Genomic DNA, 54,160 nt, shown 5'->3' with positions numbered 1-54,160 from the left:
AGCGTCGACCTCGTCGCCCGGGGTTTCGGTCAGTCGGGTGATCTTCCCGTCGGCGACGGCGTCTAGATAGAGGTCGCCGTCCAGCGGGACCAGGATGAAGCGACCCTGGCGGTCCCAGCTGTACTCGACGATGCCGCGGGCCGAGACGCGGGCGCGCTCACGGCGGGCCTTCTCGGCTTCCGACAGCTCCTTGTCGCCCGAGGACAGCGCGGCGCTGTCGATCAGGCGATAGGGCTCGCCGCCCTTCACGTCGGCCGCCCACAAGTCCTGGATGTTGGCCGCCTCGGGCTTGCCCTTCAGATAGGTCACGCGCTTGCCGGCGGGCGACAGCGCGACGCCCCGCGCGGTGGGGCCGCTCAGGCTAGGATCGGCGAAAACACGTTCAGGGGTGAGTTTCTGCGCCAGGGCGGGCGTCGAGAGGGCGAGAACGGCCGCGAGCGCCGTGAGCGAGGGCTTTTTCATGGCGCGGGACGCTAAGCGGGCGCGCCGCGCTTGTCAGCAGTGAAGTTGTTTCCGACTTGCAACGCACTCAGCGACAGAGGGTCTCCAGCGGCGCCAGGTCCACCGGGTTGGGCGGAACGGGCAAACCCTTGGCCCGCAAGGCGCCGTCCAAGGTGGTCGGCTGCGGCGGCAGGCCAGGCTCGATGTCGGTCTTGTAGAAGGGGTGCTTCTGAGCTTCCGCCAGGGTGGTGAAGCCAAAGCCCTTGTCCTGATAGAGCTTGAACAGGCGAGGGGCCATGCGCGCGTCGAAGGCCCCGCCGTGCATCAACAGCACGTAGGGGATGTCCTTGCCAAACAAGGCGTGGCTCATCGCCCGCGCGCGATCAGCGTCTGCGGCGGCTCCCGCCAGGAAGCGTCGTTCCAGCTCGGCGATCGCGGCCTGGTCCCCCTTGGCCATGCAGCGGGCGTAGGGCTCGTTATAGGCGTAGTCGCCAAAGCCCATCGTGACGCTGGCGATCTTGTAGTGGTTGGCCGCCAGCCACGCGCGAACCGCAAGCCGCTTCTGCGCCGTATCGCCCTCGGACAGGAACGGATAGCGCAGCCAGCGCCAGTCTTCCGGACCCATCAGCGCCTTCAGCGCGGGCTCGTTGCGCTCGATTTCGGCGATGAACTGCTCAGGCGTCAGGCTGGCCAGGTTCTGGTGCGACCAGGTGTGGTTGCCTAGCGGCTGACCGGCGTCGCGCCACATCGTCAGCACCGGCGCCGAGTCGGGTTCGCGCTCGTTCTGCACCGCGTTGATGAAGCCGAAGGCGGGCGCTCCAGCTTCGGCGGACGCCTTCAACAGGTCGGCGGCCACCTGAACACGGGTGACGCCGGGCGGCAGGGCGCTGTGGGCGGGCAGGTCGTCCCAAGTGACAGCGATGACGGGTTTGTCAGCCGCATAGGCGGCGCCCGACAGCGCCAGGGCGAGGACAGCAGAGAACAGGATGCGCATGGACTAGCGGCTCTCGAACAGGCTTAGCGGAATGGCGTTGGCCATCGCCTTGTAGCCCGCCATGTTGGGATGCAGGCCGTCATTGTCGTAGGCCGGTAGCAGGTGGGTCGGGCGCACCGGGTCTCGCAGGGCCGCGTCCCAGTCGATCACGGCGTCGAAATTGCCAGGTGCGCGGATCCAGGCGTTGACCGCCTGCCGCGCGGCTTCGGCCTCGGCGGGCGGATGGTAGTAGGCCGAGCCGGAATACGGGAGGATCGTCGCGCCGATGGCCTTGATCCCCCTGGCGCGCGCCTTGGCGACCATGCCGGCGAAGGCGCCGATCAGGTCCTGGGCCATGCGGGCGTTGGTCGGCGCGTCTTGCGCCGTTTCGCGGTTGAGGGCGCCGAGGTCGTTGACGCCTTCCAGGATGATCAGGTGGCTGACGCCCGACTGGGAGAGCACATCACGATCGAAGCGGGACACGCCGCTGGGGCCCAGACCGTCGGCCAGCACGCGGTTGCCGCCGATCCCAAGGTTCAGGACGGCGATGTTCTTGCCCTTCAGCCGTTCGATCAGGCCATCGGTCCAGCGCAGATTGGTGTTGGGCTGGACGCCGTAGCCGTCGGTGATGCTGTCACCGAACGCGACAATGGCCGAGGCCTTCTCCGACTGGACGTCGATACTGGCGATCTGGAACCAGCGATCGGCGGTCTTGGCGCCGGGCAGATCGGCGGCGGCGGTGTGGTCGCCGGTCAGAATGTAGGACGTCGCGCGCGAGCCAGGGTGCCCGGTCTGGACGCTGGGCGCTGAGGGATAGTGCAGGCTGATGGCCAGATGGGCGAGGGGCTCGACCTTCAGCTTGACCGGGTCCGACCAGAGCTCGCCGCCGGCGGGGAGGGTCACGCGTGTCGCGCCGGCGAAGGTCAGCGCCCGGTCGGTAGCCGGATCGATGCGGGCTGTATCCGGAGCCGCCGAGACCGCGATATGGGCGGCGGTGATGGTCAGCGGCTGGGTTCCAAACAGGTTGGAGAGCTTGACCCGCAGCCTGTCGCCGCCGATCGACAGCCGGACCACCTGTCGCAGGGTGGCGTTCGAATAGTCCTCCGGCGCGAGGCTGTTCTGGGCGTTGGGCGCGAGTTGAGCGCTGGCCCAGGCGCCGACCCAGCGCTGGCTTTGCGCCTGAACGGGCAGGGCCAGAAGCAGGGCCAAGCTGGCGGCGGCCCATGCGGACCGCGCGAACCTTCTCATGTGCGTTTTCTCCCGCCCGTCGCTTATTCTTGCGTTAGCGGTAACATTTCTAGGTCGTTCGCCAAGAGGCGTAAAGCGGCGATCGGAAGGGTTTGCTGCTGGGGTGGTGCTGCGACCGCTCGTCGCGGCCACTAGGAATCGCTTGCAACTGGCCCCGTGTTAGCGCTATCAATCGCGGGTGAGGCGCCGAGCGCCTCTGCCCTTCCTGGGCGTTTCCTCCCTATGACTTTGTAGCCCGGTCTTTATGGCCGGGCTTTCTTTTTGCGCGATCGGCGATCTGGGGCTTAGACTGCGCCTGAAAGTTCGGAGACCCGCCGTGACCATTGGCAAGCCGTCCAAGAAGACCGAGACCCTGGAAATCCGCCTGCCGCCGGAGACCAAGGCCGCGTTCATGGCCCGCTGCCAGGCCACTCGCCGCACGGCAAGCCAAGCGCTTCGCGGCTTCATCGAGCAAGATCTGGTGACGCCGAAACCATCGCCGCGCCGTCGGAGCCTGGCCTGGCATGCGCTGGCTGCGGCGGTCGCGGGTCTGGCTGTCGGCGCCGTCGCAGCGCCGTCGCTCGCTCGCACCGCGACCTCGGACGCGACCTTCGAGCGTCTGGACGTCAATCACGACGGCGTCCTCAGCATTGAAGAGTTCCGCGCCCGCTAGGCGCTCTAGCGGATCGGGCGCGCGAAGCGGTCCCACTGAAAGTTCAGCCAGGTCCAGGGCTTGTAGAGCGCCGCACCCGGCTTCCAGGAGGCGAGCACGAAGCTGGCCTCGCCGATGATGTGGTCGGCCGGCAGGAAGCCGACGCCGACCTCACCGGGCCAGCGGCTATCGAGCGAGTTATCGCGATTGTCGCCCATCATGAAGTACTGGCCGGCCGGCACGACATAGGTCTCGGTGTCGTCGCCCGGCTGATCCGCGCCGCCGTCGTAGGTGACGTAGCCGCGCCCATCGGCCTGCCGCTCGCGCACTTGTAGGACCGTACGGTCGGGCGCGTCGTGATCCTGGGTCAGACCCAGCGGCGTCTGCTGTATCGGCACTTCGTTGACGTACACCTGGCCGCCCGCCAAGCGGACTCTGTCGCCCGGAAGGCCGATCACCCGCTTGATCCAGGTCTGGCTCGGATCACGCGGGAGACGGAACACCACAACGTCGCCGCGTTCGGCGCCCTTGCCCAGCAGGCGACCGTCGGGCAGCGGAGGATTGAAGGGCAGGGACGCCCGGCTCCAGCCATAGGCGAACTTTGAAACGATGATGTAGTCGCCGATCACCAGTCCCGGCTCCATCGAGGACGATGGGATGGTGAAGGGCTGAAAAATCACGATGCGCAAGGTCATCGCGATGGCGAGCCCCGCTCCGGCGATCCGAAGCGTTTCGAGGAACTCCTGGCGCAGCGTGTTCGGCGCGGGGACGGCGGGGGAGGATGTCTGGGTCATGGCGCCAGTCAGCCCAGGCAACTTGTCTTTCGCCAGCAAGACCGTGTCGGGACAGCCGGATATCGTGTCCGGACAAGCTTGGAGCGGCTCGTTCGACGCAAAAAGAAAGGGCCGGACGACGCGCGTCCGGCCCGAAGTTCGAGGGGTGATAGAAGGGTTTAGAAGGACTTCTTGATCGACAGGTAGACCTGACGCGGCGGGGCGGTCAGGACGGTCTGGGCCGTGCCGGTCGGGTCGCTGTTGACCAGGCCGCCCGAACCGATCGTCGAGATGTAGTCTTCGTCGGTCAGGTTGGTGACGTTGATCTGGATCTGCGTGCCCTTGGCCCAGCCTTCGCCTTCGAAGCGGTAGCCGAGGGTCAGGTCCGCAACCGTGGTCGACGGCGCCAGACCGCCGATGTTCTCGTAGGTGTAGTAGCGCTCGCCGGTGTAGGCGACGCCGAGCTTGGCGAAGAAGCCGGCTTGGTCGAACGCGATCTCGCCCTTGAAGATATTCTTGGGCGTGTTGACCACGGTCTTGCCCTTGGTGCGAGCGCGGACCGTGCCGTCTTGGGCGACGACGTCGTTCTCGTACTGGGAGTCGTTATAGGTGTAGGCGCCGTACAGGCTCCAGGCGTCAGACAGGCGATAGGTGCCGGCCAGTTCGACGCCCTTGGTCTCGACCGAACCGACGTTCGACAGCACCGGAGCGTTGCCCTGGATCGACGAACCCTGGGCCACCGCGAGCAGACGGTTGTCGAAGGTCACATGATAGACCGCCGCGACGCCCTGGAAGCGCTCGGTGCGATACCGGCCGCCCAGTTCGAAGGTCTTGGAGCTTTCCGGATCCAGCGTCTGGGTGATGTAGTCGACGCGCGCCTGGTTCTGCGACGCGAACGGACCCGAGGTGGCCGCCGAGACGTAGGCGCCCATGTTTTCGGTGTAGCCGCCGAAAACTTCGAAGTCCGGCGTGGCTTTGTAAACAAAGCCGACCTGCGGCAGGAAGTTGTCCTTGCTCTCGATGGTGCCCGCCAGCGGGTTGCCGACGATGGTCTTTACGGTGTTCTCGACCTTGATCGCCTTGAAGCCGAAGTTGACCTTAAGGGCGTCGCTGAGCGTCCACTCGTCCTCGATGTGACCGGTCGTGGTCTTGGTTTCGAACGCGTACTGCCACTGGGTGAAGAACGGGTTTTCCTGGAAGTCCAGCGGGTTGCGCGACGGCGCGGCGGCCGTTTCGGCGTAGAAGCGACGGGCCTGGTTGAAGTTGTTCACTTCGTGCCAGAAGCCGCCCCTCAGGCGGTGGGCGCCGATGTCGACAGTCAAGCCGGCGGTCAGGCCACCACGATCGATGTCATACTCGGTGGTGCGGATCGACAGCGGGGCGGCGGTCGAGCCGGCCGTGCCGAAACCGGGGCTGGCCAGGTACGGCGTGTACCACAGGCCCTGGCCTTCGTTCTTGTGCTGGTAGGCGGTGGCGTCCAGCGTGACGCGGTCGGTGATGTCGAGGTTCAGCTTGGCGCCGTACAGGTCGTCATCACGCACGCCGGCGCCGGCGTAATAGGCGTCGTCAACGGTAGCGAACGGCGCGGGGAGGGCGGTTCCCGTTTGATAGGCGCGGGCAGCGGCGACCGCGAGGCCCCAGTTCGGCTGGGTGTTATCCCAGTCGCGGCCCAGGCGCTTGATCATGTCGAACGACAGGTCCTGGTAGTCCTGCTCACGACGCTCGGAGCGGTGATAGAAGCCGGTCAGGTCGCCGCGCTCGCCCAGCGGCATCACCAGCTTGGCGTCGTACTGGCGCTGCTTCTGCTCGCCGCCGCCCTTCCACTTGTCGCTCTTCTGGTCGGCGACCGAAACGTAGCCGCGCAGGCCGCCGAGCTGCTTGATGGCGCCGGTGTCGAAGCGACCGAACAGGCGGTGCATGTTGTCCGAGCCGGCGGTGGCGTTGAGCTCGCCGCCCATCGCTTCGGACGGATCGCGCGAGAAGAACTGCAGCGTGCCGCCCAGGTTCGAGGTCGAGGCGACGCCCAGGGCGCCGGCGCCTTGGGCCAGTTCGACGCGGCCGATGTTCTCGCTGGCGATGGCGCGGCTGATGTGCAGGCCGTTGTGGTTGCCGTAGCTCATGTCGCCCAGCGGCACGCCGTCCAGGGTGAAGCCCAGCTGGTTCTGGTTGAAGCCGCGGATCGAGATGCGGGTCGACCACTCGTAGGAGCCGAAGGCGTCCGCCGATTGGAAGGTGACGCCGGGCAGCATGTCGATCGCCTTCAGCGCGCTGGTGCCGGCGGCCTGCAGGCCGATCGCCTCGTTGGACAGCGTCTGCACCTGGCGGCTTTGGCCTTGCCCGATAATGACGACAGCGTCGACGACCGAGTTATCGGCCGGCGCGGCGTTGGTGGCGATCGGCGCGGCGTCGGCGGTCGTGTCCGCAGCGAAGGCCGGCGCGGCGACGATCAGGAGCGCGCTCGCGGCGGCGCCCAGCAGCAGATGGTTCTTCATGGAGGCATCCCCTTTGTCCCGACGTTGAGACACGTCGGCTAGGGGCTCGGCTAACAGCGCATGACGACGCCAAGGCGAAGCTTCGGTGTCGGGTTTCCGACACTCGTGCGAACGATTGGTGACAGCGCCCGGTCTTGATCCCACGCCGTAGGTCCGGGGGCGATTGCGCGAAGGCCTTCTGACCGCTATTTCAGCGCCCAATCCCCGAAACTTTCGACCCAGCGAGATCGCGAGCCTCATGGCGCAGCAATACATTTTCCAGATGCAGGGCCTGACCAAGGCCTATCCCGGCGGCAAGAAGGTCTTCGAGAACATCTGGCTGTCGTTCTACTCCGACGCCAAGATCGGCGTGGTCGGCGTCAACGGCTCGGGTAAGTCGACCCTGCTGAAGGTGATGGCCGGCCTCGACAAGGAGTTCTCCGGCGAGGCCAAGGCCGCAGACGGCATCAAGCGCGGCTATCTCCCGCAGGAGCCGGTGCTGGACCCGACCCTGGACGTCTGGGGCAATGTCATCGCCGACTGCGAAGACAAGCAGATCTTCGACCGCTACAACGCTTTGGCGGCCCAGCTCGGCGAGGAATACACCGACGAGCTGATGGAGGAGATGACCAAGCTGCAGGAGGTCATCGACGCCCGCGACCTGTGGGACATCGACTCCAAGGTCGAGATGGCCATCGACGCCCTGCGCTGCCCGCCCAACGACGCCAATATCGAAAGCCTGTCGGGCGGTGAGAAGCGCCGCATCGCGCTGGCGCGCCTGCTGCTCAGCAAGCCCGACATGCTGCTGCTCGACGAACCGACCAACCACCTGGACGCCGAGTCGGTGGCCTGGCTGCAGCACCACCTGGAAGAGTTCCCGGGCTGCGTGATCCTGGTCACCCACGACCGCTACTTCCTGGATCAGGTCACCAAGTGGACGCTGGAACTCGACCGCGGCAAGGGCGTGCCCTACGAGGGCAACTACTCCGGCTGGCTGGAACAGAAGCAAAAGCGCGTCGTCCAGGAGCAGTCGGAATCCGAAGCTCGCCAGCGCGCGCTCACCCGCGAACTGGAATGGGTGCGCAGCTCGCCCAAGGCCCGTCAGTCCAAGTCGAAGGCCCGTCTGGCCAGCTACGAGGAAATGGTCGCCGCGCAGGAGAACGCCCGCGCGGCCCAGACCCAGGCCCACATCCAGATCCCGCCCGGCCCGCGCCTGGGCAACCTGGTGCTCGAGGTCAACGGCCTGGAGAAGGAGTACGGCGACAAGGTGCTGTTCAAGGACCTGTCGTTCCGCCTGCCGCCGAACGGCATCGTCGGCGTCATCGGCCCGAACGGCGCCGGTAAGTCGACGCTGTTCAAGCTGATCACCGGCCGCGAGCAGCCCGACGGCGGCACGGTCAAGGTCGGCGAGACCGTCAAGCTCTCGTATGTGGACCAGTCGCGCGACGCTCTCGACCCGAACAAGACCATCTGGGAAGAGATCAGCGGCGGCACCGACGTGATGATCGTCGGTAAGCGCGAGATCAACAGCCGCGCTTACGTGGGCAGCTTCAACTTCAAGGGCGGCGACCAGCAGAAGAAGGTCGGCCTGCTGTCGGGCGGTGAGCGCAACCGCGTCCACCTGGCCAAGACCCTGGCCACCGGCGGCAACTTGCTGCTGCTCGACGAACCGACCAACGATCTGGACATCGAAACCTTGCAGGCCCTGGAAGAGGCGCTGGAAGAGTTCGCCGGCTGCGCCGTGGTCATCAGCCACGATCGCTGGTTCCTGGACCGCCTGGCGACCCACATCCTGGCCTTCGAGGGCGACAGTCACGTCGAATGGTTCGAAGGCAACTTCGAGATGTACGAAGAAGACAAGAAGCGCCGCCTGGGCGCCGACAGCCTGATCCCCAAGCGCATCAAGTTCCAGAAGTTCGCGCGCTAAGCGGGCTTCGAGTTGCTTGCACTAAAGTCGAAGGGGTGACGGACAACCGTCGCCCCTTTTCGTTTTCTAACCCCGCGTCAACCTGCGTAGCCTGCGTCGTGATACGCGTGTGGGCCCACCGCCCAGCGTTGGAGGACACCTATGCCCCAGACCGCCGCCGAGAAACCGCATATCCTGCTGTCGCACGAAATGCTGATGCCGCTGCAGCCGCTGCTGGAGGGCGCCTATATCGTGCATCGGCTGTGGGACTATCCGGACCGGATGGCGTTCTTGGAAGGTCCTGGTCAAAGCATCCGGGCCATCGTCCATGCGGGTGAAATGGCCTTGAGCCGTGACATGCTGGCCGAGATGCCGCGCCTGGGGCTGATCGCCTGCGTCAGCGTCGGCTATGATGGCGTCGATGTTCCCTGGTGCAAGGCGCACGGGATCGCGGTGACCCACTCCACCGGCCTGAACGCCGCCGACGTCGCCGACCACGCTGTCGGTCTGGTTCTGGCGGCCTGGCGCGGCATCGTCGAGGGCGACCAGCGCCTGCGCGGCGGTCACTGGTCGCACGCCGAGCGCATGGCCCCGCGACCCGGTCTGCGCGGTCGCAAGGCCGGGATCGTCGGTCTGGGCCACATCGGCGAGGCGGTTGCGGCGCGCCTCAAAGCGTTCGATATGAAGGTCGCCTGGTGGGCGCCGCGCCCCAAAGAGGCCGACTATCCCCGCGCTGAAAGCCTGATGGCCCTGGCGCGAGACAGCGACGTCCTGATTGTCTGCGCCCGGCCGGACGATTCCAACCGCCACCTCATCAACAAGCCGGTGATCGAGGCGGTTGGCGCTCAGGGGCTGATCGTCAATGTCGCACGCGGGTCACTAATCGACGAGGACGCGCTGATCCAGGCCTTGCGAGCCGGAACCTTGGGCATGGCGGCGCTCGATGTGTTCGAGCAGGAGCCGACCCCCGCGGCCCGATGGGCCGATGTCCCCCGCACCGTGCTCACGCCACACACAGCCGGCGCCACCCTGGACAGCCTTCCGGCCATGGTCAGCCTGACGCTGGAGAACCTGCGCCGGTACTTCCATGGCGAACCGCTGGCGACGCCGGTGGCGGCCTAGGTCGGAAATGGCGTCGCGAACGGTTCCGGCTCCAGGCGAAGGCCGTTCGCCAGCAGGCTGACGGTCCGGTAGAAGCCCGCCAGCATCATCAACTCGATGCGCGCCGCCTCGCTGAAAGCCTCGCCCAGGCGCGCCCAGAGAGCGTCGTCGAGGTCAGCGCGGGCGTTCACCGCGTCGCAGAAGGCGATCAGCAGGGCCTCGTGCGGTGTCCAGCAAGCCGCGATCCCGGGGGCGACGGTCGCGGCGAGGCGCTCGGCGTCCAGCCCCGCCGCCGGCGCGAAGATCGCCGCGTGGACGCCCCACTCGTAGCCGCAGCCGTTGAGCGCGCAGATGCGGTGGATGACGATCTCGCGATCCGTCAGCGACAGGTGGCCGGGGTCTAGCAAGCCCCCGCCGGTGAAGCGGGCGAACAGCCGCTCGTCGCGGGCCAGCGTGCGGAACAGGGCTAGCGGCTCATCGCCCGGCGTTTTCAACTGCCTGAGGGTTCTGGCGACGGCGGGCGGGTAGGGCGCTCGTGCTGGATCGATCCTGGGCGACATCTGAAATCCTCCATGCTACAAAATTTGTATCATGCTGGATCGCGATGACGCTACAAAAACTGAAGCGCCACTTCCGGGGCGCGCCGTGCGTGGTTCTGAGACTGGCAAGCCGATCATGGCCGCGCTGGATCTGCTGGGCCGCCGAGGGGCGCTCCGGATCGTCTGGGAACTGCGCGAGGGCCGAGTTCTGACCTTCCGCGCCTTGCAGGCCGGCGCTGAGCTGCCGCCTGGCACGCTGAATGCGCGATTGGCCGAGCTACGCGCCGCCGACATCGTGGTCGCCGACGGGGGCTATGGTCTGAGCGTGCGGGGAGGCGAGCTGATCGCCGCCCTTTGGCCCCTGATGGCTTGGTCTGAGGCCTGGGCCGCCGCCCTTCAAGCGCTCCCGCGCGAGGCCGACACGGCGTCGTCGTAAGAGCCCAGCGCCCGGACGCATAGGTCGGTGTCGCAGTACTCAACGATCTCGGCGATCTTCCCTTCGCGGAAGCGGAACACGAAGCAGTAGTCGTTGTCGTAGCGCTGGCCGGTCTTGGTCAGCACCTTGCCGCGCACCTCGGCCACGACCCGGTCGTCCTCGGCGACCAGGGTGACGGCGCTGGCCGTGTAGGTGTCTGCGAACAGGCTGAACAGTGGCGCCAGCAGGTCACGGCGTATGGCCTCTTGGCCCTCGAAGCGGCGTGACCAGTCCGAGCTTCCGGCTAGGCGCCAGACATAGTTGGGGTGGACGCTGTCGCCGAACACACTCCGGTCGCCCGTCTCCAGGGCGGCGTAGACGCGGCGGATGGTTTCCTTGTTTTCCTGAGCGCTCATGCGGATCTCCTTTGGACGTCAGGATACGATCCGCTAGGTTCATGCGTGAAATGCATAGCCTGGATATATACGATGCGTGATCCGCATATTCTGCGCGGCAAGCTCGACCTGCTGGTCGCCGCCGACGTCATCCTGGAGTGCGAGAATCTGACCCTGGCGGGCGAACGGCTGGGCCTGTCGCAGCCCGCGGTCAGTCGGACGCTGGGACGGTTGCGCGAGGCGTTCGACGACCCCCTGCTGGTCCGGGTGGCCGGACGGATGCGGACGACCCCGCGTGCGGAGGCCCTGCGCGCACCTTTGGCGGCGCTGCTGCGCCAGGCTCAGGATCTCTATGCTCAGGCCAGCTTCGACCCGGCGACCGCGACCCGCGTGTTCCGGGCGGTGATCCCGGACGTGGTGGCGGCGGTGATCCTGCCCGACCTGCTGGCCCGGCTGGCCATGGCCGCGCCGGGCTGCCGGCTGGAGCTCTCGCCTTGGCGCCCCCAGTCCGAGCAACCTCGGGACCTCGACTTGGTCATCACCACCGAGGTCGAGGCCTTTCCCAATTACCGCATGACGCCCCTCTATCAGGACCATGACGTCCTGGCCTTTTCGGGCGAGGCGCCTAGCGGAGACCTTCTTGACCTGAAGCACGTGGCGGTGATCGGGGCCGGAGCCGCGCGCGATCCCGTCGACCGCTGGCTGGCCGAGCAGGGGCGCGCAAGACGCATCGCCGTCGTCGTGCCCCACTACCTTCTGGCCCTACAGCTGGTCGTGCGAGGCGACCATGTAGCGGTGCTGCCTTCGCGGATGGTCGGCGCTCTGGGCGCCCCGCTCGGCGTGCGTTGCGTCGAGCTGCCTACGCCGCAGGAGCCCGACCAGCAGTGGATCATGCACCCGCCGCAGCTGGACGCGGACGCGGGGAACGTCTGGCTGCGGGAGCAGGTGCTGTCGATCGTCTGCTGAGCTATAGTGCCGGAGGGGAAGGGGGCGTGACATGGCCAAGGTGCTGGGACTGGGTGGCGTCTTCTACATGGCCGAGGATCCCAAGGCTGTCCGCGACTGGTACGCGCGGGTGCTGGGCTTTGAGATCCATGACTGGGGCGGGGCGATGTTCGAGCATCCCAGGTCAACCTCGACGACCTGGTCGCCCTTCGCCGCCGACACCCAATACTTCGCGCCGTCGACCGCGCCGTTCATGATCAATTTCATAGTCGATGATATGGATGGGATCCTGGCCAAGGCGGCCGCCGAGGGCGTCGAGCCCGTGGGGCGTCAAGACGAAGACGGCATGGGCCGGTTCGCCTGGCTCATGGACCCCGCCGGGGTGAAGATTGAGCTTTGGGAGCCCCTGAAAGGCGACTCTGAGGCATAAGTTTCTCTTGCCAAATCGGACATAAAGATATCTTTATGTCCTCATGAGATTGAGCGCCGAACAGGTTGTCGAGGTGCTGCGCGCGGCCGGTGAGTCGACGCGCCTGCGGCTTTTGGCGTTGCTGGCGGCCGAGGAGCTGTCGGTTCTGGAGCTGTGCCGGATCCTCGATCAGAGTCAGCCGCGCGTGTCGCGTCACCTGAAGCTTCTGGCCGAGGCCGGTCTCGTGGAGCGCTTCCCGGACGGCGCCTGGGTGTTCTATCGCCTGGCCGCCAAGTCGCCGGGCCGTCTGCTGGTCGAGCAGGCGCTGGACCTGATCGACGAGGGCGACGAGACCGTCCAGTCGGACGCCGACAAGCTGGCCGCCGTGCGGGCTGAGCGCTCGACTGACGCCCAAGCCTATTTCGCCCGCAACGCCGCGCGCTGGAACGAGATCCGCTCGCTCTATGTCGACGAGGCCGAGGTCGAGGCGGCGATCCTTCGCGCCACCGGCGAAGGTCCGTTCGACGAGATGGTCGACCTGGGCGCCGGCGCGGGGCGCATGCTGACCCTGCTGGGCAAGCGCGCCGCCAACGCGCTGGGTCTGGATCTGTCGCAACAGATGCTGAACATCGCCCGCGACGAGGTTTCCAAGGCCGGTCTCACCGCCTGCGAGCTGCGGCACGGTGACATCTTCCGCACCGGCTTGCCGGGCGGCTGCGCCGATCTCGTCACCGTGCACCAGGTGCTGCATTATCTGACCGATCCCGCCACGGCGGTGGCCGAGGCCGCGCGTCTGGTGACGCCGGGTGGTCTGCTGCTGATCGCCGATTTCGCGCCGCATGATCACGAGTTCCTGCGCGAGGTTCACCAACACCGTCGGCTGGGCTTTGACGACGCCGAGATCGTCGCCTGGCTGCAGGCGGCGGGTCTTGTCCTGGAAAGCAATATCGCCCTGCCGCCGGCGACGGCCGAGGGGCTGACCGTCAAGATCTGGACCGCACGCCGTCCCGGCAAGGCATCCCTCGAAAGGAGCGCCGCATGACCCTTCCGCCCACCCGCCGCGTGATCGGTCCCGTCGCACGAGCCGGCGAGCGGACCGGCCGTCCGCGCGTGTCGTTCGAGTTCTTCCCGCCCAAGACTCCGCAGATGGAAGAGAGCCTGTGGCAGGCGATCACACGCCTGGCGCCGCTGGATCCAGCGTTCGTGTCCGTGACCTACGGCGCGGGTGGCTCCACGCGCGAGCGCACGCACCGCACCGTCAAGCGCATCCTGGATGAGACCAGCCTCAAGCCGGCCGCGCACCTGACCTGCGTCGGGGCCAGCCGCGACGAGGTCGATGAGGTCATTCGCGAGTACTGGGAGACCGGGGTCCGTCACATCGTTTCGCTGCGGGGCGATCCGCCGCCCGGCGAGGGCGGCATCGGCGGGGTCTATGTGCCGCGCGCCGACGGCTACGCCAACGCCACGGAGCTGACCAAGGCCGTGCGCGCGATCGCGCCGTTCGAGGTGCTGGTCGGGGTCTATCCCGAGAAGCATCCCGAGAGCCCCTCGTTGGAGCACGACATCGACGTCTTGAAGCAGAAGGTCGACGCCGGCGCGACCCTAGGCATCAGCCAGTTCTTCTTCGACCTCGACGCGTTCCTGCGCTTCGTCGACAAGGTGCGCGCGGCGGGCATCACCATTCCGATCGTGCCGGGGATCATGCCGGTGACCAATTTCGCGGGCTTGAAGAAGATGGCCGCCGCCTGCCAGACGGCCATCCCGTCCTGGCTGGGCAACCTATTCGACGGCCTGGAAAACGATGCCGAGACCCGCCGCCTGATCGCCTGTTCGGTGGCCGCCGAGATGTGCGCCAAGCTGCAGGAACAGGGTTTCGAGGACTTCCACTTCTACACCCTGAACCGGGCCGATCTCGTTTACGCCATCTGCCGGGTGCTGGGCGTGCGCGAGGTCTCGCCCGCCGCGTCGGAGGTCGCCGCATGAAGCGCCTGATCCTGGCCGCCGCTGCGTCGCTGTTGGCTCTGGCCTCGGCGGCCCACGCCGACGACATGCCGGCCAACTGGACCAAGCCGACCAAGCCCTACCGTGTGGTCGGCAACATCTATTACGTCGGCACCGAGGGCATCTCGTCCTGGCTGATCACGTCGTCCGAGGGCCATGTGGTGCTGGACGGCGGGCCGAACGCCGAGACGGGCAAGCTGGTCGAGCGCAACATCACGGCGCTGGGCTTCCAGCTTGCGGACGTGAAGATCCTGATCAACACCCACGCCCACTACGATCACGCCGGCGGTCTGGCGCAGTTGAAGGCCGACACCGGCGCCAAGCTGTGGATCTCGCGCGACGACGCCCCGGCCATGGCGGCGGGCCACCACATCGGCGACAATATCTATGGCCCAACGCCGATGCCGGCCGCCAAGCCCGACAGGAGCTTCGGCGACCAGACCAAGCTGAAGCTGGGCGAGATCGCCATGGTCGCCCACCTGACGCCGGGCCACACCATTGGCTGCACCAGCTGGACCACGGCCGTGGTCGAGAAGGGGCGGCCGCTGACCGTCACCTTCCCGTGCTCGCTGTCGGTGGCAGGCAATGTGCTCGTGGGCAACAAGACCCACCGGACCATCGTCGCCGACTATCGCGCCAGCTTCGCCAAGCTGCGCGCCATTCCTACCGACGTGATGCTGCCCGCGCACGAAGAGCAGGGGAACCTGCTGGCCAAGCGCCAGAAGCAGCTGCGCGGTGATCCCAACGCCTTTGTCGACCCAGGCGAGCTTGCCCGGTTCGTCGACGCCTCCGAAGCCGCCTTCAACAAGGAGCTCGCGCGCCAGCAGGCGGCGGGGCCCAACCGATGACCGACCTTTCCATTCGTGCCAACCGCGTCGCCGCCCTGAAGGCCGCCGCCAAGGAGCGCATTCTCATTCTCGACGGCTCCTGGGGCGTGATGTTTCAGAAGAAGGGGCTGACCGAGGCCGACTACCGCGCCGAGCGCTTCGCCGCCTACAACGGCCAGATGAAGGGCAATAACGACATCCTGTGCCTGACGCGGCCCGATCTCGTGGCCGAGCTGCATGACGCCTATTTCAGCGCCGGCGCCGACATCTCCGAGACCAACACCTTCTCGGGCACCACGATCGCCCAGGCCGACTATCACCTGGGTGAGCAGGACGTCTGGGACATCAACCTGGAAGGCGCCAAGATCGGCCGCTCGGTGGCCGACCGCTGGAACGCGCAGAATCCCGACCGCCCGAAGTTCATCGCCGGCTCGATGGGGCCGCTGAACGTCATGCTGTCGATGTCGTCGGACGTGAACGATCCGGGCGCGCGCAAGGTGACCTTCGACCAGGTCTACGAGGCCTATCGCCAGCAGGTGGATGCGCTTTACCAGGGCGGGGTCGATCTCTTCCTGATCGAGACCATCACCGACACCCTGAACTGCAAGGCCGCGATCAAGGCGATCCTAGACTGGCGCGACGAGGGGCACGAGGAGCTGCCGATCTGGATCAGCGGCACCATCACCGATCGCTCGGGCCGCACTCTGTCGGGGCAGACGGCCGAGGCCTTCTGGAACAGCGTCAAGCACGCCAAGCCGTTCGCGGTGGGCTTCAACTGCGCCCTGGGCGCGGACTTGATGCGTCCGCACATCGCCGAGATGGCCCGTGTCGCCGACACCCTGGTTGCAGCCTATCCCAACGCCGGCCTGCCCAACGCCATGGGCCAGTACGACGAGGAGCCGCACGAGACCGGCCACGCCCTGCACGAATGGGCCAAGGACGGCCTCGTCAACATCCTGGGCGGCTGCTGCGGCACGACACCGGACCACATCCGTCACGTCGCCGACGAGGTGCGCGGCGTGACGCCGCGCCAGATCCCCGAGCGTCCCAAGGCCATGCGCCTGGCGGGGCTCGAACCGTTCGAGTTGGCTTAATGGCTATGGCCGCAAATTCCCTTCTCCCCTTGCGGGAGAAGGTGTCGCCGAAGGCGACGGATGAGGGGTCTCGCCGGCCCTTCAACCGCTGTCTCGCGGCGGCGACGTTCTTCAACCCCTCATCCGACCCGCTGCGCGGGCCACCTTCTCCCGCAAGGGGAGAAGGGATGACTGCTATTGGATCCTGAAATGCGCCCCGTCTTCGTCAACATCGGTGAGCGCACCAACGTCACCGGCTCGGCCAAGTTCAAGAAGCTGATCGTCGAGGGGAACTATCCCGAGGCCCTGTCGGTCGCGCGCCAGCAGGTCGAGGCCGGCGCCCAGGTCATCGACGTCAACATGGACGAGGGGCTGCTGGACAGCCAGCAGGCCATGGTCACCTTCCTGAACCTGATGGCCGCCGAGCCCGACATCGCCCGCGTGCCGGTGATGATCGACAGCTCCAAGTGGGAGGTGATCGAGGCGGGCCTGAAGTGCGTGCAGGGCAAGGCGATCGTCAACTCGATCAGCCTGAAGGAAGGCGAGGAAAAGTTCCTCGAACAGGCCACGCTCTGCCTGCGCTATGGCGCAGCGGTGGTGGTCATGGCCTTTGACGAGGTCGGCCAGGCCGACACCGAAAAGCGCAAGGTCGAGATCTGCGAGCGGGCCTACAACACGCTCGTGGACAAGGTCGGCTTCCCGCCCGAGGACATCATCTTCGATCCGAACATCTTCGCCGTGGCGACCGGGATCGAGGAGCACGACAACTACGCCGTCGACTTCATCGAGGCCACGCGCCGCATCAAGCAGATGCTGCCCTACGCGCGGGTGTCGGGCGGGGTGTCGAACGTCTCGTTCAGCTTCCGCGGCAACGAGCCCGTGCGCCGGGCGATCCACTCGGTGTTCCTGTATCACGCCATCAACGCCGGCATGGACATGGGCATCGTCAACGCCGGCGACCTGCCGGTCTATGACGACATCGATCCGGCCCTGCGCGAGGCCGTCGAGGACGTGATCCTCAACCGTCCGCAGCGCGACCCGGTGATGACCAACACCGAGCGCCTGGTCGAGATGGCGCCGCGCTACAAGGGCGAGAAGGGCCAGGCTCAGCAGGTCAATCTGGCCTGGCGCGAGGGCACGGTCGGCGAGCGGATCACCCACGCCCTGGTCAATGGCGTCACCGAGTTCATCGAGGCCGACACCGAAGAGGCTCGCCTGGCCGCCGAGCGCCCCTTGCACGTGATCGAAGGCCCGCTGATGGACGGCATGAACGTCGTCGGCGACCTGTTCGGCGCGGGCAAGATGTTCCTGCCCCAGGTGGTGAAGTCGGCCCGCGTGATGAAGCAGGCCGTCGCCTGGCTGATGCCGTTCATGGAGGCCGAGAAGGAAGGCCAGGAGCGCAAGGCCGCCGGCAAGGTGCTGATGGCCACCGTCAAGGGCGACGTCCACGACATCGGTAAGAACATCGTCGGCGTCGTGCTGCAGTGTAACAACTACGAGGTCGTGGACCTGGGTGTCATGGTGCCCGCCGACCGCATCCTGGACGAAGCCAAGAAGCACAAGGTCGACATGATCGGCCTGTCGGGCCTGATCACCCCCTCGCTGGACGAGATGGTGTTCGTGGCCGCCGAGATGGAGCGCCAGGGCTTTGATATCCCGCTGCTGATCGGCGGCGCCACCACCAGCCGCACCCACACCGCGGTGAAGATCGAGCCGGCCTATCGCCGGGGCCCCACGACCTATGTCGTCGACGCCAGCCGCGCGGTCGGCGTGGTCTCGGGCCTGCTGTCGGAAGGCGAGCGCGATCGGATCATCGCCGAGACCCGCGCCGAGTATGTGAAGGTCCGCGAGCAGTACGCGCGCGGCCAGACCACCAAGGCCCGCGCCTCGATCCAGGAGGCCCGCAAGCGCGCCTTCGCCATCGACTGGAAGGGCTATGCGCCTCCGAAACCCGCCTTCATCGGCACGCGGGTGTTCGAGCCGTCGCTGGCGGAGCTGGTCCCATTCATCGACTGGTCGCCGTTCTTCGCCAGCTGGGAGCTGATCGGCCGCTTCCCGCAGATCCTGGAGGACGACGTGGTCGGCCAGGCCGCCACCGACCTCTACCGCGACGCCCGCGCCATGCTGGACAAGGTGGTCGAGGAAAAGTGGTTCGGGGCCAAGGGCGTGATCGGCTTCTGGCCGGCCCAGGCCCAGGGCGACGACATCGTGCTCTACACCGACGAGACCCGCGTGGCCGAGGTCTCGCGCCTGCACACCCTGCGCCAGCAGATGGACAAGGGCGCCGACAAGAGCGGCGAGGCCAAGGCCAATGTCGCCCTCTCGGACTTCGTCGCGCCGATCGGGCAGGGGGCGGACTATGTCGGCGGCTTCGCCGTCACCGCCGGCCATGGCGAGGACGAGATCGTCAAGCGCTTCAAGGACGCCGGCGACGACTACAACGCCATCATGGCCTCGGCCCTGGCCGACCGCCTGGCCGAAGCCTTCGCCGAGTGGCTGCACTACAAGGCCCGTGTCGAGCTGTGGGGCTACGCCGCCGACGAGGACGCCGACGTCGAGCGCCTGATCGCCGAAAAGTACCAGGGCATCCGACCCGCCCCCGGCTATCCGGCCCAGCCCGACCACACCGAGAAGGGCACGCTGTTCAAGCTGCTCGACGCGGAAGCGGCCACCGGTCTGCAGCTGACCGAGAGCTACGCCATGACCCCTGGCGCGGCGGTCTCCGGCCTGTTCTTCAGCCATCCCCAGGCGCACTATTTCGGCGTCGGCAAGATCGACGCCGACCAGGTCGAGGACTACGCCCGCCGCAAGGGCTGGGATATGGAGACGGCCGAGCGCTGGCTGTCGCCGATCCTGAACTACGATCCGCTAGCGCGGGCGCGCGGGGCGGCGGCTTAGGGACAGAAAATCCTCCCCCCAGAGGGGGAGGTGGCGCCCCCAGGGGCCGGCTATAGGCCGGCCCGAGGATAAACTCCGCGCCGGAAGGGGAAGTGCTGGAGAGCCTACTGCTTCCCCCTCCGTCGTCTCTTCGAGCCGACACCTCCCCCGCTAGGGGGAGGATTGCGAACCGCGATATCCCAACGCATCCTCCTCCCAAGGCGTAACGGGAGGGGACGACATGGATCGCTCAGGCGTCAGCCGACGCGCGCTGGGGACATTGGCCCTGGGCGGCGCGGCTCTGGGGCTATCGGCGTGCGAGGGGCCGGGCGAAACGGACCTGACCCCCAAGGGTCGGCAGTTTCCGAAGGACTTTGTCTGGGGCGTGGCGACGGCCGCTTTCCAGACCGAAGGTTCGCAAACCGCCGACGGGCGCGGGCCCAGCATCTGGGACGTGTTCGAGAGAGTTCCGGGCCACGTCAAGAATGGAGACACCGCTGCGGACGCCACCGACAGCTATCGGCGCTACCAGGACGATGTCGACCTGATCGCCGGCGCCAGCCTGAGCGCTTATCGGTTCTCGATGAGCTGGTCGCGGATTCTGCCGACCGGGGCGGGCGCGGTGAACGCCGCAGGCCTCGATCACTATTCGCGGCTGGTCGACGCGCTGCTGGCCAAAGGGATCACACCCTACGCCACCCTGTTTCATTGGGACCTGCCGCAAGGCCTGCAGGACAAGGGCGGCTGGGCGAACCGCGACACGGCCCAGCGTCTGGCGGACTATGCGCGCGCCGTGGTCGAGCGGCTGGGCGACCGGCTGAAGAACTACATCATTCTCAATGAGGCGGCGGTCCATACCGTGTTCGGCCACGTGCTGGGCGATCATGCACCGGGGCTCAAGGACGCTGCGCTACTGGGTCCAGTCACGCACCATATGAATCTGGGCCAGGGACTGGCGATCCAGGCTCTGCGCGCGGCGCGGAGCGACCTTTCGGTAGGCACCACGATGGCGCTTCAGCCGTGCCGGCCGGCGGGTGGGCCATTGGCGTTCTGGAACCGGCTGGCGTCGGATGGTCTGGACGAGATCTGGAACCTTGCCTGGCTCGACCCGCTGTTCAAGGGAACCTACCCCAAGGCGATGGAGGAACCGCTCAGGGGCGTGCTTCGCGACGGCGACTTGAAGACCACGCGCCAGCCCGTTGATTTCCTGGGGGTGAACTACTACGCGCCGGCCTACGTGCGGCTGGATCTGTCGGCGCCCAGCAAGATCGCCGCCGCCGCCGCGCCCAATAGCGCCGAGCAGGACGCGTTCGGCCGGCACATAGATCCGTCCGGCCTGTTCGAGGTTCTGGATCGTGTGCGCCGCGAGTACGGCGCGCCCAAGATGCTGGTGACCGAGAACGGATGTTCCGACCCGTTCAGCAGCGGTCCAGCGATCTTGGATGACACCTTCCGCATCAAGTACTTGCGCCGCCACCTTGAGGCGGTGCTGGCGGCCCGCGAGGCGGGTTGTGACGTCAGGGGGTATTTCGAGTGGACCCTGATCGACAATTTCGAGTGGGACCTGGGCTACACCTCGAAGTTCGGGATCACGACGATGGAAGCCGCCAGCGGCCGTAGGATCCCGAAGGCGTCCTACGGTTGGTTCAAGGCCTTGGCGCAGACCGGGACCTTGCCGTCCTCCCCCTGAAGAGAGGCGACTTTAGTCCGCCTTGCAGATCAAGACGTCCTTGCCGCCGCGCTTGGCGGGGATCAGGCTGCCGGCGCAGGGCGCGGGGTTGGCCGGATCGATGATGATCTCCTTGGCGACGACGGGAGCCGGTTTGGCCGCGGGAGCCTTGGGCTTGGGAGGCGCCGGAGCGGGCTTGGCCGGAGCGGTCTTGCTGACAGCCTTGGTCGACGCCGCCGCCGCGACGGGGGGCGCCATGGGCGCCGGCGCTGGGCCTTGCTCGGGTGCGGACTGTGCGGTTACCGGCGCCTGGCTCGTCGCCGAGACCGCGTTGTAGTTCAGGGCTCGTCCCAGGATCGAGGACTTCATCTCCAGCGCCTTGGCCCGCTTCTCGCAGTCGCCGGGCGGGCTCCAGCTCATCCACATCTGGGCCAGACGCGCCTTGTCGATTGACCCGGCGCCCTGCCAGATCGCGGCCCCGCGCTTGACCTGAGCGCCGCCGTACTCCGAGATCGGGCGGGGGCTCGCCTTTTCGGCCGCCGTGATCGCCGAGGCGAAGGCCTTCATGTCCTTCTGGGCCTGGGCGCGAAGCTCGGGATAGGTCTTCAGCGACGCCTCGACGCCGTCCGGGCCCGGAAACGCCTTCTCGATGCGGGTCACCTCGGGCATCACCTGATCGTACAGCGAGGCGTAGCCACCGAGGGCGCCGTAGCACCAGGCGACATAACCATACTCGTCCGACGGCGGCGCGTTGGGGCTTTGGGTGCTCGCTTGGCCGTCTTGGGCCAGCAAGGCCAGGGCGAGGAAGAGGGCGTTCGCCATGCGGCGGAGGTCCTTTTTGTTGTCAGGTGTCGTCACTAGAGCATTTCGATCCGGATTGGGACCGTTGCGTGGCGGCGCCGTATCGGCCGCCAAGCGGAGCCATAGCGACCCGAGGCGCGTTCGGCTCCTTGGCGGTATTGGTGCGGGCTCTCGCCGCATTGCACTAAAGTCATGTGAACGATCATTCTCATTGTGCTAGAAGCGCGGAATGAGGTGATCCGGTCGCTTTGTCGTGCGTATCTCTCCTGTCCGTTGCTGGTTTCGAGGCGACCCATGTCCTTCTGGCGCAACATCGCGAGCATCGCCGCCCGGCGCCTGGACCTGGCCGACTGCACCGAATGTCCGGGCGGTCTGCCCGGCGAGGACCCTGCGTTCTCAACGGCGGTGACGGCGCTGGGCGCCAAACTGGCCAAGGTCGACGGTCGCGCCGACGGCGGCGAGTTCGCGGCCTTTACCGAGGTGTTCCAGCCCGATCCGGCCTCCGAGCCCAACATCCATCGCCTGTACGACCTAGCTCGCCAGACGACGCATGGCTTCGAAAGCTACGCCAAGCGGCTGGCCAAGCGCTATTCGAGCTGTCCCCAACTGCTGGAAGACGTCGTCGACGGTCTGTTCCACATCGCCAAGTCCGACGGCATGGTGTCGCAGGATGAGCTCGACTACCTGGAGCGTGTGTCGAATCTCTTCGGGATGTCGCCCCTGGCGTTCCGACGGCTGCGCGCCACTCATCTGGGCGTCGACGCCAACGATCCGTACGCCATCCTGGAGGTGCCGCCGGATGCTGATGACGCCACCGTGCGCTCGGCCTGGAAAGCGGCCCTGTCCAGCGCCCACCCGGACCGCGCGCGGGCGCGGGGGCTGCCCACCGAGTTCATCGAGGTCGCCGAGGCTAAGGCCGCTTCGATCAACGCCGCCTTCTCGACGGTTATGCGTGAACGGCGAGAACTCGGGCTAGCCGCCGCAGGGTAGGCGAGACAATCGGTCCCGCCCCCACGCGATGGAAAAAGGCTTTTCATCTGTTGCGTGGGGGTGTTCAGTTGACGTTCAGCGCTTGTGAACCAACCTGATTGACTATGAGCGCCGACGAAAGGACCACGATGAGCACCGTCGCTTCGCCCCTGCGGAACCTGGCCTGGCTGGCCGGCGCCTTGGCGACGTCCGTCGCGGTGGTCGTGGGCGCGGTGCTGGCGGTCATCTTCGCGGCCACCGTGGTTGTGGTCGGTTTCATCGGCAGCGCGCTTTTCGGCCTCGCCGCTTTCGCATTCCGCGGGCGCAAGGTCGCCAAGACCCCGGCGGATGATGGCCTGATCGAAGCGCGCAATGTCGGCGGCCACTCCTGGGTGGCTTATGGCTGGAACGAGCGCTCTTAAGGCGTCTTCGGCCTGATCGGTCCGTTGCAGGATCGAGATCCACCAACTTACCCCACGTCGCTCTTGCTCCGCGTCGCGTGCTCCCGCATCCTGCAATTCAAACAATTGTTGGGAGGAAAACATGATCGGCGTTGTCGCGACCTTGAAGGTGCAGCCGGCCAAGGCGGCGGAGTTCGAGAAGGTGTTCCTGGATCTCGCCGCCAAGGTGAAGGCCAACGAGCCGGGCTGCCTTGTCTATCAACTCACGCGCTCCAAGACCGAAGAGGGCGTCTACAAGGTGCTGGAGCTCTACGCCTCGATGGATGCGCTGAAGCATCACGGCGGCACCGACTACTTCAAGGCCGCCGGCGCGGCCATGGGCCCGACCATGGCGGGCGCGCCCGTCATCGAATATCTCGACGCAGTGGAGTAGGGCGCGATGGATCTGGCGTTCTCGGCCGAGGACCTGGCCTTCCAGCAAGAGGTGCGCGACTGGATCGCCACCGCCTATGATGATGATCTGCGCCGCCAGATGAGCCAGTCCAAGAACGGCTATCTGGACAAGGCCGGCCAGGTGAAGTGGCAGAAGAAGCTGGCTGAGCGCGGCTGGGCGGCGCCGGACTGGCCCGTCGAGCTGGGCGGCGCGGGCTTCACGCCCTCGCAGCGCTACATCTTCAACATGGAGATGAGCCTGGCCGGTGTGCCGACTTCGTCGCCGATGGGCCTGAAGATGGTCGCTCCGGTGATCATGGCCTTCGGCTCGGACGCGCAGAAGGCCCAGCATCTGCCGCCGATCCTCAACTCCGATATCTGGTGGTGCCAGGGCTATTCGGAGCCGGGTTCCGGCTCGGATCTGGCCAGCCTGCAGATGCGGGCGGTGCGTGACGGCGACGACTACGTGCTCAACGGCTCGAAGATCTGGACTACCCACGCCCAGTGGGCCGACTGGATGTTCTGCCTGGTGCGCACCTCGACCGAGGGCAAGCCGCAGGAAGGTATCTCGTTCCTGCTGCTGCGGATGGACACGCCCGGCATCCAGATCAAGCCGCTGCCGACCCTGGACGGCCCACCGGACAACGAGCAGGAGATCAATCAGGTCTTCTTCGACAATGTCCGCGTGCCGGTCGCCAATCGCATCGGCGAAGAGAACAAGGGCTGGACCTACGCCAAGTACCTGCTCGAGTTCGAGCGCGGCAACGCCTATGCGCCCGGCCTGATGAATATGCTCAAGAAGGTCAAGCGTATCGCCGCGCTGGAGCGGGCCGACGATGGCGGACGCCTGATCGACGATCCGGATTTCCGCAGCAAGATCGCCAACCTGGAGATCCAGGTCGAGGCGCTCAACGCCTCCGAATTGCGGATCTTCTCCGGGCGCGGCGCGGGCAAGAATATCGGCCCGGCCTCGTCGATGCTGAAGTGCGTCGGCTCAGAGCATCAGCAGGCGATCACCGAACTGACGCTCGAGGCGGTGGGCAACTACGCCACGCCGTTCGTGCGTGACACCTGGTCGCCCGCCAACGATGGCCGCGCGGGTCCCGACTATGCCGGTCCCGCCGCGCCGGCCTATTTCAACTATCGCAAGGCCTCGATCTACGCCGGTTCCAACGAGATCCAGCGCAACATCATGGCCAAGATGGTGCTGGGTCTCTAGCGGCTCGCCAGGGGGCTCAGGCTTGCGCCTGGGTCCCCTTGGACTGGCCAAACCAGCGGATCAGCAGCGGCGGCGCGGCGATCCCGACGACCACCAGAAGTACGAACCAGATCTTGTTGAAGTCCGTGGCCGGCAGACCGCTGCCGAACCACGCCAGGGCGTTCAACGCCGCGCCGACCAGCATCAGCGGATATGAGGCCTTGAGGTTGGCGATCAGGCGTTCCGGCGTCCAGATCGATCGCATCAGGGCGGTCATGAACAGGATCACGCCGATCAAGGCCTCACCAAGCTTGTGGTGAATGGTGGGGGAGGTCAGCAGCCCCTTGTAACCCGCGTGCGCCAGGATCGCGTGGCCGTGATCCATGAAGTCCTTCAGCAGGAATGCGGCGGCGAAAATTCCCGCCGCCAGCATGATCCACCAGGTCGCCGGCTTGCCGCCCATGATCCGCCCTCCCATCTGAGCCGCGCGTTTGTCGCGTCGCTATCGCGCCGGCGCAAGCCTTCGCTCTCGGAACCGTAGCCGTTGCAGTTTTTCTGCCTTGGCTTAGGTCTCGAACGCGTGTTTGAATTTCGACCGTGATTTTCTCTCCCCTGGAGCCCTCATGTCGCTCGACGCCCTCTTCCAGCCCTTCGAGTTCAAGTCGCTGAAACTGCCCAACCGGGTGGTGATGGCGCCGATGACGCGATCCTTCTCGCCGGGCGGCGTGCCGACCGACGAGGTCGCCGCCTACTACCGTCGCCGCGCCGAGAACCAGGTCGGCCTGATCGTCACCGAAGGCACGGGCGTAGCGCGTCCCGCCTCGCTGAACGACGCCAACGTGCCGCGCTTCCACGGCGAGAAGGAACTGGCGGCCTGGAAGAAGGTGGTCGACGAGGTTCACGCCGCCGGCGGCAAGATCGCGCCGCAGCTTTGGCACGTCGGCGCCGCCAAGGGTAAGGACGTGCTGGGCAAGGTCGACAGCCCCTCGGGCCTGTCCAAGGCCGGCGGCAACCCCTTCACCGAGCCGATGACCGACGCCGAGATCGCCGACACCATCCAGGCCTTCGCCACCGCTGCGGCCGACGCCAAGCGCCTTGGCTTTGACACCGTCGAACTGCACGGCGCCCATGGCTACCTGATCGACCAGTTCTTCTGGCAAGGCACGAACGTCCGCACCGACGCCTGGGGCGGTCCGACGATCGGTGAGCGGGGTCGTTTCGCCGCTGAGATCCTGAAAGCCGTGCGCGCTGCGGTCGGGCCGGACTATCCGGTCATCATCCGTCTGTCGCAGTGGAAGCAGCAGGAATACACCGCCCGTCTGGCCGAGACGCCGAAGGAGATGGAAGCCTGGCTGCAGCCGCTGGCCGACGCCGGCGCCGACATCTTCCACTGCAGCCAGCGCCGCTTCTGGGAGCCGGAGTTCGAGGGCAGCGACCTGAACTTCGCCGGCTGGGCCAAGAAGCTGACCGGCGCGCCGACCATCACCGTGGGTTCGGTCGGCCTGTCGGGCGAGTTCATCGCCGCGTTCGGTGGGGAAGGCAGCCAGCCGACCTCGATCGACAACGTCATCGGCGGGCTTGAGCGCGGCGAGTACGACATGGTCGGCGTCGGCCGCGCCCTGCTGCAGGATCCGGAGTGGGTCACCAAGATCCGCGAAGGCCGCTCGGACGAGCTGAAGGCGTTCGAGCGCGCCGCGCTCGGGACGCTTTACTAGCGCTTATCTGGCGGGGCTGTCCTCGCGGGCAGCCCCGTCCCTTACCGCGCCGACCCAAGCTTCATCAGCCGTTGAAGTTCAGCTTCAGGCCTGGGCGGGGCCAGCGCGCCTTGTAGAGTTTGCCGGTGCCCGACGCGGTGATCCAGGCATCGCGCATGTCGGCGCCGCCGAAGCAGATGTTGGTCACGATCACGTCCGGGAAGGCGTAGTGCTCGGTCGAGCCGTCCGGGGCGAAGGCTGTGATCCCGCCGTTGATGATCGTCGCCACGCAGACCTTGCCGTCGGCCTCGACCGCCAGACTGTCCAGCAACTGATAGCCGGGCAGGTTGCAGACCACATTGCCCGGAAGCAGCGGAACGGCGTCCGCCAGCACGCCCGGCGAGGCGACGTCGAAGGACCATAGCCGTCCCAGCATGGTGTCGGCCATGTAGACGGTCTTCTCGTCGGGCGAGAGGCCCACGCCGTTGGGTGAAACGAAGTGATCGCGCCAGCGGGTGATCTTCGAGCCGTCGGGCAGGGCGTAGTACAGGGCGCCATACTTGCGGCCGTCCGGCGTCGAACAGCCATGGTCGGTAAACCAGAAACCGCCCTGCTTGTCGAAGACCAGGTCGTTGGGTCCGACCAGCGGCTTGCCGTCGCATTCGGTGTAGAGGGTCGTGATCGCGCCCGTCTTCAGGTCCACGCGCTGAATGGCGCCGCCCGTGTGAGTGGGGGGCGTGGGACCGGGAATGTTCAGGCCGTTGGCCTCGAAGAACTGGAAGCTGCCGCCGTTGTTGGTGACATAGATCGCGCCGTCCGGGCCGATTGCTGCGCCGTTGGGACCGCCGCCGGTCTCGGCCACGGTCTCCTTGCGGCCGTCCGGCCAGACGCGGGTCAGGCGCTGTCCCTGGATTTCGGTGAGGATCACCGAGCCGTCGGCCATGGCGATCGGGCCTTCGGGGAATTGCAGGCCGTCGGCGACCAGTTGGATGTCCATGCGCGTGTCTCCCTCGGCCGCCTCTGACGGGCGGCGCGGAGAAACTATAAACGCTTGTTTGACCTCGGCCAGGGCCGAAGTGTCAGTGACCCAGGCCCAGATAGATGATCGCGACGAGGAACAGGCTCAGGACGATCAGGCAGAACAACAACAGCAGCACGGTGCGCCAAAGCGCCGAAAACACCGACAGGCCGTAGGCGCCCTTGAGTTGGGCGAACATGTGGGCGGGCGGGGCGAATACTGCGGCCAGCGCCACCGGGCCGCTCAGCCACGACACCTTGCCCAACAAGCCCAGCGCCATGCTCAGCATCGCCATGAAGGTCAAGGAGTAGAGGACGAAGACCCCGTGGTCATAGAGCGTGAAGCCGCGTTTCCACAGGAACAGCAGGGCCACGAACGGGATCGACAATGGCACCAGCAGGAACGAAAACTTGTACGTCGTCTGCTGTAGCTTGTAGAGCGCCAGATCTGGGTTTGCGAGCTTCTTGAGGACAGTCTGACTGAACTCGCCGCCCGTTGTGGACTTGATCTTGCCGCTGGTCGTGGCGTCGCGAAGCTGGGCCTGCCAGCTGCCGGGCTGCAGGCCGTCAGGACGCGTCGAAGCCTTGGTCGACTTCAATTCGTCGAGCTTGGCCTGCGCCTGCTTGAGACCATCGCTCGTGATCTCCAGCCTTTGCCGCGCCTCGGTCAGGCCTGCCCGGGCCGCAGGATCGCTTTCGGCGGTGGCGAGTTCGGCGCGTGCTTCGGCCACCTGCTGACGGGTCTTGGCGACGACGTCTTCGGCGGTGCTCAGCGAGGTCGACAGCGCGCCGCCGTTCGGCGCCTTGTACCCGCCGCCGAAGCTCAACACGAAGAACATCAGGAAGATCGTGAACAGGAACAGACCCAGGGGCGACACATAGCGTGCGCGCTTACCCGCGACCCATTCACGGGTCAGTCGGCCCGGATTGGTTACCAGCAACGGCACCGTGCGCCAGACCCGGCCGTCGAAGTGCATGACCCCGTGCAGCAATTCCTCGCCCAGGTGAAGAAGCGTGCGATGGACGTGGGTCGGTTGACCGCAATTGGCGCAAAAGTTTCCGCTGACCGCATGGCCGCAGTCCGAGCAAGTTCCATCGTGGGCCGCGCCCGCCTTGCCCTCGGGCTTCTCCAAGGCGCCGGCGACCAATCCGCCGCTCACCGCTCCGCCCGCTGCGTCCAAATCCACCATCGATCCCGCCCCACTCCACGCGCGCCCTAAGTGCCTTGCGCCTCTGCGCGCGTCAAAACCCCCGGCGCGAATTTGTCCGCAGGTGATGGATTTAGCGTCGCTCCAGAACGCGAAAGACGAAGGCGTGATCATCGCCGTCGCCAGCCGGGTGGGCCTCGCGGCGTACCTCGGTCCAGGCGGACTCGTCGAAGGCGGGAAAGCGAACGTCCCCCTCGACCTCGGCGGCCACCTCGGTGAGATAGAGGCGCTTGGCCTTGGGCAGGGCCAGTTCGAACAAGGCGCTGCCGCCGATCACGCAGACCTCGTCAGCGCCGTCATCGGCGGCCTGTTCGCGCGCGATCTCAAACGCCTCCATCCAGGTCTCGCAGGCCACCGCGCCCTCGGGCTCGAAGCTCTGGTCGCGGGACAGCACGATATTGGTCCGACCGGGCAGGGGCTTGCGCGGCAGGCTGTCCCAGGTCTTGCGGCCCATGATGATGGGCTTGAACAGGGTGTTGGCCTTGAACAGAGCCAGATCCGATTTCAGGCGCCAGGGCAGGTCGCCGTCGCGACCGATCACCCCATTGGCGGCGCGGGCGACGACAATGGCGAGGGTGGGCATGCTCATGCCTCCTGATTAGCGAGCGTCGGCTCTGTACGCCATGCCTTGATCCAAACCTGAACGTCGATAACTCTGCCGGCCGAAGAACAATGATCGGGGAGGGCGCGATGTCTGGAACGGCGTTCGAGATGCATATGGCCCGCACGGGCGGTATCGAGGTGCTCAAAGGCCGGGAAGTGACCCTGCCGCCGCCGGGCTCTGGCGAGGCGCGGGTCGCCATCGAGGCCGCCGGCGTCGCCTTCGCCGATATCGTGATGCGCACGGGCCTCTATCCCGGCGTGAAGGCGCCGGTGACGCCGGGCTATGACTTTGTGGGCCGGATCGAGGCCCTGGGGCCCGATGTCCAAGGCTTTGAGGTCGGCCAGCGGGTCGCCGCCTTGACGGTGACCGGCTCCTACGCCTCGCGCCGCAATATCGAGGCCCGCTATCTGGTGGCCGCGCCGGAAGCCGCGCCGGCCGAAGCCCTGGTCGCCGGCGTGCTGAACGGGCTGACGGCATGGCAGATGTTCCATCGCGTCGCCACGGCTGCGCCCGGAGAATGGGTCTTGGTCCATGGCGCGGCCGGTGGGGTCGGCGGCCTGCTGCTGGAGCTCGCGCAGCGCGCCGGCGTCCGGGCTATCGGCACGGCCTCAGCCGGCAAGAAGGCCGAGGTCGAGGCCAAGGGCGGGATCCATATCGACTACCGCGCCGAAGCCGTCGCCGAGCGGGCGCTGGCGATCTCCGGCGGCGGCGTGGTCGCCGCGTTCGACCATGTGGGCGGCCCGCACCTCAAGGCCGCCTCGATGGCCGCGTTGCGCGACGGCGGCACGGCGGTCCTGTACGGCGGCTATGACGCCACCAAGGGCGGTAAGGCGCGTCCCGCAGCCATGATCAAGATGCTGCTGGCTGACCGGCTTTCGGCGCTCAAGCTGTTCAGCGGCAGCCGGGGCGTCGTGGGCTACAACGTCACGTCGTGGCGCAACGCGCGGCCCGAGCCCTATCGCCAGGATCTCGCCCAGGTGTTGGGCTTGATCGCCGACGGCGCGATCCAGCCGAAGATCGCCAAGGTCCTGCCGCTCAGCGAGGCCGGGGAGGCTCAGGCCCTGCTGCAGTCGGCGCAGCTGGCCGGCAAGATCGTGTTGAAACCCTAGACCGAAACCTCGGCCTTGATGTGCGGGTGGGCCTGATAGCCCTCCAGCGTGAAGTCCTCGTATTCGAACCCGAAGAGGTCGCGCTTGTCGGCGATCTTCATCGTGGGGAAGTCGAAGGGCTCGCGGGTCAATTGCTCGCGGGCCTGATCCAGGTGGTTCAGATAGAGGTGGGCGTCACCGAAGGTGTGGACGAATTCGCCGGGCTCCAGGCCCACGACCTTGGCGACCATCAGGGTCAAAAGGGCGTAGGACGCGATGTTGAACGGCACGCCTAAGAACACGTCGGCGCTGCGCTGGTAGAGCTGGCAGGACAGCTTTCCATCCGCCACGAAGAACTGGAACAGACAGTGGCAGGGCGGCAGGGCCATGTCGTCGACATCGGCCGGGTTCCAGGCCGTGACGATGTGGCGGCGGCTGTTGGGGTTGGTCTTCAGGTTCTCGACCAGGGCCGAGATCTGGTCGATCACCCGGCCGTCAGGCGTGGCCCAGGAGCGCCACTGCTTGCCATAGACGGGGCCAAGGTCGCCGTTCTCGTCGGCCCACTCGTCCCAGATGCGCACGCCGTTGTCCTTGAGATAGGCGATGTTGGTGTCGCCCTTGAGGAACCACAGCAGCTCGATGATGATCGAGCGCAGGTGCAGCTTCTTGGTGGTCAGGACCGGGAAGCCCTTGGCCAGGTCAAAGCGGATCTGGCGGCCGAATACGCCCAGTGTCCCCGTGCCCGTACGGTCGCCGCGCTGGACGCCATTCTCCAGGATGTCGGCCAGCAGGGTCAGGTACTGCCGCTCGGGATGGTCGGTCGCGGCTTTGGGGGCGTCGAGGACGGCGGTGCTCATGGCGGTTACTTTGGCCGCGAATCGCAGTGTTGAACACTGCGGCGCCCCGTGATGTCCACAGGGCTCCGCCATTTGTCCTCGCGTTCTGGCCCTCGCTCGAAGAGTCTGGCGCGATGCCCTAGTTGCTGGGCGCCAAGCCGGTGTTCAGCACCCAGCCGACATTGTCGTTTTCGTCGGCCACTTCCCACCACAGCTCCTGCTGTTTGCCGGTCGGGTAGACGATCGCGCCGGCAGGAAGGGTGCGGATCAGCTTGCCGCCAGCGACAGGCGTGGCCCGCATCGCCACAGGCCGCTGGGCGGCGAAGGTCTTTTGAGGGGCGGCTTGGGCGGCTGGCGGACCGTCCGAAAGCAGGCCGAGGTCACCGATCATCTTCGAATAGGCGTTGATGAAAGACAGGGTGACGATGCGGCCGATGTCGGTGTCCTCATAGCCGCCGCCGACCGCGCCCGCGAATCCCAGGCCGCCGCCCGCGCCCCAACCGATGTCGTTCTTCACAGCGTAGCCTTCCGAAACCGACGTGGTCTCGGTGGTGCGGACGTTGGTCAACGACAGGACGGTGTTGGCTTCGAGCTTCTTGGTCTTGATGCCGCCGACCAGGGCGCCCGCGCGGCCGCCGATCAGACCGCCGATAGCGCCGGCTACCGCGCCGCCGCCGACATTGCTGTTGCTGCCTTGGACTTCGGCCACGAGAACATAGTCAGCCGCCTTGACCTGGCCTTGGCCGACGTTCGAACCGCGTTGCAGGCCGAGGTTGCCGCCGATGGCGCGCTCCTTTTCGGCGGCGCTTAGGCCTGCGCCGCGATCCACCAGGTTGAAGCAGCCCGAACGCTGCACGATGGCTCTCAGCACCTTTTGCGGCGAGGCCAGATTGTACTGGGTCCAGCCGTTGGAATCATCGCCGTCGACAATCGAGAGCGTGCCGAGCTTGCGCGTGCACCGCGGCACCTCGCCGGAGGCCTGGGCCTGCATCTTTTGACCACCGCTGGCCTTGGCTTGCGCCAGCACGGCGTTCGGGGTCAGGGCGCCGAGCGCCAGGGTCAGGGCCAAGGCGCTGCGAAGGGCGGTCATCGATATTCCTCGACTTCAACTTGCGGTCCCGTCGAACCTATCAAAGACGCCCAAGCATCGCTACGCCTGCTTCTCCTCACCCGGCGAAGCCACCCTCGTCGAGGAACTCCTGTTCGGCCTCGGTGGTCTCCCGGCCCAGGCCAGGATTGCGATGAGGGAAACGGCCAAAGCGCGCGATGACGTCGCGATGGACCAGGGCGTACTTCATCGACTCCTCATCACCGGTGTCGGCCTGGAGCGTGGCGAACAGCTGGACGCTGAACTCCTGGTCGACCAGCGACTCCGAGTGCTCGAAGGGCAGATAGAAGAATCGCCGAAGCTCGAGCGGGATCGATGGATCCTGGTCGTGGCCGGCGGCGATGGCCTCGCGGGCGAACATTCGCGCCAGTGGGTCGGTGGCGAAGGCGTGGGGCGTGCCCCGGTACATGTTGCGCGGGAACTGATCGAGCAGGATCTGCAAGGCCAGGGCGCCTTCGGGCGTCTGATTCCAGGCGTCGTACTTGCGCATCGAGGCGCGATAGTGGGTCTGCTCGAACTTCAGGGCGATCGCGGCGTCGAAGGCCTGGTCCTTGGCGAACCACTTCCTCGGACCGGCCTTTCGCCAGAAGCCGACGACATCGTTAGGGTGTGCGGACATCAAGCCTCCCGTTCAAGCTCGGTTCATCCGGCGAGTCAGAGACTGCTATCAAGGGACAAGCCCGGGCCGCGCTTCAAGGCCCTTCGGAGCAGGAAATGAAACGTCTGGTCACGACCGCGATGATGCTCTCGCTGCTTGGGGGCGCGGCCGCAGAGGCCGCCGCCGCCGGGGCGGTGGTCGCTCAGCAGCAGGCCCAGCGCGAGCAGCGCGATGGCGGACCGCGCGGCGACCGAGGTGATCGGGGCGATCGGGGAGATCGAGGCGGATGGCAAGGCGGCGATCGCGGTGATCGCGCGGGCCAAGGCGGCTGGAGCCGGGGCGGTGACCGCCCACAACCGCAACCGCAGGTCCAGCCGCAACCTCAGCCGGAGCAGCAAGGCGGCAGCGGCTGGAACCGTGGCGATCGCGGTGATCGGGGCGACCGAGGTGATCGTGGCGGCCGCCCTGACGGGAACGGCGGCAGCGGTTGGAACAGAGGCGACGATCGGCCCCAAACCCAGCCACAGCCTCAGCCTCAGCCTCAGCCACAGACGCCGCCCAGCCAGGGGGGCGGCAGCGGCTGGAATCGGGGCGACGACAATAACCGCGACCGCAGCGGCTGGAACCGCGACAACGGTCATCGCGGGGACCGCTACGACGGCCGAGGGCGCGACAACAACCGTTGGGATAATCGCGGCGGCTGGGATCGCGGCGGCTGGGACCGCGATGACCGTCGATCGGGCTATGGTCAGTACCGCGATCGCGACCGGGGGCGTCAGCACTATGATCGCGGTTACTATCGTCCAAGCTTCCGGTCGGCCCAGCGCTATCGCGCGCCGGCCTATCGCTACCCCAGCGGTTGGTATTCGAGGGCTTGGTCGTTCGGCGACTATCTGCCGTACGGCTGGTACACGCCGTCCTACTATCTCGATGCGTGGCGCTATGGCCTGCCCCAGCCGCCGATTGGCTGCGAGTGGATCCGTGTCGGCGACAGCGCCGTGCTGGTCGACGTCTGGAGCGGCCAGGTGTTGAGCGTCTACTACGACCTGTTCTGGTGAGTGGACGTCGCGGATGAACCGAAGGGCGGAGGCGAGAGCTTCCGCCCTTTTTTCTTCATCGCGCCGTCGGCAGGAATTTCGCGCCCGCGAAGGATCTGGCGTGCGGCGCCGCATAGCGCAGCTGTGTCGGACCGCGTAAAAGGATCCGCAAAGGCTCTCGTATTTCGGCGTTCTGTCGGCTCCGTCTTGACGAAACGGCAAAAAAACGCTCAAACGCCCGGCCTTTGTCGCTCTGCCGTTGCGCCGGGTGGCCCTGATTGTCCAGTCTTGGAGAAAAAATATGCGCGTGTACTACGACCGCGATGCTGATCTGGCCCGCATCCTGGACCGGAAGATCGCCATCGTAGGCTATGGCAGCCAGGGCCATGCCCACGCGCTAAACCTTCGGGACTCGGGCATCAAGAACGTAGCCGTCGCGCTGCGCGCCGGCTCGCCGACCGCCAAGAAGGCCGAAGGCGAAGGCCTCAAGGTCATGACGGTGGCCGAAGCCGCCGCCTGGGCCGACCTGATCATGATCCTGGCGCCCGACGAGCACCAGGCCGCGATCTACAAGAACGAGATCGCCCCCAACATCCGTGACGGCGCGGCCCTGCTGTTCGCCCACGGCCTGAACGTTCACTTCGGCCTGATCGAGCCCAAGGACACCATCGACGTGCTGATGGTCGCGCCGAAGGGCCCGGGCCACACGGTGCGCGGCGAGTACCAGAAGGGTGGCGGCGTGCCGTGCCTGATCGCGGTGCACCACAACGCCACCGGCAACGCGCTGGACCTCGGCCTGGCCTACGCCTCGGCCATCGGCGGCGGTCGCTCGGGCATCATCGAGACCAACTTCCGCGAAGAGTGCGAGACCGACCTGTTCGGCGAGCAGGCCGTCCTGTGCGGCGGCACCGTCGAACTGGTCCGCGCCGGATTCGAGACTCTGGTTGAAGCCGGCTACGCGCCGGAAATGGCCTATTTCGAGTGCCTGCACGAGCTGAAGCTGATCGTCGATCTCATGTACGAGGGCGGCATCGCCAACATGAACTACTCGATCTCGAACACGGCTGAGTACGGCGAGTACGTCACCGGTCCGCGCATCATCACGCCGGAAACCAAGGCCGAGATGAAGCGCGTGCTGGAAGACATCCAGTCGGGCAAGTTCGTGCGCGACTTCATGCTGGAGAACGCCGTCGGCCAGCCCAGCTTCAAGGCCACGCGTCGTCGCTCGGCCGAGCACCAGATCGAAGAGGTGGGTGCTCGCCTGCGCGGCATGATGCCTTGGATCGCCAAGAACAAGCTGGTCGACCAAGCCAAGAACTAGGCTCCGAGCTCCCAAGCTCATCCCACGAAGCCCCCGGTCCTCCCAGGCCGGGGGCTTTTCGTTTGTGGGTTGCGCGGTTCAGCGCCGCACGGGAATGTCCGCTCCGGTCCCGCTTGGGAATGACGAAGGAGACGCCCCATGAAACGCCTGCTCGCCGCCATGATCGCCGGCGCGGCCCTGTCGGTCGCCGCCGCCCCGGCCTTCGCCGCCGAGGTCGCCTACAAGCTGGACTCGTCGCACACTCAGACTTCATTCGCGATCGATCGCTTCGGGTTCACCTCGATCCTGGGCATGTTCGCCCAGTCGGAAGGAACGATCTGGCTGGACGAGGCCGCGCCGGAGAAGTCGCGCGTCGAGGCGACCGTCACCGTCGATAGCCTGCTCAGCGCCAATACGGCCCGCGATGAGCACCTGAAGGCCGAGCGCTGGCTGAACGCGGCCAAGAACCCGACCATGACCTTCAAGTCGACCAAGGTCGAGAAGACGGGTGACACGACCGCCAAGGTCACCGGCGATATGACGATCATGGGCGTCACACAGCCTGTGACCCTGGACGTCAAGCTGAACAAGATCGGGGTCGGCAACAATCAGAAGAAGCAGGCCGGCTTCACCATCACCGGCCAGATCAGCCGCAAGGCGTTCGGCCACACCATCGGGGCGGGCGCGATCGGGGATGCGGTGAACATCCGCATCGAGGCCCTGGCGGTGGCCCAGTAGGGCTAGTCCAGCACGAACACCGGCCCCCAGGCCACCTGGTAGCGGCGCTCGCCTGTCGACAGGTGCGGGCGCAGCTGCCAGGCGCCCGGCTTAAGGGCGCGGGCCGCGCGATCCTCCAGATAGGTCGCGGTCAGCACTTCGCCGCCGGGTTCCGAGATCGAGAACTGGCGGATCGTCGGCGTCGCATAGGACAGGGCGCGGGCGATCTCGTCGGTCGAGCGCACGCGCAGAGGCGCGGGACCGGCCAGACGGGCGCTGACCTCGGCGTAGGCGCCGACGGCGATGACACGCGGCCCCTGCCTAAAGACACCATAACCCACGTGGGTGAAGCCCGGCGCCAGGAGATTGGCGCGGTGGCCGGGGCTGGTCTTCCACTGGTTCATGATCTGGTCGTAGGTGACGGCGCTGGCGGCGTTGCGGCGCATGGCGATGTTCTCGCCCGGCGCGCCGACCAGATCGCGCGCGAACAGGCCGACCCGCCCAGCTGGAGAGAAGCCCTCGCGCGTCATGTGTTCGAACACGCCGGTGACCGCGATGTCCGCCGCATGGGCGCGCGCGGCGAGGCGCAGGCCCTCGTCCCAGGCGAGTGGGGCAGGCCCTTGGCGACGGCGATAGAGGTTGTTGAGATCGAGCAGGGTCTCTTCGAACGCGGCATCGAAGTCGCCGCCGGGGGGATCGGACAGCAGCGCGCGCAGGCGGCGTTCGTAGGCGAGCCAGGGCGCGGCGGGCGCGGCCAGGGCGGGGGAGGCGGCCAGGGCCAGGCCGGCGGTCAGCAAGCTTCTACGCGCGATCGTCCGCATTCGATCTCCGACGGCCTAACTTCAGGCCCAGCATTGACTCCTGCCCCTCGCGACCAGACCTAAGGCCCATGAAACCTGTTCGTTCCCTATGGCTGGCCGGTCCCGAGGCCTGGCTTCCCGATCTCGACCTCCAGGCCTCGCGCCAGCGGGCGCTGTGTCTGGAGTCGGGGTTCGAGGCCCTGGCTCCCGCCCGCATGCCGATCAGCGACACGGGCGACGAACTTGAGGCTAGACAGTTTTACGCGACGCGCATGGCGCAATTGCGCCAAGCCGACGCCGGCGTGATCAATCTGACCCCGTTCCGGGGCCCGACGGCCGATACAGCGACGGTGTTCGAGGCAGGGGTCCTGGCGGGCCTGGGCAAGCCGACCTTCGCCTATATGAACGTGACCAGCGAACTGCGCGCCGAGTACGTCGCGCGGGTCGACGCGGACCTCGGGGCGATCCTCGATGAGAATCGCGTCTGGCGCGACCCTGACGGCTGCATGATCGAAGACCACGGCCTGCCTGAGACCGTGATGCTGTGGGGCGAGGCGCGGCGGCTGTTCGTGATCGTCACCGATGACCCGCTGCGGGATCTTACCGGTCTCGAGCTATGCCTGGAGGCGCTGGCCCTCTACGCGGAATAGCGCGCCCGACTTGATCTGCGTCAAGGTGGGCGGGCTGGCCGGCCGCATGTTGTCGATCCAGCTTGGAGGGGTGGACGATGCGTACTGAGATTCGCTGGAGCGTCGTGGTGCTCGGCGCCGTCATGGCTTTCGCGACGACGAGCCAGGCGGCGCAGGATCAGGACCCGATTGCGCGCGGCAAGGCGATCGTCACGCGAAGCTGTTCGGCCTGTCACGCAGTGGAGGTCAGTGGCGATAGTCCTAACCCCACGGCCCCTCGGTTCCGCCAACTGCACCAGCGCTATGACGTCGAGGCGCTTGCCGAAGGGCTCGCCGAGGGCTTGACCGTCGGCCATGGTCCAATGCCGGAATGGACCTTTCCGCCGGCGGATGTCAGCGCCATCGTGGCTTATCTGAAGTCGATCCAGACTCAGGACAGCGGGGCGACGATCCCCCCGCCTCAGCCGCGTCCCTGATCATCAGGGTCGCCTACCAAGCCAGGTCGGCCTCGCCACGCAGAATGGCTTCCGCCTGAGCCGAGTGCTTTCCCCCGTCGCGATCATGCATGACCAGCGGCGGCAACAGGACCAAAGGCGCCTTGCCGGTCTTGATCGCGCGCACGATCACACGTTTGGCCGCCGCGTCCGCGAAGGGCGCGACGGGCCGAATCCGAAACGAGCCGGCCTTGGGCGCGAGGAGGGAGAGGATGTCGGCCAATCGGTCGGCGCGATGGATCAGCGTGATGGTCCCCCCTTCACGCACAGCCTTGAGGCAGAACGCGGTCCAGGCCGCCAGACCACCATCCGCCATCCAGGCGCCGCTCTTGGCGGGCGAGGGCGCACGCAGCGCGCTCGGGTCATCGAAATAGGGCGGATTGGCCATCACGGCGTCGAAGACGGGCAGGCCGAGCGCGCGAAAGCCGGCCTCGACATCGCCCTTCGCGACGGCGACTCGCGACGTCAAGCCGTTCAGGGCCACGTTCTCGGCCGCGAGAGACGCGGCGGTCTCATCCCGCTCGACGCCATGGAAGATCGCCTCGGGACGGCGAGTCGCCGCCGCCAGCAAGGCGCCGCCAACCCCGCAGCCCGTCTCCAGAACCCTTTGCCCGGGCAGGGCGTCGCACGTCGCCGCAAGCAGGGCTGCGTCCATGCCCGGCCGGTATCCGTCCGGCGCTTGACGCAGCCTTACGCGGCCGCCCAGAACCCGATCCTCGGTCACACCTAAGTCGTTCAATGCTAGTGAGGCCTTGTGCTCGCCTTGACCCTGACCTATCCCGCCACCATTGTCCCTCGCAATGGTTCGTGGGGGGCCGCTTTAAGGAGACCATGGTTTTGGACGCAGCCGCAGCGACCCTGCCCCGGAAGTCGGGATCGGTGGATCGTCTCGTGCGCCTCGCCGAGGCCGACATGGCGGGCGTCAACCGTCTGATCACCGATCGCATGCAGAGCGATGTGGCGATCATCCCCGCCTTGGCCGAGCATCTGATCGCTGCGGGCGGCAAGCGTCTGCGTCCGCTGATGACCGTGGCCGCCGCGCGTCTGGCCGGCGCCGACAACGACCACTTCCAGAAGCTGGCCGCCGCCGTCGAATTCATTCACACCGCCACCCTGCTGCATGACGATGTCGTCGACGGCAGCCAGCTGCGCCGCGGCAAGGTCGCCGCGCACCTGATCTGGGGCGGCGCGCAGAGCGTGCTGGTCGGCGACTTCCTGTTCGCCCGCGCTTTCGAGTTGATGGTCGAGACCAACTCGATGAAGGCGCTGGAGATCCTCGCCCGCGCCAGCCGCGTCATCGCCGAGGGCGAGGTGCTGCAGTTGATGCGCAGCCACGACCTGAACCTGTCGCAGGCGGTCTATCTGGAGATCATCCAGGCCAAGACCGCCGAGCTGTTCGCCGCCGCTTCGGAAGCCGGAGCGGTTTCGGCCGGTGTCGATGTGGCGAAGTCCGAGGCCCTGCGCGACTACGGCCTGAACCTGGGTCTGGCGTTCCAGCTGGCCGACGACGCCCTGGATTACGGCGGCGCGACCGAAACCCTGGGCAAGAACGCCGGCGACGACTTCCGCGAAGGCAAGGCCACACTGCCGCTGCTGCTGGCCATCGCCCGCTCGGGTCCCCGCGAAGCCGAGTTCTGGGAGCGCGCTATCGGTCGGCGTGAGCAGACCGAGGCCGATTTCCGTCGCGCCCGCGAACTGATCATCGGCTCGGGCGCGCTGGACGCGACGCTGGATCTGGCCGCTGACTATGCCGACAAGGCCAAGGCTGCGCTGGCGATGTTCCCGGCCAATGACTGGCGCGAGGCGCTCGAGGAGCTGGCCGATTTCGCAGTCAGCCGCCGCGCCTAGATGGCCAGTGGTAAGTCCATCATGGGTGGACTTCCGCCGCTGAAGCCGGGCGAGAAGCTGCCGCGCCTGCAAACCGTGATCGCGACCTCGCCCGAGAACCCGGCCGGCGATCCCAATATCCGTCCCCAGCAGGCCGGCGAGGCCGCCGGCAAGGTGATCGGCGGTGGGCTGGGTGTTCTGCTGGTTACGGTTTGCGTGCTGCTGCTGCTTGGCCCGGTGCTGTGGGCCCCAGGCTGGGCGGGCCTGCGGGTCGCGCGCTTCCTGAGCGGCCCCTGGCAGCCCTGGCTCGCGGGCTTCGCCGCTTTCGTCGCGGTGGCCGTGCTCCAGACCTTCCTGCTGATCCAGCGCCACCCGGCCCTGCGCTATCCCATCGTGACCTTGTTCTCGGTGCTCTGGGTGGGCGGCCTGTGGCTGGAGTTCAACTCGCCGCGCCATGACTGGGTGACGACCGCGCCGACCCTGCAGATGCCTGGACCCTGGTCGTGGGCGCTGATCATCTCCGGCTCGGTCGTCTATGCCGGAATCTACCTGCTGGCGCTGGCGCCGGTGGGCAAGAGCCGCTGGGCGCGCCGCTGGCAGCTTCTGAAGTAGGGCGGTGAATTCGGCGTAATCCGCGTCGAATCCCCTTCACAGCGACGCCTTGTGGAGCCACCTCTAGGGTCTCTTCCTGGGGCAGCACATGATCCGCTTCATCCTGAACGTTCTCTGGTTCTTCTTCGGCGGCTTCATCACCGGCCTTGGCTGGCTGCTGGCCGGCCTCATCCTGGCGATCACCATCGTGGGCCTGCCCTATACCGGCGCGGCCTGGCGCATCGCCGGGTTCGCCTTCTGGCCGTTCGGCAAGGAGATCGTCAGCCGCGAGATCGTGACGGGTAAGGAGGACATCGGCACGGGCCCGATCGGGGCTGTTCTGAACGTGATCTGGTTCCTGCTGGCGGGCTGGTGGCTGGCCCTGAGCCACCTGCTAATCGCGGTCGCCGAGGCGATCACCATCATCGGTATCCCGTTCGCCATCAAAGACCTGCAGCTGGCCCGCATCGCCCTGGCGCCGATCGGCGTCGCGGTGGTCAAGCGGTAGAACGCAGGCGGTCTGTCAGCGTCTGAGAGTGTGCGTCCACGGGCCGATCGTGTCAGGTTCAAACCCCTGCGCCTCCCAGAACGGCGCGGCGGCGTCCGAGGCGCGGGCGTTGACCGTCAGCAGGCGCACGCTGTCGAAGCCTTCGTGGATCAGGGCCGAGGCGAGGGCGGTGGCGACCCCGCGTCGCCGCATGTCAGGACGGACGTAGAAGCGGCGCAGACGCCGCGCGGGCTCAAGGGCGGCGGGTTCGGGCGTCATGGCACCGATCCCCGCCAGCGCTCCCGCCAGGAAGGCGGCGAAGAGGGCCTCGCCGTCGTCCTGGAAGCGCGCGGCGGCCCGCCAGCCCTCGGCCAGCAGGGCCATATTGCGCACGCCTTCGCCGGAGGCTTCGGCGACCAGGTCGCCAAAGCCGTCCGGCAGCTCGTCGAAAATGCGGACGAGCTGGAGCACGTCAGGTTCAGCCCGGCGAGATCATCTTTTCGGGGCGGACGTACTGGTCGAACTCTTCGTTCGTCAGATAGCCGCCGCCGACGGCCTCCTCGCGCAGAGTGGTGCCGTTCTTGTGCGCGGTCTTGGCGATCTTGGCGCAGGCGTCATAGCCGAGCTTGCCGTTCAGGGCCGTTACCAGCATCAGGCTGTTCTCGACGCCCTTCTTGATGTTGTCGACGCGCGGCTCGATGCCGACCACGCAGTTGTCGGTGAAGCTGATCGCCGCGTCGGCGACCAGACGGACCGACTGCAGGAAGTTATAGGCCATCACCGGGTTGAAGACGTTCAGCTCGAAATGGCCCTGGCTGCCGGCGAAGGTCAGGGTCGAGTGGTTGCCGAACACCTGGGCGCAGACCTGGGTCAGGGCTTCGGACTGGGTCGGATTGACCTTGCCCGGCATGATCGAGCTGCCCGGCTCATTTTCCGGCAGGGAGAGCTCGCCGAGACCGGCGCGCGGGCCAGAGCCCAGGAAGCGGATGTCGTTGGCGATCTTGAACAGGCTGGCGGCCACCGTGTTGATGGCGCCGTGGGTGAAGACCATGGCGTCGTGGGCGGCCAGGGCCTCGAACTTGTTCGGGGCCGTGGTGAAGCCCAGGCCGGTGATGCCGGCGATCTGCTCGGCGACCTTCTCGGCGAAGCCCACCGGGGCGTTCAGGCCGGTGCCGACGGCGGTGCCGCCCTGGGCCAGCTGCATCAGCATCGGCAGGGTCATCTCGATACGAGCGATGCCGTTCTCGATCTGCTGAGCGTAGCCGCCGAACTCCTGGCCCAGCGTCAGCGGGGTGGCGTCCTGGGTGTGGGTGCGGCCGATCTTGATGATGTCCTTCCACTCGGCGGCCTTGGCGGCCAGGGCCTTGTGCAGGTGCTTCAGCGCGGGCAGCAGGTCGTGGACCACCTGTTCGGCGCAGGCGATGTGCATGGCCGTCGGGAAGGTGTCGTTCGACGACTGGCTCATATTGACGTGGTCGTTGGGGTGGACGGGCTTCTTGCTGCCCATCTCACCGCCCAGCATCTCGATGGAGCGGTTCGAGATCACCTCGTTGGCGTTCATGTTCGACTGGGTGCCCGAGCCGGTCTGCCAGACCACCAGCGGGAAGTGGTCGTTCAGCTTGCCCTCGATCACTTCGTTGGCGGCGGCGATGATCGTCTCGGCGATCTTCGGGTCCAGCTTGCCCAAGGCGAGGTTGGCCTCGGCGGCGGCGCGCTTGACGATGCCCAGGGCGCGGACGACGGGCAGGGGCTGCTTTTCCCAGCCGATCTTGAAGTTGCCCAGGCTGCGCTGAGCTTGCGCGCCCCAGTAGCGGTCGGCGGCGACTTCGATCGGGCCAAAGGTGTCGGTCTCGATACGCGTGGCGGTCATGCGGCGTGTCTCCCAAAAACGGTCGAGCGCGGTCTAGACCTTGCGCGGCGAGAGGGCAATGTTCGCGGTTGCGATAAGCGCCAGGCGAGCCTACGCCTCGGCCTTCGTCCGGCCGGAGCCCCGAATGAGTCCCCACATCGCCCTGCTGCGCGCCGTCAATGTGGGCGGACGCAAGGTCCTCAAGGACGACCTGCTCGGCTTGGCTACCGATCTCGGCTTCGACGACGCCAAGACCCTTCTGGCCAGCGGCAATCTGGTGCTCTGGGGCGAAGCCGGCGAGGGTCTCGAGGCGCGGCTGGAAGACGGCTTGGAGAGGCGAATGGGTCTGCGCACGGATTTCATGGTCCGCACGGCCGCCGAGCTCCAGGCGGTGATCGCCGCCAACCCGTTTCGGGAACAGGCGGCCACTCGGCCCAACCATCTGCTGGTCAGTTTCCTGAAGACGCCGATCGACGGCGACACGGTCGAGGTGCTGCGCGCGGCGATCAAAGGCCGCGAGGAAGTCCACGCCGAAGGACGGGCGCTCTATATCGACTTCAAGGACGGCATCGGCGATTCCACTCTGGATCGCGACTGGAAGAAGACCAAGCGAGAGCCGCTCGGCACGATGCGCAATTGGAACACTGTCTTGAAGCTGGCCGACATGGTGGCGGCATGAGTCAGGGTTTCGACGGATCCGACTGGACCCACCACGGCAAGGTGCGCGCCCGCGAGGCCGGCGGTGAGCTGACCCTGGTCGTCGATGGCCTCACCACCCAGGGCAAGTACTACAAGCCGCTGATCTACGAGTTCTTCCGCAAGTCCTGGCGGGGCGCACGGCCAGCCTGGGGCGAGTTCAGCGTCGAGATCGGCATGGAGTATGTCGGCGAGCCGCCGTGGATGGATCTCGACAACCTGGCCAAGGCCCTGCTGGACGCGATCAAGGGCTATGCCTTCCACGACGACGCCCAGGTCGCCCGACTGCTGGTCGAGCGACGGCCGGGCGATCGCGAGCGGATCGTGATCCAGGTGCGGAAGCTGAACTCAAGCCTTATGCGGCGCACGCTCGAAGATTGACGCGGCCACGGCCACGTACAGCACCACCAGGAAGGCGCCGTAACGGCCGACACTGACCGGATCGGTCGTCGGCATCACCTCGGCGTAACGCGAGACGACCAGCGCGCCGGCCACCAGGCCGGGCGTCGAGAACATCAGCATCGGAAACAAGCGGCGGCGGCGCGGCGTATGCGTCAGCCGCGCCACCGCCTGGAAGGCGAACGTAACGGCCGCTGCGGCCGCGAACGCGTTCAGTGCGTAGAACCAGAAGGTGCTTTCGAGAACGCCCCCGCCGAAAGCTGCGTAAAACAGGGTGGCCGCCGACCACGCCGCGAGCCCTGTTCCCCCAAACGCCAGACCGTCCAGTTTTGACACGTCGCGTCTCCTTTATCGTCTCCCCGAACGCCGATCTGCAAAGTCGGCGCCGGGGAAACGGAAGGAGACACTGGAGGCGATCAGCTCCAGGGCAGCAGGTAACCCCACAGGGCCAGAAGCACGCTCAGGAACGCCAGCAACAGAGCGGTGAAGGTGAAGGCGACCTTGCGGCCATCGCTCCAGCTGTCCACGCGACGGCCGCCGCGCCACACCATCGGCAATAGGCCCAGGGTCAGGACGCCGAGCGCCGCAGCGACGAGCGCACAGGCCGAACCGCTGAGCAGCCAGCCGCTGGGCCAACCGAAGAACACCGTGGTCTGGTCCGTCGCCTTGGCCGCGAACACCGCCATGCAGCCGCCTGAAATCAGCCAGAGCACGGCCTGCATCACTTGCATTTGACCCGCCCGGGCCTGGACGGGCGTCTGTCGCGCCTCGCGGCGGTTCCGGAACATCGCGCCCAGGATCGTGATCACGCAGGCCAGTCCCGCGATGGTGACCGTCCAGGACAGCAAGGCGGCGGAGTGCAGGAACCCAATCCGCTCGAAGGTGGAAAAGCCTCGCGCGGCGTAGAAGCGGGACGGTCGATCACCGTTGCTGTCGAAAACGAGCGTCAGGGGCCCTTCCACAGCCTTGAACACGCCAGGGCGTCCCGTGCCGTTGAACAGCGTGGTGACGCCTCCGTCGGTGACGGAAAGCCGCCCCTCCGGCGTGGCGCGCACCTGGGCGCGACCGATCAGTCGGTTGGTGAAGCCTTCCAGTCCGCCATAGGCCCGCCGCGTGGTCAGGTAGTCGCCTTCATAGAGTCTGGCCTGTTCGTAGGTCAGGAAACTGGCGGTCGGCAGGGCCTGCGCCGGGGCGTAGAAGTGTTCCACGATGGTCGCCGGCAGTGTCGCGGGCAGGTTGGCCCCGCTGTCGGTGTTGACCGACACGAAGATCCCAAGGTTCAGGTCGGGAACGATCACCAAGTTGGAATGGAAGTACAGGGTGGCGCCCTGGTGCCCAAAGCCCCGGCGTCCGCCCGGCAGGGGGACGTCCTGAAAGCCGGCGTTCCAGCCTGCCGCGTCCGGCGCGGGCCGATACATGGGCGAACGGAACGCTTGCGCGGTCCGGGGCGAGAAGATGGTTTTGCCGTCGATCGTCCCGCCGTTGAGCAGCAGCGTCATGTAACGCGCCATGTCGCTGGCCGTGCTGGAGGCCGAGGCGGCCGGGGCGACCTGACCCATGAATTCGCGCGGCTGGGTTTTCCAGCCCATCGCGGTCCAGGAAAAGGCGTCCGAAAGATCGGCGGCCAGGGTTTCCGCCATCGGTGCGGGCAAGTCGTCGCGCCAGGGACGCGCTTCCCGGAACGTGGTGCGGGTCAGGCCCGCTGGGATGATGATTTCCTCGCTGACCAGTTGCTCGAATGGCTTGCCGGTCACGTTGGAGACGGCCGCTCCCGCCAGGGCGGCGCCGTAGTTGGAATAGGTGGGCATCAGGCCCGGCTCGCGGACACGGCGCGGCCTTTCCTGGCGAAGATAGTCGTAGAGGGGGCGGACGCGGTTGGGATCGCGCTCGAAGAGCTGCCCAAGGGCGCGATCCTCAAACCCGGAGGTGTGAGTCATCAGGTCGCGCAGGCGGATTTGGGTCTTCTTGCCCTGATCCTTCACCTGCAGCGGTTCAGGCAGATACAGATTGACGGGGCCGTCGAGGCGCATGCGTCCGGCCTCGATCTCGTTCATCAAGGTGATCCAGGTGAAGGTCTTCGAGATCGAAGCCACCCGGAACAGGGTCTTGTCGGGATCGACCCGTTTGCGTTGCCCCAGGTTGGAGAAGCCGTAGCCCTTCTTGAGCACGACTTGGCCGTTCTGGACGACCGACAGGGTTACGCCGGCGATATGGTCTCGGGTCATGGCGCGCTGCACCACCCCGTCCACAAAGGCCTCCAGGTCGGGGCGTGGCAGCGGTGTGACGCCGGGTGCGGGCGGGGACACGGGCGCCGGCGTCGCGGCCGCGACAGGCGCCGGCCTCGACGCTGTCGGTGTGAGCGCTGCGGGACGTTGGGCGCGCGCACGCCGCTGGCGCAGGCTGGTGTAAGGACGGACGGTCGTTTCCGGAGGCGCAGCGGCGGACGGTGGTGCGTCCGAAGAGGCATCCTGCGCTCGCGCCTCCGGTCCGAAAGCGGAGCATAGGGCGAGCATGGCCGCAGCAAAGGCGGCCGCGAGCGAAGCGCGCGACGTCAAAGATGTCCCCTGGGTGAAGCGGAAACTTCTAGGGTTTGTGTAGCGTGCTCCTCGCTGGGGTCAAACCCGATCGCGGGCTTACGGCGCCTTTGTCGGCGTTCGGTTGAAGGCGTACAGCGGAAGCATGGGGCGCAGCGCTGGACCAACCCAGATCTGAGGTTCGGAAGCCGGTTCGGCGCCGGTCTCCTTTTCCTTGCGCGCGACGCAGGCCTGTATGCCCGCGCCCAGGGCGGCGAAGTCGCGGGCGTGGGGCGCGGCCGATAGAAAGCATTCGTCGAAGAACGGATACTTGTCGCTCTCGCCACAGCCGAACGAGGCGCGATCGGGCCGCGCCGCCGTCAGGATCAAGCGGTCAGGTCTCTGCAAGGGGGGGATGAAGACGCCCGAAAAACAGGCGGAGATCACCACCACGCTGGGCCGCGCGGGACAGGCGTCATTCAGCATCGCCGCCAGCCGGTGAGGGCGGAGCACCTGCTCACCGAGAATCACCCCTTCGGGGCTACCATGGGTGCTGATGTAGAAGAGGCAGCCTGCCTTGGCGGTCTCGCCCTTGGTCCGAAGCGCCTCATAGATCGTCCGGGTTTCCGAGCGGCTTGGCGCGTCCGACGGATAGCGCTCGGGGCGGACGGAGAACTGCTGGATCGCAGAGGTCTCAAAGCCCATGCCGACCAAGGCCTTGGCGACGTCTCGGCGAGCGTTGTCGAAGGCTTCGGTAGGACTGCCAGACTCCGCCTGAAAGTCGCCCGCGATGACGACCGCGCTCCAGTTCGAGAACGGCCCGCCGGCGAAGGTCGCCGTGGCGGGCGAGAAGAGCAAAACCAGAAGTCCGATGACCGCCGCCGCCCTTCGCATCGTCCGCCTACGCCTTCTTGAAGTTGGCGAAGGGGGTGGGGATCGCCGTGCCGGTGGACTTGGCCAGAAGCCGACCTTCGGCGTCATAGAGCTCGCCCTCCATGAAGCAGATCGTGCGCCCCCACTTCACCACTCGCCCAACCCCGCGCAGCGGTCCCGGCATGGCGGGGCGCAGGAAGCTGGTTTTCATCTCGAGAGTCGGAACCACGTGGGTCATGCCGGACGTGATCATGCCCGCGACCGACATGCACTCGTCCAGCATGGCGCAGACATAGCCGCCCTGGATCTGACCCATGGGGTTGCAGAGCAGGTCGGCGCGAGCGGTGAAGCCGACCTCCACCTCGCGCTCGGCCTGGCGGACCGCCAGCAGTTCAAAGCCCAGGGTCTGAGAGCCCGTCGGTTGTCGCTTGGACGCGCGAAAGCGGGCGAGGATGGCCTCGTCCGTCAAGGTTTCCGGCGCGTCCGAGGCGATGTCACTCATTTTTTGCGGAACTGGTCCAGAGAAACGATCTTCGGGCCTTCGTCGCCCGACGCGCCGTTGGTGGCCTTCGCTTCGGGCTCCGGATCCGGCTCGGGCTCGTCCTCGATGACTTCCGGCGTCGAGAACTGCAGGGCGAACTGAACCGACGGATCATAGAAGCGGGTGAGCGCCGCGTAGGGCACCGAGAGGCGCTTGGGCTGGCCACCGAACTTCAGGGTGACCGAGAAGAAGGTCTCCCCCGGCGCCAGGTCCCAATACTGGTGCTGCAGGACGATCGTCATCTCGTCCGGGTACTTCGACAGCAGGTCCTGCGGGCCCGATACGCCCGCCGCCTTGGTCTTGAAGGTGATGTAGAGGTGGTGGGGCTCCGGGAGGCCGCCTGGCGCGGCGGCCTTCTTCAGGGCCGCCTTGACCACGCCGCGCAGGGCGTCCTGGGCCATGGCCTCGTATTGCATGAGGTCTTCGGGCGGTTCGGTCTGGGACATGCTCGGCGTGAAACTTCGAACTGAAAACGAGATTCCGAGCCTAGCGCGTCACGCGCCACGCGCAAAGCGGGCGTCGCGGGATTCCTCAGCGATGTCGGGGAAGGAGAGGGTGGAGGGATTCTGTTGGCAGGCTCCCCCATGCCCTCGAAGGAAAGAGGAGGGAGCCTCGGCGATGTCGTGGAAAGTGGAGGGATTCTGTTGGCAGGCTCCCCCATGCCCTCGAAGGAAAGAGGAGGGAGCCTCGGCGATGTCGTGGAAAGTGGAGGGATTCTGTTGGCAGGCTCCCTCCGGGCCCCGCCTAGGGATCTGAACCCCTAGGACTTAAGAGGCGAATTCACCGGCGCCGCATTACGCAGCGACAGCGAACTCTTCAGCGAAGTTATCGTTCGCATTTAGATAAAGGCCCGAAACGGTGGGCCAAGCCGAGAGAAAGCATACACCTTTACACGTCTGTCGATGCTGATCGGCCCCATGCAGTCCCATGATAACTTGGGAGAGATTTGGTGGAGCCGCCGGGAATCGCACCCGGGTCCAGTCCGCTTATTACGTGCGCGTTTATCCCCATAGTCCGGCCGAAGCCGGACCCGCTGAATATAGGGACTTCATCCAGCCAAGGGAAGGGCGAGGGGTGGTTTGTCCCCAGCCGCCCTTGGCTACATGCCTTCGACGCCGCGCTCGATGGACAGGACGCCGGTGCGGGAAAGCTCGACCAGACCTAAGGGACGCATCAGGTCGAGGAACTTGTCGATCTTGGACGGTGCGCCCGAGATTTCGAACACGAAGCTTTCCAGCGTCGTATCGACGGGCTTGGCGCGGAAGATGTCGGCCACGCGGAGGGCCTCCACGCGATCGGCGCCGGAGCCTCGCACCTTGACCAGGGCCAGCTCGCGCTCGACCCCATTGGGGTCGCGGGTGATGTCGTGCACGCGCCGGACATTCACCACCTTGTTCAGCTGAGCCTCGATCTGGTCCAGCACCTGGCGGGTGCCGCGGGTCACCACGGTGATGCGGCTGGTGTGGGCTTTGCGGTCGGTCTCGGCGACCGTGAGGCTCTCGATGTTGTAGCCCCGCGCGGCGAACAGGCCGACCACGCGGTGCAGGACGCCGGGCTCGTTATCGACAAGCAGGGCGAAGGTGGCGGTCTGCTCGACCTGGCCCGTGGGGCTGAGGTCGTAGGCCGAGGCGGGGGCGGGTTGGACGTTGGCGGTCATGAGTCGCTTCTAAGCCAAAGGGTTGCGAAAGGGCGAGGGCCGATCAGACCAACCCCGCGCCATCCTCGCCGATGACATTCCCGATGTCCTCGACCTCGCCCATGATCATCTCGTTGTGCGCCTTGCCCGACGGGATCATCGGCAGGCAGTTCTCGTGCTTCTCGACGCGGCAGTCGAAGATCACGGGCTTGTCGCTGTTGATCATCTCCAGGATCTTGCCGTCCAGCTCGGCGGGGTTGTCGCAGCGGATGCCGTGCGCGCCGTAGGCCTCGGCCAGCTTCACGAAGTCGGGCAGGCTGTCCGAGTAGGAGTGGCTATAGCGCTCGCCGTGCAGCAGCTGTTGCCACTGGCGGACCATGCCCATCCATTCGTTGTTCAGGATGAAGATCTTGACCGGCAGGTCGAACTGGATCGCGGTCGACAGCTCCTGAATGCACATCTGGATCGAGGCTTCGCCGGCGATGTCGACGACCAGGCTGCCCGGGTGGGCCAGTTGCACGCCCAGAGCGGCGGGCAGGCCGTAGCCCATGGTGCCCAGGCCCCCGGAGGTCATCCAGCGGTTCGGTTCCTCGAATCGGAAGAACTGCGCGGCCCACATCTGGTGCTGGCCGACTTCGGTGGTGATGTAGACGTCCTTGTCCTTGGTCAGCTCGTACAGGCGCTCAATGGCGTACTGCGGCTTGATGACCGAGTCCGAGCGGCGATAGGACAGGCACTGACGGGCGCGCCACTGGTCGATCTGGGCCCACCAGTCGCTCAGGGCCGCCTTGTTGGGCTGCAGGTTGGCGGCCTTCCAGGCGGCGATCATGTCCTCGAGGACAGAGCCGGCGTCGCCGACGATCGGCAGGTCCACGCGGACGTTCTTGTTGATCGACGACGGGTCGATATCGATGTGGATCTTCTTGCTGCCCGGCGAGAAGGCGTCCAAGCGGCCGGTGACGCGATCGTCGAACCGCGCGCCGACGCAGATCATCACGTCGCAGTCGTGCATGGCGTTGTTGGCCTCGAACGTGCCGTGCATGCCCAGCATGCCCAGCCAGGCCGGATCCGCCGCCGGGAAGGCGCCCAGGCCCATCAGGGTCGAGGTGACCGGCGCGCCCGTCAGGGCGGCGAACTCGCGCAAGGCCGCGCTGGCCTTGGGACCGGCGTTGATGACGCCGCCGCCGGTGTAGAAGATCGGGCGACGCGCGCCGGCGATCATCTTGACCGCCTCGGTGACACGGTTGGCGTCGCCCCGCGTCTTGGGCGCGTAGGCGTGGCTCGATTTGACCTCGGTCGGGCCGTAGTACTCGCCCTTGGCGAACTGGACATCCTTGGGGATGTCGATCAGCACGGGCCCCGGACGACCGGTGGTGGCGATCTTGAAGGCCTCATGGATGATCTGCGGCAGATCGCGGACGTCTTTGACCAGATAGTTGTGCTTGGTGCACGAGCGGGTCATGCCGACCGTGTCGGCTTCCTGGAAAGCGTCGGTGCCGATCAGGTGGGTCGGAACCTGGCCGGTGATGACGACCATCGGGATCGAGTCCATCAGGGCGTCCATGATGCCGGTGATGGCGTTGGTCGCGCCCGGGCCCGAGGTGACCAGCACGACGCCCGGCTTGCCCGAGCTGCGGGCGTAGCCTTCGGCCGCGTGCGTCGCGCCCTGTTCGTGGCGGACCAGGATGTGCTGCAGGCGCGGCTCGTGGAACAGCGCGTCATAGATCGGCAGAACCGCGCCGCCCGGATAGCCGAACAGAACTTCGACGCCTTGGTCCACGAGGCCGCGAACCACGATCTCGGCACCGGTCATGGTGCGGTCGTTGGTTTCGGTCGGAGCTTGGCTCTGGATGGTCTGGTGGGCGGTCATGGGACGATCCGGTGGAAGGGCGGGATTGGAAAGCGAGGGGCGGAAAAGAAAAAAGGTCCCGAAGGACCTTTGCGCGCGCGACCGAGCTACGACGTGACTTCGAGGTCACCCCGCGAACGGCCGCTCCATAAGTACGATCATGGTTTTGCGCACTAGTCTTGCTCCAAAGCTACGGAAAGGGTCATGACATGCGCCAGATGGGGCGTCAAGGCGCTCTTTGCCGCAAGGTTCTGCCTCTGGGGGAGGCGTGGCCTTACCTGGATCGCCCAATTGAGGGGGCAGGTTCCGCCCTCGAAGGCGACGGGTCGGAAATCTCGGCTCGCGAACCCGCCGGTCGCGGCGATTTTCTAGTCGTCCGCGCTCGACGCCTTCAGCGCGTCGAGCAACAGCGTCAACGCGGCGTCGCGGAAGGTTTCCATGTTGGCCAGGCGGTCGCCGTGACCCGTTTCGATCACCAGGCTCATCTCCACGGGACCGAAGACCGCAAGGCAGCAATGACCGGCGGCGTCGCCGTAGGCGTTGCCGGACGGACCGGTCGCGCCGGTCTCGGCCAGGCCCCAGGTCGAGGCCATGCGCTCGCGCACGGTGCGCGCCATGAACTGGGCGTAGGGCTCGCTGGCCGAGCGCATCTCGCCCATCTCGTCCTTGGTCACCCCCATCAGCGCCGCGCGCGCCTTGGGCGTGTAGACGATCGCGCCGCCGCGATAATAGGCCGACGCGCCGTCGACGCTGAGCAGGGCGGCCGAGATCAATCCGCCGGTGGAGGATTCGGACACGGCGATGGTTTCGCCCCGCGCCTTCAACAGCGCGGCGATCTGTTCGATCAGGGTCACGGGACGATCCTTTTCCAGTCGGGCGTTTGATTGCGGAACCAGGTCAGCTGGCGCTTGGCGTAGCGACGGGTTTCCTGGCGCGCCGCGTCCAGGGCCTGGTCCAGCGAGGTCTCTCCGCGAAGATGGGCGGCGAACTCGCGGTAACCGACGGCTTTCAGGGCGGGGAGGGCCGGATCCAGGGCCCGGGCCTCTACGGCGCGAACCTCATCCAACGCACCCTGTTCGACCATGATCGCCAAGCGCGCGTCGCAGCGCGCATAGAGTTCGGCGCGGGGCGGGTCCAAGACGAGACCTTTCCAGGAGCCCGGAGCGAGCGCGGGCTTGGTGTCGGTCTGCCAGGCGGTGAGCGACTTGCCGGTGGCGATGGCGACGGCGTGAGCCCGGACCAGACGCTGGCGATCACCGCTTTCGATGCGCGCTTCGGCCTCGGGGTCGAGCGGCTTCAGGATCTCCCGGAACTCGGTTTCGCCCCGCGCCGCGTAGAGCAGGCTGGAGATCTCGCGCTGGGTTTCGGGCACCGGTGGCACGTCGGCGAGGCCGTGGGTCAGGGCGCGGAAATAGAGGCCGGTGCCGCCGACCACGATCGCCGGCTTTCCCCGGGCCTGGATCTCGGAAAGCGCCTGGGTCGCCGCCTCCAGCCAACGTCCGACCGACCAGCCGATGGCCGGGTCCACAACCTGAAACAGGTGATGCGGCGCCCGCGCGATGTCCTCTGGCGAGGGACCGGCCGTGAGGATGCGGAGGCCCGCATAGATCTGCATGGAGTCAGCGTTGACGATCTCGCCGCCGATCCGTTCGGCCAAATCCAGGGCGTGGGCGGACTTGCCGCTTGCGGTCGGGCCCGCGATCAGCCAGATGCGGGACGCGATGTCCGAGCTCTCCACCATTCCGACCGTCCTCACCGTCGTGGGGGCAAACCCCGACGCTTACGCACAAGCCGTTTCGCGCGTCGAAGCGGCCCTGTCCAGCCGCCGCGAAGGTCTGGGGCCTCTGGCCGCGGACTTCTTCGTCGAGGGCGGCGATGCCGAGCCCGTCAAGGCGGCCTTGGCGGACCTCGCCGTAGACTTCGCGATCCAGCCGGCGGCCAACCGCCGCAAGGGCCTGCTGATCGCGGACATGGATTCCACGATCATCAATGTCGAGTGTCTGGACGAACTGGCCGACTTCGCCGGCGTCAAGGCGCAGGTCTCCGAGATCACCGAGCGCGCCATGCGCGGCGAGCTGGCCTTCGAGGGCGCGCTGCGCGAGCGCGTCGGCATGCTGAAGGGGCTGGGCGTTTCGGCGCTGCAGGCCTGCTACGACGAGCGGGTGCGGCTCAATCCCGGCGCCGAGACGCTGGTGCGGACCATGGCCAGGCACGGCGCCCGCTGCGCGCTGGTCTCGGGCGGGTTCACCTTCTTTACCAGCCGGGTGGCCGAGGCCGCCGGCTTCCACCTGAACCGCGCCAACACCCTGATCGAGCTGGACGGCGCCCTGACCGGTGCGGTCGGCGACCCCATCCTGGGCAAGGAGGCCAAGCTGGCCGCGTTGCGCGAAGAGACCGCCGCCCTTGGCCTGACGCCCGCCGACGCTCTGGCGGTCGGCGACGGCGCCAATGACCTGGCGATGATCGAGGCTGCGGGCCTGGGCGTGGCCTATCGCGCCAAGCCGATCGTGGCGGCGCAGGCCGACGCCAAGGTCGATCACACCGACCTGACCACCTTGCTCTACTTCCAGGGCTACAAGGCCGAGGAGTTTCACGCGTGAGTTTCCCCCGCCGCGTCGAGGGCGTGGTCTTCGACATGGATGGCCTGCTGCTGGACACCGAGATCGTCTATCGCGCGGCCATGATCGAAGCCGGCCAAGTGTTCGGCATCGGTTTCACAGGCGAGATCTACGCGGCGATGGTAGGCAAGACGACGCCGGAATGCGGGGTCATGCTGCGCGAGCTGTTCGGCGAGACCTTCCCGGTTCAAAGCTATTTCGAGCGGGTCTGGGCCGATGTCGAGGACCTGCTGGAGGCCGAGACGCGGCTCAAGGCCGGCGTGATCGAGATTCTCGACTTCCTCGACGACCAGGGACTGCCACGCGGCATTGCGACGTCGAACGGCAAGCCGGCGGTGGAGCGCTATCTGGGTCGCTTTGATCTGTTGCCGCGCTTCCATGCGGTGGTCGCGCACCACGATGTGGTCCGCCACAAGCCCCATCCCGACCCGTACCTTGAGGCGGCCCGCCGCATTGGCGTCGATCCGGCCGCGTGCCTGGCGCTGGAGGACTCGCACCCCGGCGTCCGCGCCGCTCACTCGGCCGGCATGATGACGGTGATGGTGCCCGACATCCTCGATCCGAACGAGGAGATGCACGACAAGTGCGTGCACATCGCCGACAGCCTGCACCATGTGCTGGATTTGCTGAAGGCCTCGGCCTGACCCCATTGCCAC

Annotated in this window: 59 protein-coding genes, 1 other RNA gene and 2 pseudogenes (1 of these 62 running past the window's edge); 31 read left to right on the top strand and 31 right to left on the bottom strand. The window is 66.7% G+C overall.

The window, feature by feature from the left end; genetic code table 11:
• The 3 genes from CVUC_RS16975 to CVUC_RS16965 form a co-directional block, all read right to left on the bottom strand.
• Positions 1–462, bottom strand: partial view of a S9 family peptidase gene (locus CVUC_RS16975; RefSeq protein ID WP_101685851.1) — the beginning only. Its footprint begins 1,755 nt before the window's first position; the window shows 462 of its 2,217 coding nt (coding positions 1–462); the start codon lies at positions 460–462; its stop codon lies off the left edge, out of view.
• Between the two features lie 67 nt (positions 463–529).
• Positions 530–1,435 (bottom strand): polysaccharide deacetylase family protein, encoded by a 906-nt coding sequence (locus CVUC_RS16970; protein WP_096033542.1) that lies wholly within the window; start codon positions 1,433–1,435, stop codon positions 530–532.
• A 3-nt stretch (positions 1,436–1,438) separates the two neighbouring features.
• Positions 1,439–2,794 (bottom strand): SGNH/GDSL hydrolase family protein, encoded by a 1,356-nt coding sequence (locus tag CVUC_RS16965; protein ID WP_164468141.1) that lies wholly within the window; start codon positions 2,792–2,794, stop codon positions 1,439–1,441.
• Between the two features lie 184 nt (positions 2,795–2,978).
• Between CVUC_RS16965 and CVUC_RS16960 the strand changes: the two genes are divergently transcribed.
• A complete protein-coding gene (locus CVUC_RS16960) occupies positions 2,979–3,314 on the top strand; it encodes an EF-hand domain-containing protein (protein ID WP_164468140.1) in 336 nt (111 codons plus the stop codon).
• 5 nt (positions 3,315–3,319) lie between these two features.
• Here the strand turns inward: CVUC_RS16960 and lepB are convergent, their stop codons facing one another.
• Positions 3,320–4,087: a signal peptidase I gene (lepB, locus tag CVUC_RS16955; RefSeq protein ID WP_096033539.1), complete on the bottom strand. Its 768-nt coding sequence runs from the start codon at positions 4,085–4,087 to the stop codon at positions 3,320–3,322.
• Positions 4,088–4,245: 158 nt separating this feature from the next.
• On the bottom strand, positions 4,246–6,558 hold the full coding sequence (locus CVUC_RS16950) for a TonB-dependent receptor (protein WP_164468139.1): 2,313 nt from the start codon (positions 6,556–6,558) through the stop codon (positions 4,246–4,248).
• 238 nt (positions 6,559–6,796) lie between these two features.
• Between CVUC_RS16950 and ettA the strand changes: the two genes are divergently transcribed.
• Positions 6,797–8,464, top strand: coding sequence for an energy-dependent translational throttle protein EttA (gene ettA, locus CVUC_RS16945; protein ID WP_096033537.1), 1,668 nt, complete (start codon positions 6,797–6,799; stop codon positions 8,462–8,464).
• A gap of 141 nt (positions 8,465–8,605) precedes the next feature.
• Positions 8,606–9,565: a 2-hydroxyacid dehydrogenase gene (locus tag CVUC_RS16940; RefSeq protein WP_096033536.1), complete on the top strand. Its 960-nt coding sequence runs from the start codon at positions 8,606–8,608 to the stop codon at positions 9,563–9,565.
• Here the strand turns inward: CVUC_RS16940 and CVUC_RS20580 are convergent.
• Together CVUC_RS20580 and CVUC_RS20575 are read right to left on the bottom strand one after the other, a co-directional pair.
• Positions 9,562–9,821 (bottom strand): annotated as a pseudogene (locus CVUC_RS20580) (hypothetical protein); the annotation flags it as partial. The gene CVUC_RS16940 and the pseudogene CVUC_RS20580 sit on opposite strands and share 4 nt — an antisense overlap.
• Positions 9,820–10,104 (bottom strand): annotated as a pseudogene (locus CVUC_RS20575) (carboxymuconolactone decarboxylase family protein); the annotation flags it as partial. The pseudogenes CVUC_RS20575 and CVUC_RS20580, both read right to left, overlap by 2 nt.
• 85 nt (positions 10,105–10,189) lie before the next feature.
• On the opposite strand from CVUC_RS20575, the gene CVUC_RS19945 reads away from it, so the two are divergent.
• Positions 10,190–10,519 (top strand): winged helix-turn-helix transcriptional regulator, encoded by a 330-nt coding sequence (locus CVUC_RS19945; protein ID WP_233279783.1) that lies wholly within the window; start codon positions 10,190–10,192, stop codon positions 10,517–10,519.
• Here CVUC_RS19945 and CVUC_RS16925 read toward each other — a convergent pair.
• Positions 10,480–10,914 carry a nuclear transport factor 2 family protein gene (locus CVUC_RS16925; RefSeq protein WP_096033533.1) on the bottom strand — a complete coding sequence of 145 codons (435 nt, stop codon included), beginning with the start codon at positions 10,912–10,914 and terminating at the stop codon, positions 10,480–10,482. The genes CVUC_RS19945 and CVUC_RS16925 overlap by 40 nt on opposite strands.
• A 72-nt stretch (positions 10,915–10,986) precedes the next feature.
• Here CVUC_RS16925 and CVUC_RS16920 point away from each other — a divergent pair, with 72 nt between their 5' ends.
• The 9 genes from CVUC_RS16920 (at position 10,987) to CVUC_RS16880 (ending at position 20,715) form a co-directional block, all read left to right on the top strand.
• The gene (locus CVUC_RS16920; RefSeq protein WP_096033532.1) at positions 10,987–11,859 is read left to right on the top strand and encodes a LysR family transcriptional regulator; all 873 of its coding nucleotides are present in this window, start codon (positions 10,987–10,989) and stop codon (positions 11,857–11,859) included.
• A gap of 31 nt (positions 11,860–11,890) precedes the next feature.
• Positions 11,891–12,268, top strand: a complete 378-nt coding sequence (locus CVUC_RS16915; RefSeq protein ID WP_096033531.1) for a VOC family protein — start codon at positions 11,891–11,893, stop codon at positions 12,266–12,268.
• 43 nt (positions 12,269–12,311) lie between these two features.
• A complete protein-coding gene (locus CVUC_RS16910) occupies positions 12,312–13,289 on the top strand; it encodes an ArsR/SmtB family transcription factor (RefSeq protein ID WP_096033530.1) in 978 nt (325 codons plus the stop codon).
• The gene (gene metF / locus CVUC_RS16905; RefSeq protein WP_096033529.1) at positions 13,286–14,230 is read left to right on the top strand and encodes a methylenetetrahydrofolate reductase [NAD(P)H]; all 945 of its coding nucleotides are present in this window, start codon (positions 13,286–13,288) and stop codon (positions 14,228–14,230) included. The genes CVUC_RS16910 and metF overlap by 4 nt, the downstream gene beginning before the upstream one ends.
• Positions 14,227–15,096, top strand: a complete 870-nt coding sequence (locus CVUC_RS16900; RefSeq protein ID WP_063859390.1) for a subclass B3 metallo-beta-lactamase CAU-1 — start codon at positions 14,227–14,229, stop codon at positions 15,094–15,096. Before metF ends, CVUC_RS16900 begins: the two co-directional genes overlap by 4 nt.
• Positions 15,093–16,169: a homocysteine S-methyltransferase family protein gene (locus CVUC_RS16895; RefSeq protein ID WP_096033528.1), complete on the top strand. Its 1,077-nt coding sequence runs from the start codon at positions 15,093–15,095 to the stop codon at positions 16,167–16,169. Before CVUC_RS16900 ends, CVUC_RS16895 begins: the two co-directional genes overlap by 4 nt.
• On the top strand, positions 16,169–16,357 hold the full coding sequence (locus CVUC_RS16890; RefSeq protein ID WP_096033527.1) for a hypothetical protein: 189 nt from the start codon (positions 16,169–16,171) through the stop codon (positions 16,355–16,357). The genes CVUC_RS16895 and CVUC_RS16890 overlap by 1 nt, the downstream gene beginning before the upstream one ends.
• Complete coding sequence (gene metH, locus CVUC_RS16885) at positions 16,347–19,046, top strand: methionine synthase (protein WP_096033526.1); 2,700 nt, start codon at positions 16,347–16,349, stop codon at positions 19,044–19,046. Before CVUC_RS16890 ends, metH begins: the two co-directional genes overlap by 11 nt.
• Positions 19,047–19,266: 220 nt before the next feature.
• Complete coding sequence (locus CVUC_RS16880) at positions 19,267–20,715, top strand: GH1 family beta-glucosidase (protein WP_096033525.1); 1,449 nt, start codon at positions 19,267–19,269, stop codon at positions 20,713–20,715.
• Positions 20,716–20,727: 12 nt separating this feature from the next.
• Here CVUC_RS16880 and CVUC_RS16875 read toward each other — a convergent pair whose 3' ends face one another.
• The gene (locus tag CVUC_RS16875; RefSeq protein WP_164468138.1) at positions 20,728–21,516 is read right to left on the bottom strand and encodes a hypothetical protein; all 789 of its coding nucleotides are present in this window, start codon (positions 21,514–21,516) and stop codon (positions 20,728–20,730) included.
• A gap of 273 nt (positions 21,517–21,789) precedes the next feature.
• Between CVUC_RS16875 and CVUC_RS16870 the strand changes: the two genes are divergently transcribed.
• The 4 genes from CVUC_RS16870 (at position 21,790) to CVUC_RS16855 (ending at position 24,516) form a co-directional block, all read left to right on the top strand.
• Complete coding sequence (locus CVUC_RS16870) at positions 21,790–22,485, top strand: J domain-containing protein (protein ID WP_024265766.1); 696 nt, start codon at positions 21,790–21,792, stop codon at positions 22,483–22,485.
• A 98-nt stretch (positions 22,486–22,583) separates the two neighbouring features.
• Positions 22,584–22,886 carry a hypothetical protein gene (locus tag CVUC_RS16865; RefSeq protein WP_012640413.1) on the top strand — a complete coding sequence of 101 codons (303 nt, stop codon included), beginning with the start codon at positions 22,584–22,586 and terminating at the stop codon, positions 22,884–22,886.
• 121 nt (positions 22,887–23,007) lie between these two features.
• Positions 23,008–23,298 carry a putative quinol monooxygenase gene (locus CVUC_RS16860; protein ID WP_010919993.1) on the top strand — a complete coding sequence of 97 codons (291 nt, stop codon included), beginning with the start codon at positions 23,008–23,010 and terminating at the stop codon, positions 23,296–23,298.
• A 6-nt stretch (positions 23,299–23,304) separates the two neighbouring features.
• Entirely contained in the window at positions 23,305–24,516 is a 1,212-nt protein-coding gene (locus CVUC_RS16855) for an acyl-CoA dehydrogenase family protein (RefSeq protein ID WP_010919992.1), read from the top strand.
• A gap of 16 nt (positions 24,517–24,532) precedes the next feature.
• Here CVUC_RS16855 and CVUC_RS16850 read toward each other — a convergent pair whose 3' ends face one another.
• Positions 24,533–24,973: a hypothetical protein gene (locus tag CVUC_RS16850; RefSeq protein WP_096033523.1), complete on the bottom strand. Its 441-nt coding sequence runs from the start codon at positions 24,971–24,973 to the stop codon at positions 24,533–24,535.
• Positions 24,974–25,118: 145 nt separating this feature from the next.
• On the opposite strand from CVUC_RS16850, the gene CVUC_RS16845 reads away from it, so the two are divergent.
• Complete coding sequence (locus CVUC_RS16845) at positions 25,119–26,210, top strand: NADH:flavin oxidoreductase (protein ID WP_096033522.1); 1,092 nt, start codon at positions 25,119–25,121, stop codon at positions 26,208–26,210.
• 64 nt (positions 26,211–26,274) lie between these two features.
• Here the strand turns inward: CVUC_RS16845 and CVUC_RS16840 are convergent, their stop codons facing one another.
• The 3 genes from CVUC_RS16840 to CVUC_RS16830 form a co-directional block, all read right to left on the bottom strand.
• Positions 26,275–27,186 carry an SMP-30/gluconolactonase/LRE family protein gene (locus tag CVUC_RS16840; protein ID WP_010919989.1) on the bottom strand — a complete coding sequence of 304 codons (912 nt, stop codon included), beginning with the start codon at positions 27,184–27,186 and terminating at the stop codon, positions 26,275–26,277.
• A gap of 82 nt (positions 27,187–27,268) precedes the next feature.
• The gene (locus CVUC_RS16835; protein ID WP_096033521.1) at positions 27,269–28,396 is read right to left on the bottom strand and encodes a DUF3667 domain-containing protein; all 1,128 of its coding nucleotides are present in this window, start codon (positions 28,394–28,396) and stop codon (positions 27,269–27,271) included.
• A gap of 91 nt (positions 28,397–28,487) precedes the next feature.
• Positions 28,488–29,003 (bottom strand): dihydrofolate reductase, encoded by a 516-nt coding sequence (locus CVUC_RS16830; protein WP_010919987.1) that lies wholly within the window; start codon positions 29,001–29,003, stop codon positions 28,488–28,490.
• 101 nt (positions 29,004–29,104) lie between these two features.
• Here CVUC_RS16830 and CVUC_RS16825 point away from each other — a divergent pair, with 101 nt between their 5' ends.
• Positions 29,105–30,127, top strand: a complete 1,023-nt coding sequence (locus tag CVUC_RS16825) for a medium chain dehydrogenase/reductase family protein (RefSeq protein WP_096034782.1) — start codon at positions 29,105–29,107, stop codon at positions 30,125–30,127.
• Here CVUC_RS16825 and CVUC_RS16820 read toward each other — a convergent pair.
• The 3 genes from CVUC_RS16820 to CVUC_RS16810 all read right to left on the bottom strand — a co-directional run bounded on the left by CVUC_RS16820 (position 30,124) and on the right by CVUC_RS16810 (position 32,672).
• Positions 30,124–30,963, bottom strand: coding sequence for a thymidylate synthase (locus CVUC_RS16820; RefSeq protein WP_096033520.1), 840 nt, complete (start codon positions 30,961–30,963; stop codon positions 30,124–30,126). The two genes, CVUC_RS16825 and CVUC_RS16820, sit on opposite strands and share 4 nt — an antisense overlap.
• A 118-nt stretch (positions 30,964–31,081) precedes the next feature.
• On the bottom strand, positions 31,082–32,032 hold the full coding sequence (locus CVUC_RS16815) for an SH3 domain-containing protein (RefSeq protein ID WP_010919984.1): 951 nt from the start codon (positions 32,030–32,032) through the stop codon (positions 31,082–31,084).
• 76 nt (positions 32,033–32,108) lie between these two features.
• Entirely contained in the window at positions 32,109–32,672 is a 564-nt protein-coding gene (locus CVUC_RS16810) for a DUF924 family protein (protein WP_010919983.1), read from the bottom strand.
• 92 nt (positions 32,673–32,764) lie between these two features.
• On the opposite strand from CVUC_RS16810, the gene CVUC_RS16805 reads away from it, so the two are divergent.
• The 3 genes from CVUC_RS16805 (at position 32,765) to CVUC_RS16795 (ending at position 35,723) form a co-directional block, all read left to right on the top strand.
• Positions 32,765–33,706: an RcnB family protein gene (locus tag CVUC_RS16805; RefSeq protein WP_096033519.1), complete on the top strand. Its 942-nt coding sequence runs from the start codon at positions 32,765–32,767 to the stop codon at positions 33,704–33,706.
• Between the two features lie 280 nt (positions 33,707–33,986).
• Complete coding sequence (gene ilvC / locus CVUC_RS16800) at positions 33,987–35,006, top strand: ketol-acid reductoisomerase (RefSeq protein ID WP_096033518.1); 1,020 nt, start codon at positions 33,987–33,989, stop codon at positions 35,004–35,006.
• 138 nt (positions 35,007–35,144) lie between these two features.
• Positions 35,145–35,723: a YceI family protein gene (locus CVUC_RS16795; RefSeq protein WP_096033517.1), complete on the top strand. Its 579-nt coding sequence runs from the start codon at positions 35,145–35,147 to the stop codon at positions 35,721–35,723.
• A gap of 2 nt (positions 35,724–35,725) precedes the next feature.
• Here CVUC_RS16795 and CVUC_RS16790 read toward each other — a convergent pair whose 3' ends face one another.
• On the bottom strand, positions 35,726–36,523 hold the full coding sequence (locus CVUC_RS16790; RefSeq protein ID WP_096033516.1) for a CAP domain-containing protein: 798 nt from the start codon (positions 36,521–36,523) through the stop codon (positions 35,726–35,728).
• 68 nt (positions 36,524–36,591) lie between these two features.
• Here CVUC_RS16790 and CVUC_RS16785 point away from each other — a divergent pair, with 68 nt between their 5' ends.
• Complete coding sequence (locus CVUC_RS16785; protein ID WP_096033515.1) at positions 36,592–37,152, top strand: nucleoside 2-deoxyribosyltransferase; 561 nt, start codon at positions 36,592–36,594, stop codon at positions 37,150–37,152.
• A gap of 62 nt (positions 37,153–37,214) precedes the next feature.
• Positions 37,215–37,607, top strand: coding sequence for a c-type cytochrome (locus CVUC_RS16780; RefSeq protein ID WP_096033514.1), 393 nt, complete (start codon positions 37,215–37,217; stop codon positions 37,605–37,607).
• A 13-nt stretch (positions 37,608–37,620) separates the two neighbouring features.
• Here the strand turns inward: CVUC_RS16780 and CVUC_RS16775 are convergent, their stop codons facing one another.
• Positions 37,621–38,364, bottom strand: a complete 744-nt coding sequence (locus tag CVUC_RS16775; protein ID WP_096033513.1) for a tRNA1(Val) (adenine(37)-N6)-methyltransferase — start codon at positions 38,362–38,364, stop codon at positions 37,621–37,623.
• Between the two features lie 98 nt (positions 38,365–38,462).
• On the opposite strand from CVUC_RS16775, the gene CVUC_RS16770 reads away from it, so the two are divergent.
• The 3 genes from CVUC_RS16770 to CVUC_RS16760 all read left to right on the top strand — a co-directional run bounded on the left by CVUC_RS16770 (position 38,463) and on the right by CVUC_RS16760 (position 40,551).
• A complete protein-coding gene (locus CVUC_RS16770; protein WP_024265764.1) occupies positions 38,463–39,473 on the top strand; it encodes a polyprenyl synthetase family protein in 1,011 nt (336 codons plus the stop codon).
• The gene (locus tag CVUC_RS16765) at positions 39,474–40,064 is read left to right on the top strand and encodes a hypothetical protein (protein ID WP_010919973.1); all 591 of its coding nucleotides are present in this window, start codon (positions 39,474–39,476) and stop codon (positions 40,062–40,064) included.
• Between the two features lie 88 nt (positions 40,065–40,152).
• Positions 40,153–40,551: a YccF domain-containing protein gene (locus CVUC_RS16760; RefSeq protein WP_010919972.1), complete on the top strand. Its 399-nt coding sequence runs from the start codon at positions 40,153–40,155 to the stop codon at positions 40,549–40,551.
• A gap of 15 nt (positions 40,552–40,566) precedes the next feature.
• On the opposite strand, the gene CVUC_RS16755 is transcribed toward CVUC_RS16760, so the two are convergent.
• Both CVUC_RS16755 and fumC read right to left on the bottom strand, forming a co-directional pair.
• Complete coding sequence (locus tag CVUC_RS16755) at positions 40,567–41,001, bottom strand: GNAT family N-acetyltransferase (protein WP_096033512.1); 435 nt, start codon at positions 40,999–41,001, stop codon at positions 40,567–40,569.
• Between the two features lie 7 nt (positions 41,002–41,008).
• Positions 41,009–42,400 (bottom strand): class II fumarate hydratase, encoded by a 1,392-nt coding sequence (fumC, locus tag CVUC_RS16750; RefSeq protein ID WP_096033511.1) that lies wholly within the window; start codon positions 42,398–42,400, stop codon positions 41,009–41,011.
• A 124-nt stretch (positions 42,401–42,524) separates the two neighbouring features.
• Between fumC and CVUC_RS16745 the strand changes: the two genes are divergently transcribed.
• Together CVUC_RS16745 and CVUC_RS16740 are read left to right on the top strand one after the other, a co-directional pair.
• Complete coding sequence (locus tag CVUC_RS16745; RefSeq protein ID WP_164468137.1) at positions 42,525–43,058, top strand: DUF1697 domain-containing protein; 534 nt, start codon at positions 42,525–42,527, stop codon at positions 43,056–43,058.
• Positions 43,016–43,456, top strand: coding sequence for a RusA family crossover junction endodeoxyribonuclease (locus tag CVUC_RS16740; RefSeq protein WP_010919968.1), 441 nt, complete (start codon positions 43,016–43,018; stop codon positions 43,454–43,456). The genes CVUC_RS16745 and CVUC_RS16740 overlap by 43 nt, the downstream gene beginning before the upstream one ends.
• On the opposite strand, the gene CVUC_RS16735 is transcribed toward CVUC_RS16740, so the two are convergent.
• The 11 genes from CVUC_RS16735 to miaA form a co-directional block, all read right to left on the bottom strand.
• On the bottom strand, positions 43,424–43,810 hold the full coding sequence (locus CVUC_RS16735; protein WP_010919967.1) for a hypothetical protein: 387 nt from the start codon (positions 43,808–43,810) through the stop codon (positions 43,424–43,426). The two genes, CVUC_RS16740 and CVUC_RS16735, sit on opposite strands and share 33 nt — an antisense overlap.
• A gap of 80 nt (positions 43,811–43,890) precedes the next feature.
• Entirely contained in the window at positions 43,891–46,029 is a 2,139-nt protein-coding gene (locus tag CVUC_RS16730; protein WP_096033509.1) for a serine hydrolase domain-containing protein, read from the bottom strand.
• 78 nt (positions 46,030–46,107) lie between these two features.
• Positions 46,108–46,881 carry a C13 family peptidase gene (locus CVUC_RS16725; RefSeq protein WP_096033508.1) on the bottom strand — a complete coding sequence of 258 codons (774 nt, stop codon included), beginning with the start codon at positions 46,879–46,881 and terminating at the stop codon, positions 46,108–46,110.
• A 7-nt stretch (positions 46,882–46,888) separates the two neighbouring features.
• Positions 46,889–47,362 (bottom strand): PaaI family thioesterase, encoded by a 474-nt coding sequence (locus CVUC_RS16720; protein ID WP_096033507.1) that lies wholly within the window; start codon positions 47,360–47,362, stop codon positions 46,889–46,891.
• Positions 47,359–47,847 (bottom strand): SspB family protein, encoded by a 489-nt coding sequence (locus CVUC_RS16715; protein WP_096033506.1) that lies wholly within the window; start codon positions 47,845–47,847, stop codon positions 47,359–47,361. Before CVUC_RS16715 ends, CVUC_RS16720 begins: the two co-directional genes overlap by 4 nt.
• A gap of 258 nt (positions 47,848–48,105) precedes the next feature.
• Positions 48,106–48,470, bottom strand: a transfer-messenger RNA (tmRNA) gene (gene ssrA, locus CVUC_RS16710).
• A 30-nt stretch (positions 48,471–48,500) separates the two neighbouring features.
• On the bottom strand, positions 48,501–49,058 hold the full coding sequence (gene ilvN, locus CVUC_RS16705) for an acetolactate synthase small subunit (RefSeq protein ID WP_096033505.1): 558 nt from the start codon (positions 49,056–49,058) through the stop codon (positions 48,501–48,503).
• A 43-nt stretch (positions 49,059–49,101) separates the two neighbouring features.
• Positions 49,102–50,907: an acetolactate synthase 3 large subunit gene (locus CVUC_RS16700; RefSeq protein ID WP_096033504.1), complete on the bottom strand. Its 1,806-nt coding sequence runs from the start codon at positions 50,905–50,907 to the stop codon at positions 49,102–49,104.
• 105 nt (positions 50,908–51,012) lie between these two features.
• Positions 51,013–51,060, bottom strand: a complete 48-nt coding sequence (locus CVUC_RS16695; protein ID WP_024265762.1) for a hypothetical protein — start codon at positions 51,058–51,060, stop codon at positions 51,013–51,015.
• Positions 51,061–51,254: 194 nt separating this feature from the next.
• Positions 51,255–51,740 (bottom strand): CinA family protein, encoded by a 486-nt coding sequence (locus CVUC_RS16690; protein ID WP_096033503.1) that lies wholly within the window; start codon positions 51,738–51,740, stop codon positions 51,255–51,257.
• On the bottom strand, positions 51,737–52,627 hold the full coding sequence (miaA, locus tag CVUC_RS16685) for a tRNA (adenosine(37)-N6)-dimethylallyltransferase MiaA (protein ID WP_096034781.1): 891 nt from the start codon (positions 52,625–52,627) through the stop codon (positions 51,737–51,739). Before miaA ends, CVUC_RS16690 begins: the two co-directional genes overlap by 4 nt.
• On the opposite strand from miaA, the gene serB reads away from it, so the two are divergent.
• Both serB and CVUC_RS16675 read left to right on the top strand, forming a co-directional pair.
• Positions 52,608–53,486, top strand: a complete 879-nt coding sequence (gene serB / locus CVUC_RS16680; RefSeq protein WP_164512733.1) for a phosphoserine phosphatase SerB — start codon at positions 52,608–52,610, stop codon at positions 53,484–53,486. The genes miaA and serB overlap by 20 nt on opposite strands.
• Positions 53,483–54,148 (top strand): HAD family hydrolase, encoded by a 666-nt coding sequence (locus CVUC_RS16675; protein WP_096033502.1) that lies wholly within the window; start codon positions 53,483–53,485, stop codon positions 54,146–54,148. Before serB ends, CVUC_RS16675 begins: the two co-directional genes overlap by 4 nt.
• Positions 54,149–54,160 lie beyond the last annotated feature (12 nt).

This window comes from Caulobacter vibrioides (genome assembly GCF_002858865.1).
Lineage (GTDB): Bacteria > Pseudomonadota > Alphaproteobacteria > Caulobacterales > Caulobacteraceae > Caulobacter > Caulobacter vibrioides.
Note: the sequence above shows the minus strand (reverse complement) of the source record. Positions and strands in the feature narration are given on the sequence as shown.

Bases quoted from the DNA above. Each gene is read 5' to 3' on its own strand.
- CVUC_RS16970 (WP_096033542.1), bottom strand. From the start codon at position 1,435: ATGCGCATCCTGTTCTCTGCTGTCCTCGCCCTGGCGCTGTCGGGCGCC.
- lepB (WP_096033539.1), bottom strand. From the start codon at position 4,087: ATGACCCAGACATCCTCCCCCGCCGTCCCCGCGCCGAACACGCTGCGC.
- CVUC_RS16950 (WP_164468139.1), bottom strand. From the start codon at position 6,558: ATGAAGAACCATCTGCTGCTGGGCGCCGCCGCGAGCGCGCTCCTGATC.
- ettA (WP_096033537.1), top strand. From the start codon at position 6,797: ATGGCGCAGCAATACATTTTCCAGATGCAGGGCCTGACCAAGGCCTAT.
- CVUC_RS16940 (WP_096033536.1), top strand. From the start codon at position 8,606: ATGCCCCAGACCGCCGCCGAGAAACCGCATATCCTGCTGTCGCACGAA.
- CVUC_RS16925 (WP_096033533.1), bottom strand. From the start codon at position 10,914: ATGAGCGCTCAGGAAAACAAGGAAACCATCCGCCGCGTCTACGCCGCC.
- CVUC_RS16920 (WP_096033532.1), top strand. From the start codon at position 10,987: ATGCGTGATCCGCATATTCTGCGCGGCAAGCTCGACCTGCTGGTCGCC.
- CVUC_RS16915 (WP_096033531.1), top strand. From the start codon at position 11,891: ATGGCCAAGGTGCTGGGACTGGGTGGCGTCTTCTACATGGCCGAGGAT.
- CVUC_RS16910 (WP_096033530.1), top strand. From the start codon at position 12,312: ATGAGATTGAGCGCCGAACAGGTTGTCGAGGTGCTGCGCGCGGCCGGT.
- metF (WP_096033529.1), top strand. From the start codon at position 13,286: ATGACCCTTCCGCCCACCCGCCGCGTGATCGGTCCCGTCGCACGAGCC.
- CVUC_RS16900 (WP_063859390.1), top strand. From the start codon at position 14,227: ATGAAGCGCCTGATCCTGGCCGCCGCTGCGTCGCTGTTGGCTCTGGCC.
- CVUC_RS16895 (WP_096033528.1), top strand. From the start codon at position 15,093: ATGACCGACCTTTCCATTCGTGCCAACCGCGTCGCCGCCCTGAAGGCC.
- CVUC_RS16890 (WP_096033527.1), top strand. From the start codon at position 16,169: ATGGCTATGGCCGCAAATTCCCTTCTCCCCTTGCGGGAGAAGGTGTCG.
- CVUC_RS16880 (WP_096033525.1), top strand. From the start codon at position 19,267: ATGGATCGCTCAGGCGTCAGCCGACGCGCGCTGGGGACATTGGCCCTG.
- CVUC_RS16875 (WP_164468138.1), bottom strand. From the start codon at position 21,516: ATGGCGAACGCCCTCTTCCTCGCCCTGGCCTTGCTGGCCCAAGACGGC.
- CVUC_RS16870 (WP_024265766.1), top strand. From the start codon at position 21,790: ATGTCCTTCTGGCGCAACATCGCGAGCATCGCCGCCCGGCGCCTGGAC.
- CVUC_RS16860 (WP_010919993.1), top strand. From the start codon at position 23,008: ATGATCGGCGTTGTCGCGACCTTGAAGGTGCAGCCGGCCAAGGCGGCG.
- CVUC_RS16855 (WP_010919992.1), top strand. From the start codon at position 23,305: ATGGATCTGGCGTTCTCGGCCGAGGACCTGGCCTTCCAGCAAGAGGTG.
- CVUC_RS16850 (WP_096033523.1), bottom strand. From the start codon at position 24,973: ATGGGAGGGCGGATCATGGGCGGCAAGCCGGCGACCTGGTGGATCATG.
- CVUC_RS16845 (WP_096033522.1), top strand. From the start codon at position 25,119: ATGTCGCTCGACGCCCTCTTCCAGCCCTTCGAGTTCAAGTCGCTGAAA.
- CVUC_RS16840 (WP_010919989.1), bottom strand. From the start codon at position 27,186: ATGGACATCCAACTGGTCGCCGACGGCCTGCAATTCCCCGAAGGCCCG.
- CVUC_RS16835 (WP_096033521.1), bottom strand. From the start codon at position 28,396: ATGGTGGATTTGGACGCAGCGGGCGGAGCGGTGAGCGGCGGATTGGTC.
- CVUC_RS16830 (WP_010919987.1), bottom strand. From the start codon at position 29,003: ATGAGCATGCCCACCCTCGCCATTGTCGTCGCCCGCGCCGCCAATGGG.
- CVUC_RS16825 (WP_096034782.1), top strand. From the start codon at position 29,105: ATGTCTGGAACGGCGTTCGAGATGCATATGGCCCGCACGGGCGGTATC.
- CVUC_RS16820 (WP_096033520.1), bottom strand. From the start codon at position 30,963: ATGAGCACCGCCGTCCTCGACGCCCCCAAAGCCGCGACCGACCATCCC.
- CVUC_RS16815 (WP_010919984.1), bottom strand. From the start codon at position 32,032: ATGACCGCCCTTCGCAGCGCCTTGGCCCTGACCCTGGCGCTCGGCGCC.
- CVUC_RS16805 (WP_096033519.1), top strand. From the start codon at position 32,765: ATGAAACGTCTGGTCACGACCGCGATGATGCTCTCGCTGCTTGGGGGC.
- ilvC (WP_096033518.1), top strand. From the start codon at position 33,987: ATGCGCGTGTACTACGACCGCGATGCTGATCTGGCCCGCATCCTGGAC.
- CVUC_RS16795 (WP_096033517.1), top strand. From the start codon at position 35,145: ATGAAACGCCTGCTCGCCGCCATGATCGCCGGCGCGGCCCTGTCGGTC.
- CVUC_RS16790 (WP_096033516.1), bottom strand. From the start codon at position 36,523: ATGCGGACGATCGCGCGTAGAAGCTTGCTGACCGCCGGCCTGGCCCTG.
- CVUC_RS16785 (WP_096033515.1), top strand. From the start codon at position 36,592: ATGAAACCTGTTCGTTCCCTATGGCTGGCCGGTCCCGAGGCCTGGCTT.
- CVUC_RS16765 (WP_010919973.1), top strand. From the start codon at position 39,474: ATGGCCAGTGGTAAGTCCATCATGGGTGGACTTCCGCCGCTGAAGCCG.
- CVUC_RS16760 (WP_010919972.1), top strand. From the start codon at position 40,153: ATGATCCGCTTCATCCTGAACGTTCTCTGGTTCTTCTTCGGCGGCTTC.
- fumC (WP_096033511.1), bottom strand. From the start codon at position 42,400: ATGACCGCCACGCGTATCGAGACCGACACCTTTGGCCCGATCGAAGTC.
- CVUC_RS16745 (WP_164468137.1), top strand. From the start codon at position 42,525: ATGAGTCCCCACATCGCCCTGCTGCGCGCCGTCAATGTGGGCGGACGC.
- CVUC_RS16725 (WP_096033508.1), bottom strand. From the start codon at position 46,881: ATGCGAAGGGCGGCGGCGGTCATCGGACTTCTGGTTTTGCTCTTCTCG.
- CVUC_RS16720 (WP_096033507.1), bottom strand. From the start codon at position 47,362: ATGAGTGACATCGCCTCGGACGCGCCGGAAACCTTGACGGACGAGGCC.
- CVUC_RS16715 (WP_096033506.1), bottom strand. From the start codon at position 47,847: ATGTCCCAGACCGAACCGCCCGAAGACCTCATGCAATACGAGGCCATG.
- ilvN (WP_096033505.1), bottom strand. From the start codon at position 49,058: ATGACCGCCAACGTCCAACCCGCCCCCGCCTCGGCCTACGACCTCAGC.
- CVUC_RS16700 (WP_096033504.1), bottom strand. From the start codon at position 50,907: ATGACCGCCCACCAGACCATCCAGAGCCAAGCTCCGACCGAAACCAAC.
- serB (WP_164512733.1), top strand. From the start codon at position 52,608: ATGTCCGAGCTCTCCACCATTCCGACCGTCCTCACCGTCGTGGGGGCA.
- miaA (WP_096034781.1), bottom strand. From the start codon at position 52,627: ATGGTGGAGAGCTCGGACATCGCGTCCCGCATCTGGCTGATCGCGGGC.